The sequence below is a fragment of the Clostridium sp. UBA4548 genome, from assembly GCF_002387895.1.
Taxonomy (GTDB): domain Bacteria; phylum Bacillota; class Clostridia; order Clostridiales; family Clostridiaceae; genus Clostridium_J.
Map to the genome: position 1 here is coordinate 57,672 of NZ_DGLI01000023.1, position 57,671 is coordinate 115,342.

Annotated in this window: 53 protein-coding genes (2 of these 53 cut by a window edge); 28 read left to right on the forward strand and 25 right to left on the reverse strand. The window is 30.1% G+C overall.

Annotated features, from left to right (window positions below; genetic code table 11):
• The 11 genes from B3040_RS08420 to B3040_RS08470 form a co-directional block, all read left to right on the forward strand.
• Positions 1-981, forward strand: the 3' portion of a protein-coding gene (locus tag B3040_RS08420; RefSeq protein ID WP_291572151.1) for a dihydroorotate dehydrogenase. Its footprint begins 99 nt before the window's first position; only the last 981 of its 1,080 coding nucleotides appear in the window; its start codon lies off the left edge, out of view; it ends in the stop codon at positions 979-981.
• Between the two features lie 22 nt (positions 982-1,003).
• Entirely contained in the window at positions 1,004-1,792 is a 789-nt protein-coding gene (locus B3040_RS08425; RefSeq protein ID WP_291572153.1) for an FAD binding domain-containing protein, read from the forward strand.
• A complete protein-coding gene (locus B3040_RS08430) occupies positions 1,792-2,241 on the forward strand; it encodes a (2Fe-2S)-binding protein (RefSeq protein WP_291572156.1) in 450 nt (149 codons plus the stop codon). Before B3040_RS08425 ends, B3040_RS08430 begins: the two co-directional genes overlap by 1 nt.
• Position 2,242: 1 nt before the next feature.
• On the forward strand, positions 2,243-4,555 hold the full coding sequence (locus B3040_RS08435; RefSeq protein WP_291572158.1) for a xanthine dehydrogenase family protein molybdopterin-binding subunit: 2,313 nt from the start codon (positions 2,243-2,245) through the stop codon (positions 4,553-4,555).
• Between the two features lie 34 nt (positions 4,556-4,589).
• Positions 4,590-5,195: a nucleotidyltransferase family protein gene (locus tag B3040_RS08440; protein WP_291572160.1), complete on the forward strand. Its 606-nt coding sequence runs from the start codon at positions 4,590-4,592 to the stop codon at positions 5,193-5,195.
• A gap of 91 nt (positions 5,196-5,286) precedes the next feature.
• The gene (locus B3040_RS08445) at positions 5,287-7,392 is read left to right on the forward strand and encodes a xanthine dehydrogenase family protein molybdopterin-binding subunit (RefSeq protein ID WP_291572547.1); all 2,106 of its coding nucleotides are present in this window, start codon (positions 5,287-5,289) and stop codon (positions 7,390-7,392) included.
• Positions 7,385-7,858, forward strand: coding sequence for a (2Fe-2S)-binding protein (locus tag B3040_RS08450; protein ID WP_291572162.1), 474 nt, complete (start codon positions 7,385-7,387; stop codon positions 7,856-7,858). The genes B3040_RS08445 and B3040_RS08450 overlap by 8 nt, the downstream gene beginning before the upstream one ends.
• Entirely contained in the window at positions 7,852-8,700 is an 849-nt protein-coding gene (locus B3040_RS08455) for an FAD binding domain-containing protein (RefSeq protein WP_291572164.1), read from the forward strand. Before B3040_RS08450 ends, B3040_RS08455 begins: the two co-directional genes overlap by 7 nt.
• 260 nt (positions 8,701-8,960) lie before the next feature.
• Positions 8,961-9,491, forward strand: a complete 531-nt coding sequence (locus tag B3040_RS08460; RefSeq protein WP_291572168.1) for an ECF transporter S component — start codon at positions 8,961-8,963, stop codon at positions 9,489-9,491.
• A gap of 531 nt (positions 9,492-10,022) precedes the next feature.
• Positions 10,023-11,942 carry an ABC-F family ATP-binding cassette domain-containing protein gene (locus tag B3040_RS08465; RefSeq protein ID WP_291572170.1) on the forward strand — a complete coding sequence of 640 codons (1,920 nt, stop codon included), beginning with the start codon at positions 10,023-10,025 and terminating at the stop codon, positions 11,940-11,942.
• Between the two features lie 83 nt (positions 11,943-12,025).
• Positions 12,026-14,398 carry an ATP-dependent DNA helicase gene (locus B3040_RS08470; RefSeq protein WP_291572173.1) on the forward strand — a complete coding sequence of 791 codons (2,373 nt, stop codon included), beginning with the start codon at positions 12,026-12,028 and terminating at the stop codon, positions 14,396-14,398.
• Between the two features lie 14 nt (positions 14,399-14,412).
• Here the strand turns inward: B3040_RS08470 and B3040_RS08475 are convergent, their stop codons facing one another.
• The 4 genes from B3040_RS08475 to B3040_RS08490 form a co-directional block, all read right to left on the reverse strand.
• Entirely contained in the window at positions 14,413-15,711 is a 1,299-nt protein-coding gene (locus B3040_RS08475) for an MFS transporter (RefSeq protein ID WP_291572174.1), read from the reverse strand.
• Positions 15,712-15,741: 30 nt separating this feature from the next.
• Positions 15,742-16,188, reverse strand: coding sequence for a MarR family winged helix-turn-helix transcriptional regulator (locus tag B3040_RS08480; protein WP_291572177.1), 447 nt, complete (start codon positions 16,186-16,188; stop codon positions 15,742-15,744).
• A gap of 377 nt (positions 16,189-16,565) precedes the next feature.
• Positions 16,566-16,811, reverse strand: a complete 246-nt coding sequence (locus tag B3040_RS08485) for an AbrB/MazE/SpoVT family DNA-binding domain-containing protein (RefSeq protein WP_017416113.1) — start codon at positions 16,809-16,811, stop codon at positions 16,566-16,568.
• Positions 16,812-17,035: 224 nt separating this feature from the next.
• Positions 17,036-17,527 carry a YajQ family cyclic di-GMP-binding protein gene (locus B3040_RS08490; protein ID WP_017416112.1) on the reverse strand — a complete coding sequence of 164 codons (492 nt, stop codon included), beginning with the start codon at positions 17,525-17,527 and terminating at the stop codon, positions 17,036-17,038.
• A gap of 163 nt (positions 17,528-17,690) precedes the next feature.
• Between B3040_RS08490 and B3040_RS08495 the strand changes: the two genes are divergently transcribed.
• Positions 17,691-18,188, forward strand: a complete 498-nt coding sequence (locus tag B3040_RS08495) for a TspO/MBR family protein (RefSeq protein ID WP_291572182.1) — start codon at positions 17,691-17,693, stop codon at positions 18,186-18,188.
• A gap of 87 nt (positions 18,189-18,275) precedes the next feature.
• Positions 18,276-18,707, forward strand: coding sequence for a hypothetical protein (locus B3040_RS08500; protein WP_291572184.1), 432 nt, complete (start codon positions 18,276-18,278; stop codon positions 18,705-18,707).
• Between the two features lie 111 nt (positions 18,708-18,818).
• Here B3040_RS08500 and B3040_RS08505 read toward each other — a convergent pair whose 3' ends face one another.
• Together B3040_RS08505 and purB are read right to left on the reverse strand one after the other, a co-directional pair.
• On the reverse strand, positions 18,819-19,850 hold the full coding sequence (locus B3040_RS08505) for a tyrosine recombinase XerC (RefSeq protein ID WP_414632528.1): 1,032 nt from the start codon (positions 19,848-19,850) through the stop codon (positions 18,819-18,821).
• Between the two features lie 575 nt (positions 19,851-20,425).
• A complete protein-coding gene (gene purB / locus B3040_RS08510; RefSeq protein WP_291572186.1) occupies positions 20,426-21,856 on the reverse strand; it encodes an adenylosuccinate lyase in 1,431 nt (476 codons plus the stop codon).
• Between the two features lie 208 nt (positions 21,857-22,064).
• On the opposite strand from purB, the gene B3040_RS08515 reads away from it, so the two are divergent.
• Positions 22,065-22,271: a DUF378 domain-containing protein gene (locus B3040_RS08515; protein ID WP_291572188.1), complete on the forward strand. Its 207-nt coding sequence runs from the start codon at positions 22,065-22,067 to the stop codon at positions 22,269-22,271.
• A 43-nt stretch (positions 22,272-22,314) separates the two neighbouring features.
• On the opposite strand, the gene iadA is transcribed toward B3040_RS08515, so the two are convergent.
• The 4 genes from iadA to B3040_RS08535 form a co-directional block, all read right to left on the reverse strand.
• Positions 22,315-23,487 carry a beta-aspartyl-peptidase gene (iadA, locus tag B3040_RS08520; RefSeq protein ID WP_291572191.1) on the reverse strand — a complete coding sequence of 391 codons (1,173 nt, stop codon included), beginning with the start codon at positions 23,485-23,487 and terminating at the stop codon, positions 22,315-22,317.
• A gap of 155 nt (positions 23,488-23,642) precedes the next feature.
• Entirely contained in the window at positions 23,643-24,506 is an 864-nt protein-coding gene (locus B3040_RS08525; protein WP_291572193.1) for a hypothetical protein, read from the reverse strand.
• A gap of 317 nt (positions 24,507-24,823) precedes the next feature.
• Positions 24,824-25,525, reverse strand: coding sequence for a peptidylprolyl isomerase (locus B3040_RS08530; protein WP_291572195.1), 702 nt, complete (start codon positions 25,523-25,525; stop codon positions 24,824-24,826).
• A gap of 88 nt (positions 25,526-25,613) precedes the next feature.
• A complete protein-coding gene (locus B3040_RS08535) occupies positions 25,614-26,174 on the reverse strand; it encodes an MEDS domain-containing protein (protein WP_291572197.1) in 561 nt (186 codons plus the stop codon).
• A 337-nt stretch (positions 26,175-26,511) separates the two neighbouring features.
• On the opposite strand from B3040_RS08535, the gene asnB reads away from it, so the two are divergent.
• The gene (gene asnB, locus B3040_RS08540; protein WP_291572199.1) at positions 26,512-28,401 is read left to right on the forward strand and encodes an asparagine synthase (glutamine-hydrolyzing); all 1,890 of its coding nucleotides are present in this window, start codon (positions 26,512-26,514) and stop codon (positions 28,399-28,401) included.
• Positions 28,402-28,476: 75 nt separating this feature from the next.
• Here asnB and B3040_RS08545 read toward each other — a convergent pair whose 3' ends face one another.
• Complete coding sequence (locus B3040_RS08545; RefSeq protein ID WP_291572202.1) at positions 28,477-28,932, reverse strand: hypothetical protein; 456 nt, start codon at positions 28,930-28,932, stop codon at positions 28,477-28,479.
• A gap of 304 nt (positions 28,933-29,236) precedes the next feature.
• Here B3040_RS08545 and B3040_RS08550 point away from each other — a divergent pair, with 304 nt between their 5' ends.
• Both B3040_RS08550 and B3040_RS08555 read left to right on the forward strand, forming a co-directional pair.
• Positions 29,237-29,830 (forward strand): ECF transporter S component, encoded by a 594-nt coding sequence (locus B3040_RS08550; protein WP_291572204.1) that lies wholly within the window; start codon positions 29,237-29,239, stop codon positions 29,828-29,830.
• Between the two features lie 91 nt (positions 29,831-29,921).
• A complete protein-coding gene (locus B3040_RS08555; RefSeq protein WP_291572206.1) occupies positions 29,922-30,902 on the forward strand; it encodes a P1 family peptidase in 981 nt (326 codons plus the stop codon).
• 85 nt (positions 30,903-30,987) lie between these two features.
• Here B3040_RS08555 and B3040_RS08560 read toward each other — a convergent pair whose 3' ends face one another.
• From B3040_RS08560 to B3040_RS08585, 6 genes are all read right to left on the reverse strand, one after another.
• Positions 30,988-31,929, reverse strand: coding sequence for an SPFH domain-containing protein (locus tag B3040_RS08560; RefSeq protein ID WP_017416098.1), 942 nt, complete (start codon positions 31,927-31,929; stop codon positions 30,988-30,990).
• A 1-nt stretch (position 31,930) separates the two neighbouring features.
• Positions 31,931-32,356, reverse strand: a complete 426-nt coding sequence (locus B3040_RS08565; protein WP_291572209.1) for an NfeD family protein — start codon at positions 32,354-32,356, stop codon at positions 31,931-31,933.
• A 298-nt stretch (positions 32,357-32,654) separates the two neighbouring features.
• Positions 32,655-33,086, reverse strand: a complete 432-nt coding sequence (locus tag B3040_RS08570) for an MOSC domain-containing protein (RefSeq protein ID WP_291572211.1) — start codon at positions 33,084-33,086, stop codon at positions 32,655-32,657.
• A 3-nt stretch (positions 33,087-33,089) separates the two neighbouring features.
• Positions 33,090-33,563: a cyclic pyranopterin monophosphate synthase MoaC gene (moaC, locus tag B3040_RS08575; RefSeq protein ID WP_291572213.1), complete on the reverse strand. Its 474-nt coding sequence runs from the start codon at positions 33,561-33,563 to the stop codon at positions 33,090-33,092.
• 5 nt (positions 33,564-33,568) lie between these two features.
• Positions 33,569-34,522, reverse strand: coding sequence for a GTP 3',8-cyclase MoaA (gene moaA, locus B3040_RS08580; protein WP_291572215.1), 954 nt, complete (start codon positions 34,520-34,522; stop codon positions 33,569-33,571).
• 15 nt (positions 34,523-34,537) lie between these two features.
• Positions 34,538-35,026, reverse strand: a complete 489-nt coding sequence (locus tag B3040_RS08585) for a MogA/MoaB family molybdenum cofactor biosynthesis protein (protein WP_291572217.1) — start codon at positions 35,024-35,026, stop codon at positions 34,538-34,540.
• A 282-nt stretch (positions 35,027-35,308) separates the two neighbouring features.
• Here B3040_RS08585 and B3040_RS08590 point away from each other — a divergent pair, with 282 nt between their 5' ends.
• Positions 35,309-36,148, forward strand: coding sequence for a pyridoxamine 5'-phosphate oxidase family protein (locus tag B3040_RS08590; RefSeq protein WP_291572219.1), 840 nt, complete (start codon positions 35,309-35,311; stop codon positions 36,146-36,148).
• Between the two features lie 322 nt (positions 36,149-36,470).
• Here the strand turns inward: B3040_RS08590 and B3040_RS08595 are convergent, their stop codons facing one another.
• Together B3040_RS08595 and B3040_RS08600 are read right to left on the reverse strand one after the other, a co-directional pair.
• The gene (locus B3040_RS08595) at positions 36,471-36,668 is read right to left on the reverse strand and encodes a hypothetical protein (RefSeq protein WP_291572221.1); all 198 of its coding nucleotides are present in this window, start codon (positions 36,666-36,668) and stop codon (positions 36,471-36,473) included.
• A gap of 125 nt (positions 36,669-36,793) precedes the next feature.
• Positions 36,794-37,909, reverse strand: coding sequence for an amidase domain-containing protein (locus B3040_RS08600; protein WP_291572223.1), 1,116 nt, complete (start codon positions 37,907-37,909; stop codon positions 36,794-36,796).
• Between the two features lie 446 nt (positions 37,910-38,355).
• On the opposite strand from B3040_RS08600, the gene B3040_RS08605 reads away from it, so the two are divergent.
• Positions 38,356-38,808, forward strand: coding sequence for a ferritin-like domain-containing protein (locus tag B3040_RS08605; RefSeq protein WP_291572225.1), 453 nt, complete (start codon positions 38,356-38,358; stop codon positions 38,806-38,808).
• Between the two features lie 216 nt (positions 38,809-39,024).
• On the opposite strand, the gene yfcE is transcribed toward B3040_RS08605, so the two are convergent.
• On the reverse strand, positions 39,025-39,567 hold the full coding sequence (gene yfcE, locus B3040_RS08610) for a phosphodiesterase (protein ID WP_291572227.1): 543 nt from the start codon (positions 39,565-39,567) through the stop codon (positions 39,025-39,027).
• 462 nt (positions 39,568-40,029) lie between these two features.
• On the opposite strand from yfcE, the gene B3040_RS08615 reads away from it, so the two are divergent.
• The 5 genes from B3040_RS08615 (at position 40,030) to B3040_RS08635 (ending at position 46,830) form a co-directional block, all read left to right on the forward strand.
• Complete coding sequence (locus B3040_RS08615) at positions 40,030-41,769, forward strand: ABC transporter ATP-binding protein (protein WP_291572229.1); 1,740 nt, start codon at positions 40,030-40,032, stop codon at positions 41,767-41,769.
• Positions 41,770-43,557: an ABC transporter ATP-binding protein gene (locus B3040_RS08620; protein WP_291572232.1), complete on the forward strand. Its 1,788-nt coding sequence runs from the start codon at positions 41,770-41,772 to the stop codon at positions 43,555-43,557.
• Positions 43,558-43,706: 149 nt separating this feature from the next.
• Complete coding sequence (locus tag B3040_RS08625; protein WP_291572234.1) at positions 43,707-43,961, forward strand: (2Fe-2S) ferredoxin domain-containing protein; 255 nt, start codon at positions 43,707-43,709, stop codon at positions 43,959-43,961.
• Positions 43,952-45,658, forward strand: coding sequence for a [Fe-Fe] hydrogenase large subunit C-terminal domain-containing protein (locus B3040_RS08630; protein ID WP_291572236.1), 1,707 nt, complete (start codon positions 43,952-43,954; stop codon positions 45,656-45,658). Before B3040_RS08625 ends, B3040_RS08630 begins: the two co-directional genes overlap by 10 nt.
• A complete protein-coding gene (locus B3040_RS08635; RefSeq protein WP_291572238.1) occupies positions 45,655-46,830 on the forward strand; it encodes a SpoIIE family protein phosphatase in 1,176 nt (391 codons plus the stop codon). The genes B3040_RS08630 and B3040_RS08635 overlap by 4 nt, the downstream gene beginning before the upstream one ends.
• A gap of 49 nt (positions 46,831-46,879) precedes the next feature.
• Here the strand turns inward: B3040_RS08635 and murJ are convergent, their stop codons facing one another.
• Together murJ and B3040_RS08645 are read right to left on the reverse strand one after the other, a co-directional pair.
• Complete coding sequence (murJ, locus tag B3040_RS08640) at positions 46,880-48,421, reverse strand: murein biosynthesis integral membrane protein MurJ (RefSeq protein WP_291572240.1); 1,542 nt, start codon at positions 48,419-48,421, stop codon at positions 46,880-46,882.
• Between the two features lie 226 nt (positions 48,422-48,647).
• Positions 48,648-49,322 (reverse strand): TIGR01906 family membrane protein, encoded by a 675-nt coding sequence (locus tag B3040_RS08645; protein WP_291572242.1) that lies wholly within the window; start codon positions 49,320-49,322, stop codon positions 48,648-48,650.
• 771 nt (positions 49,323-50,093) lie between these two features.
• Here B3040_RS08645 and nhaC point away from each other — a divergent pair.
• Entirely contained in the window at positions 50,094-51,506 is a 1,413-nt protein-coding gene (gene nhaC, locus B3040_RS08650; protein WP_349679171.1) for a Na+/H+ antiporter NhaC, read from the forward strand.
• 93 nt (positions 51,507-51,599) lie between these two features.
• Here nhaC and B3040_RS08655 read toward each other — a convergent pair whose 3' ends face one another.
• Together B3040_RS08655 and B3040_RS08660 are read right to left on the reverse strand one after the other, a co-directional pair.
• Complete coding sequence (locus B3040_RS08655) at positions 51,600-52,961, reverse strand: TIGR00366 family protein (protein WP_291572244.1); 1,362 nt, start codon at positions 52,959-52,961, stop codon at positions 51,600-51,602.
• Between the two features lie 496 nt (positions 52,962-53,457).
• On the reverse strand, positions 53,458-53,907 hold the full coding sequence (locus tag B3040_RS08660; protein ID WP_291572246.1) for a hypothetical protein: 450 nt from the start codon (positions 53,905-53,907) through the stop codon (positions 53,458-53,460).
• Between the two features lie 179 nt (positions 53,908-54,086).
• On the opposite strand from B3040_RS08660, the gene B3040_RS08665 reads away from it, so the two are divergent.
• The 3 genes from B3040_RS08665 (at position 54,087) to B3040_RS08675 (ending at position 57,125) form a co-directional block, all read left to right on the forward strand.
• A complete protein-coding gene (locus tag B3040_RS08665; protein ID WP_291572247.1) occupies positions 54,087-55,352 on the forward strand; it encodes a patatin-like phospholipase family protein in 1,266 nt (421 codons plus the stop codon).
• Positions 55,353-55,526: 174 nt separating this feature from the next.
• Entirely contained in the window at positions 55,527-55,985 is a 459-nt protein-coding gene (locus tag B3040_RS08670) for a CBS domain-containing protein (RefSeq protein ID WP_017416075.1), read from the forward strand.
• A 225-nt stretch (positions 55,986-56,210) separates the two neighbouring features.
• Positions 56,211-57,125, forward strand: coding sequence for a DMT family transporter (locus tag B3040_RS08675; protein WP_291572251.1), 915 nt, complete (start codon positions 56,211-56,213; stop codon positions 57,123-57,125).
• A 68-nt stretch (positions 57,126-57,193) separates the two neighbouring features.
• Here the strand turns inward: B3040_RS08675 and thiI are convergent, their stop codons facing one another.
• A protein-coding gene (gene thiI, locus B3040_RS08680) for a tRNA uracil 4-sulfurtransferase ThiI (RefSeq protein ID WP_291572253.1) crosses the window boundary here: on the reverse strand, positions 57,194-57,671 show its 3' end. It continues 665 nt past the right edge of the window; the window shows 478 of its 1,143 coding nt (coding positions 666-1,143); its start codon lies off the right edge, out of view; its stop codon occupies positions 57,194-57,196.

The window sequence follows — 57,671 nt, forward strand, 5'->3', positions numbered from 1 at the left end:
CAAAGCTTTGGATTGGGAGCCATGGTTACTAAAACTATATCTGTAAATGCAGCTGCAGTACCTAGACCTTGTATTTATGGAGATAACAACAAGATAATGAATGCAGAACTATGGTCTGAATTTTCAAGTGAAAAATGGCTAGAAGATATATTGCCGCCATTAAAGAGAGATTTAGGTATTCCACTAATAATTAGTGCTGGATACACAAAAGATGATATGGAATATTTAATTCCAAGATTAGATTCTTATGCAGATGCTTTTGAAATTTCTACTCACTATGTAGGTAAAGACTTGAGTGTTATAGGACAAACTGTAGCCACTATAAGAAAGTATACTAATAAGCCTATATTTATGAAGATGAGCCCACACATGCCAGATCCTATAGGATTTGTTAATACTGTAATAGAAAATGGTGCAAATGGAGTAGTTGCTGTAAACTCTCTTGGTCCTTCTATGATAATAGATCCTATGAAAAGAAAAGTAGTAGTAGGTAATGATAAGGGACAAGTTTGGACATCGGGTCCAAGCATTAAACCCGTTGCATTAGCCATAATTAATATGATAAGAGAGGCTTTTCCTAATATAACCATTATAGGGGTCGGAGGAATATCATCAGCTGATGACATCGTTGAATTTTTATTGGCTGGGGCAGATGGAGTGCAAATGCTTTCTTCGGCTATGATAAAGGGAAAAGACTTGTATGAAAAGATAATTAAAGATTTACCCAAAACCCTTCAAAAGTATAATTTCCAATCTGTAGAAGAGGTTAAAAAAGCAAGATTGTCGAAAGAAATTAAATTTGAGCCGACTTATCCACTGATAAATGAAAATAAGTGTACTGCTTGCAAACTCTGTGAAAGGGTATGTCCATATTTTTCAATGAAGGTTGATAAAGTAGCTCAAGTTAACAAGGAAAGTTGCTTCGGGTGTGGGCTATGCGAAAGTCGATGTCCAGTACAGGCAATTACAGGAGTTTTATAATAAATTTTTGGAGGGATAAAGTTTGAAAATAAATAGTTATTTGAGGCCACAATTATTAAATGAAGCCTATGATGAATTAATCGTTGATAGAAGTAATTTAATTTTAGGTGGTGGAGCGTATCTTAAGTTAGGTAATAGAAATGTAAATAAGCTTATAGATTTATGTGACTTAAATTTAAACTATATTAAAGAACAGGAAGAGTCAATTGAAATTGGAGCAATGACTACTTTAAGGGAGCTTGAAGTGTCAGAAGTTTTAAAAAATTACTTCGCAGGAATTTTATGTGATGCTGCTTCAAGAATAATGGGAGTGCAATTAAGAAATGTGGTAACTATTGGAGGGACTATTGGAGGAAGATATGGGTTTTCAGATCTTATAACGGCACTATTAGCTTTAGATACTAAAGTTATATTATTTAACAAGGGGGAAATGAATCTTGAAGATTTCCTAGCCTTAAAAGAAGTTCCCAAGGATATTATCACAAAAATAGTAATTAATAAAACTGACAGTAAAGCCGCTTTCAAAGATTTGAGAAATACCTCCACAGATTTTTCAATACTAAATGTAGCTGTGTCAAGAACAGCCAATATATTTAAAATTGTAATTGGTGCTAGGCCAGGCATTGCTAGAGTAGCTTATAAATCTATGGAAGTGATAAATAATTGTGAAAATCCAAAGGATTGTTTTGATAAATTATACAGCACACTTACAGATGAGTTCAACTTTAGCAGTGATATAAGAGGATCTGAGTTATATAGAAAAGAAGTTGCAAAAGTGTTAGTCAAAAGAGCACTTATGGAGGTATTGTAATGATTATTAATTTGAAAATTAATGGTTTAGATAAGGAGTTACAAGTAGAACCCCATGATTATTTATTAGAAACCTTAAGAAATAATGGATATTTAAGTGTAAAAAGAGGGTGTGATACTGGATCTTGTGGTGCTTGCACTGTACTGTTAGATGGCAAACCAATACCATCCTGTGCTTGCCTTGCTGTAAGAGCTGATGGGCATAAAGTAACTACAATAGAAGGTGTACAAAGTGAGGCAGAAGAACTAGGTAAATTCCTATCAGCAGAAGGTGTAGAGCAATGTGGCTATTGTTCTCCAAGCTTTGTATTAACAATTTTAGCTATGAAAAAAGAGTTAAAGAACCCAACAGTAGATGAAATTCGTCATTACTTAGTTGGAAATTTATGTAGATGCTCAGGATATGTTGGACATACTCGTGCAATAAAAAATTATTTAGGGGTGAAATAAAATGAAGGAAGTTAAAAAATCCATTCCAAAAATTGAGAGCATGGGACTGTTAAAAGGAAAGCCAGCATATACCAATGATTTACTTCCTAGGGACTCATTGATTTGCAAGGTTTTAAGAAGCCCCTACTCTTTTGCAGAAATAGTAGATATAGAAGTGGATGATGCTTTAAAATTACCGGGGGTTGAAACTATTTTAACCTATAAAGATCTTCCAAGAAATGCAATAACTAGAGCAGGTCAAGGGTATCCGGAACCTTCTCCACATGATAAATTCATTTTAGATAGGTTTGTTAGATATGTAGGAGATGAAGTTGCGGTAGTAGCTGCTATCAATGAAAATATTGCAGAGGAGGCTTTAAGTTTAATTAGGGTAAAGTATAAGGTGTTAGAACCAGTATTGGATTTTGAAAAAGCTGAAGGTAATTCTTCAATAATTCATAATGAACCTGAATGTCATTCTATGTTTGATATTGGCTTTGATCCTAAAAATAATATAGCAGCCTCCTACAGTATGAGTGTAGGTGACATAGATAGAACCTTCGCCACTGCAGATATTGTATTAAGTGAAACTTATTACACACAAGCTCAAGCACACGTTACTATGGAACCTCATTCCTCAGGGGCTTATTTAGATATTCATGGTAGGATAAATATTATTTCTTCTACACAAAATCCAGTGCATGCAAGAAGAATTGTTGGTACTGCACTAGGAATTCCATTGAATAAAATCCGCGTTATAAAACCTAGAATTGGCGGTGGCTACGGTGGTAAGCAAGCAATTCATGGCGAGATGATTGTTGCTGCAATAGCATTAAAAACAGGGAAACCATGTAAATTAATTTATACTAGAACGGAAGTATTTGATGCATCTTATAATAGGCATCCTATGAGATTTCAAGTAAGACTAGCAGCTAATAAGGACGGAAAACTTAAGGGAATAGATATGGATGTATTATCAGATACCGGTGCATATGGGGAACATGCATTGACTGTATTCATGGTAGGAGGATCAAAAACTTTACCTTTGTATAATAAGGTTGATGCAGTGAGATTTGGTGGTAAAGTTGTTTATACAAATAAGACTCCTGCTGGTGCTTTCAGAGGGTACGGTGCAATTCAAGGAAATTTTGCATTGGAGTCTATTATTGATGAACTAGCTCATAAATTAAAAATGGATCCACTTGAACTTAGAAAAATAAACATGATAACTGAAGGCGAGACTTCTCCTGTATTTAAAATTATGGGTGAAGGGGGAGAGGGCGTAGAAATGATTCTTGAAAATTGTAAGCTTGACTATTGTGTAAATAGAGGCGCAGAACTAATAAACTGGAAGGAAAGCTTTCCTAAAAAAGTATTAGATAATGAGAAGGTTAGAGGCTATGGTATGGCTATAGCTATGCAAGGTTCTGGAATTCCTAAAATAGATATGGCTTCGGCAATACTAAAATTAAATGATGGTGGTTTCTTTAATTTAATGATTGGAGCTACAGATTTAGGAACAGGTAGTGATACAATCCTTGCGCAAATTGCAGCAGAAGGTTTAGGTGTATCTACAAGTGATATCGTTGTATATTCTTCTGATACAGATTTAACTCCATTTGATACCGGAGCATATGCTTCAAGTACAACCTTTGTTTCTGGAAATGCTGTTAGAAAGACTGCAGAAAAAATGAGAAGAATGATAATAGAAGAGGCTGCTCTTAAGTTTAACGTATTAAAAGAAAATATTGAGTTTGATGGAAAAACTCTAAAAACTATAGATGGCAAGAATAATATTACTCTAAAAGATTTATCTACAGAATTATACTACAATAACAATCAAAAACAACTAGTAGCTTGTGAATCCTATTGTGGAGAAAAATCACCAGCACCATTTATGGGTGCATTTGCAGAAGTTGAAGTAGATACAGGAACTGGCAAAGTAGAAGTTAAAAACTATGTATCAATAGTTGATTGCGGTACTCCTATTAATCCTAATTTAGCAAGAATACAAGTTGAAGGTGGACTTCTTCAAGGGATAGGTATGACCATATATGAAAATGTAGTACGTAACTATAAAGGAAATTTACTAACAAATAACTTAATGCAGTATAAAATTCCTACTAGAAAAGATGTAACGAATCTTACAGTTGAATTTGCAGAAAGCTATGAGCCATCAGGTCCTTATGGAGCCAAATCAGTTGGTGAGATAGGAATAGATACACCACCAGCAGCTATTGCTAATGCTGTCTATAATGCTTGCGGTGTAAGAGTTAGAGAATTGCCAATAACACCTGAGAAAATTTTGATGGAATTAAAAAATCTAAATAAATAAAAAGATTAATTTACTAAATATTTTATATGGAGGTATGATATTGGGAGTTGAAGCTGTTGTGTTAGCTGCAGGGCTATCATCTAGAGCTCATAAGTATAAGATGGCCTTAGATTTTAATGGAAGCACAGTGATAGAAAACTGTATAGTTAATATGTATGATGTAGTAGATAAAATCATTGTAGTTGGTGGTTATAACTTTTCTTTAATTGAAAGTATAGTATCAAAATATAAAAAAGTTAAACTAATATATAATGATAAATATGAAAGTGGCATGTTTAGCTCTGTAAGACTAGGGATAAACAGCGTTATTAGCGACAACTTCTTTCTTATTCCAGGGGATTATGCTTTGGTTGATGAGTATGTGTATTTAAAAATGCTAGATTATAAGAGTGATGCTTCTATAATAATACCTTCTTATAAAGGAAAGAAAGGTCATCCTGTACTTTTTAAGGACAGTAGCATAAAAAGTGCAATTAATCATAACTTTAATAATTTGAGAGAAGTGATTAATTATATAGGGTTTGAAACGCTAGAAGTAAATAGGGACGGAATTTTATATGATATTGACACCTATGAGGATTATATTATTGCACTGGAGAAAAAGTTAATAAAAGAGGGTATGAAAAAAGCAGGTTATTAGTACCTCTGACACTTTGAGATTATGTGAAACCAACGAGAAAAATAATAAGAGCATGGGGGTGTTTAAAATTAGCGATTGTATAAGTACTCCAATGAATAGATTTGATGCAGCTGATAAAATTAGAGGCGAGGCAAGATATATAGGGGATATGTTTTTTGAAGAGTTTTTGTATGCAAAAACTCTTAGATCAACTATGGCAAGAGCTAAAATTTTAAGTATAGAATATCCTGAACTTCCAGAGGGGTATTATATAGTTGATAAAAATGATATTCCGAATAAAAATAGGGTCAAAATAGTAACTTATGATATGCCATTTTTTGCAGAAGACACTGTTAACTATATTGGCGAACCAATAGCTTTAGTTGTTGGAAAGGAAAAGAATATAATAGCAGAATTATTAGCAAAGGTTAAAGTTAATTATGAAACTCTAGACCCTATTTATACAATAGAAGAAGCAAGCTACAAGCTACCTATTTACGGGAAAGATAATTTGTATGCTGATTATCATTACAAAAAAGGAGATATTCAACAAGCTTATAAAGAGGCGTATAAGGTTTTTACAAAAGAGTATGAGACAGGTTACCAGGAGCACATATATCTAGAGCCACAGGGAGTAGCTGCTAGTTATAAAGATGGAAAAGTAACCATTTATGGTTCAATGCAATGTCCGTATTATGTTAAAGATGCTGTGGTAGAAGCCCTAGGATTTGAAGAAAATAGGGTTCAGATTATACAAACAACAACTGGAGGAGCTTTTGGTGGAAAGGAAGAATATCCTTCATTAACTGGAGGGCATGTTGCTTTTGCTACTATTAAGTGCAATAAGCCAGTAGTGTTAATTTTTGATAGAGATGAAGACATAGAATGCACTACTAAAAGACATCCATCTAAAATAAAAGTTACCATGTTGGTTGACAAGGATAATAAAATTATTGGAATAGATAATGATATTAGATTAGATGGCGGTGCTTATTGCGGCCTTACAAATATAGTCCTTCAGCGTGCAATGTTTACAGCTACAGGTGTATATAACATTCCCAATGTGAGAGTAAGAGGTAGAGCTATTGCTACAAACACAGTTCCAGGAGGAGGGTTTAGAGGGTTTGGAGCACCACAGGGTTTCTTTGCTTTAGAAATGCATATGGAGTATATAGCAAAAGAGTTAGGATTAACACCACTTGAGTTTAAAAAAATAAACTTGGCTAAAACTGGAGATTTAACTTCTACAAGTGGGGTATATAGAGGTTACGTTCCTACAAAAGAATTAATTGATAGAATTGAGGAAATGTCTAAATATAGTAAAAAGTATAAAGAATATAAAAGTAGCGATACATTAAAGGGTATAGGTATGTCTTTGTTTTTTCACGGTGGAGGTTTTACTGGTAGTGGAGAACGAGATCATATTAAGGCAGTAGTAAAACTAAGAAAGTATAAAGATGATTCTGTAGAAATATTAATTTCAAATGTTGAAATGGGACAAGGTACCCAAACAACTTTAAGAAAAATTGTAGCAATGGAGTTAAAAGTTCCTATTAACAAAATAATATTAGTTAATCCAGATACAGATAGAGTTCCTAATTCAGGTCCTACAGTAGCATCTAGAACTATAATGATTGTTGGAAAACTTCTGCAAAAAGCAGCTATTAAATTAAAAGAGTGCTGGATAAGTGGCGAAGAGCAACAGATTACGGAAAACTATAAATTTCCAGATGAATTTTATTGGGATGATTCTAAATTTGAAGGTGATGCTTATAATGAATACTCTTGGGGGGCAAACGTAGTAGAAGTTAAGGTAAATCCTTTAACATTTGAAGTAAAAGTCTTAGGTGTTTATGCAGTTTTTGATATAGGTGTACCTATTGATGAAAAAATTATCCGTGGTCAAATAGATGGGGGAATGCTTCAAGGACTTGGACATGGCTCCATAGAAAAATTAGAAATTAACAATGGTAGATTAATACAAAGAACTAATACAGATTATGTAATACCAACCGCATTAGATTTTCCAAAGATTGAAAGTGCAACTATAAGAAATCCATATGAAAATGGTCCTTTTGGAGCTAAGAGTGCTGGAGAGTTAACCTTTATAGGGGCTCCTGTTGCATACGCTCTCGCAGTTGAAAATGCCTTAGGGATTGATATTTGTAAAATTCCAGTTACTCCAGAATATCTTATGGAGGTAATGAATAATGAATAATATAACTTTTCACGTAGATGGAAGAATCGTAACCTTAGAGTGCAATCCATTAAAAAGACTTATTGATGTTTTACGAGAGGATTTAGCAATTACTGGTGTTAAAGAAGGCTGTGGTCAGGGAGAGTGCGGAGCTTGTTCAGTAATTATTAATGGTGACCTAGTTAATTCTTGTTTAGTTCCAGTAGGGTCATTGAATAATGCCAATATAATTACTATCCATGGCTTTAAAGAATCTAAAAGATTTGAAATTCTTAAACAAGCCTATGAAGATGCGGGTTCAGTACAGTGTGGGTTTTGTACTCCAGGAATGATTATGGCTTCAGAAGCCTTATTAAGAAAGCTACCTCGACCAACTGAGGAAGAAATTAGGGTAGGCATTTCTGGTAATCTCTGTAGATGCACAGGATACACAATGATAGTTGAAGCTATTAAACTTGCAGCTGAGAGAGGTGAAGGTTTATGGTGATTGCAACTACACCTACAAATATTATTGAAGCGTTAGATTTTCTCAATGAAAAAGATGCTATTATAATGAACGGTGGAACAGATTTAATGGTTAAGAAAAAAAGTTGGTCAGGGACAATACCCTCATTTGATAAACCTATTTTATTTATTAATTCACTAAAGGAGTTAAAACAGGTTTTCACTGAAAAGAATAATTTAATAATTGGAAGTGGGTGCACCTTTTCACAGTTAGAAAGGAGTCCTCTTGTACCAACCTATTTAAAAGTAGTAATAAGAGAAATTGCATCTCCAGCTATAAGAAATCTTGCTACAATTGGAGGAAATATCTGTAATGCATCTCCAGCGGGGGATATTTTAACGCCACTATATGCTTTAGATGCAAAGTTAAGACTTGTATCTAGAAACAAAGAGAGAATAATACCAATAAAAGAGTTTATTATTGGACCAGGAAGAACCTTATTAAATGCTAATGAACTACTAACAGAAATAATAATAGAAAACTATAACAATAAAAAGTTTTATTATCATAAGTTAGGTACCCGGAGAGCTACAGCATTGGCAAAGGCATCATTTATAGGTTTTTATGAAGTGGAGAACAATTTAATAAGAGATTTAAGGATTGCTTTTGGTTCTGTAGGTCCAGTAATTATAAAGGATAGAGATTTGGAATTGTCTTTAGTAGGGGGATCTATTAAAGATACAAAGTTTAAAATTTGTGAAATAGTTGGAAGATATTCTGAACTAATTAGACCAATTAATGATGCAAGGTCTACAGCAAAATATAGGAAAGCTGTTTGTTTAAATTTATTAAGAAATTTTTTATTAAATGAATTATCAAAATAAGAACTTCTAGGTTTATAAAATAGTTACTATTTGAAAAACTTCAATATGGATGTAAGCCTTATAGCATAGAAATATGCTATTTTTTTATTAGGGGATTTTATTGAAAAACATTATTGATTTTAGTTATAATATGCAATTATTCCACTTTATTTTAATCTAATAGGAAAGCTTAATTAAGAGTTAAGATTTATCAAGTGTATTTACAATCTTGTACTAGTATAGTATACTATTGTATATACACTAGTACAGGGGGAATAAAAATGAAGACAAATGTAAAAAAAATGATTATAACAGCATTATTAATAGCATTTTCAATAGTAATTCCAGTAGTTTTTGGACCATTTTTGAGGGTATATTTCCCACCATTTTCAGCAACACTAGCTTCTCATGTTCCATTATTCATTGCAATGTTTCTTGGACCTTTTGAAGCAGCGGTAGTTGGATTAGGATCAGCAGTTGGTTTTTTATTTGCATTTCCAGACCCTATAATTGCAGCTAGAGCAGCTACTCATATTGCAGTAGGTTTTGTAGGTGCTAGATTAGTCTTAAGAAATCTAAGCTACATCACAGTCATGGCAATAACAGCACCAATTCATGGTATTTTAGAAGGAATTGTAGTTTACATGATAACTAAAAATTTTGCAGTAGCTTTTATAGCTGTTGGAGTGGGAACAGTTCTTCATCATATTATAGACAGTTTAATAACAGCACCACTTCTTGCAACCTTAAGTAAAGTCTTGAAAATAAATCTTAGAAGTATAGGAGAAAAGCAAAAGAAATTGGTTGCATAGAATCTATACACATTGGAGATTAAGATTTATATTCACACTGTAGGCAATGAATGTTATAAATAGTTCCTTACTATTTTTCAATGATTATTTCCATTACATTAACATAGAAAAAATATTCTTTTAAATAATAAAAAGCAGGAAATCCTGCTTTTTATTATTTTTTCTTACCTTTATTATTTTTATTACTTTTGCTGTCAGTTTTTTTCTTGTCAGTCTGTTTTTTGTTGTTATTGTTTTTAGCCATAGAAGTCTCCCCCTTAACATAATCTACTAATATTATATTGAGAGGAGTATTAATTTAGAATAAATCCTATGGATTTAAATAAATAATGAAAATTAAGAAGAAATTAGTTATAATGTTAAAGGAAGAGATAAAGTTAGAATAATAAAATATGGATATAATTTATTTTCTGATTACTTTATGAAAACATCTAGGTTATATTGCTAAATTAATCCCATATAAGTAAACAAAAGTTAGTAATTAACTAATTATTAGTCTATGCTAAAATAATAAACTGAAGGAATGATTTTATGAATTTAATTACTCTGGAAAATATAAGCAAAAGTTATAGCGAGAAAACTTTGCTTAACAATATAAAGCTTAATATTACTGATGAAGATAAGATTGGAATAATAGGAGTTAATGGTACTGGTAAATCAACTTTATTAAAGATAATTGCTGGTGTGGAAAACTATGATAACGGAAATATAGTGAAAATGAATGGATTACGGATTAATTATCTTCCACAGGAGTTATCATTTAATCCTGATGATACAATCATGGAAGCTGTATTCAAGGGTGATTTAGAGGTGATGATTACTCTCATTCAATACGAAAAAGTCCTTACTCTTCTTCAAAAAAACTCAGAAGATAAAAGACTACAAGATGAACTTTTTAAGCTAAATAGTAAACTTGATGCACTTAACGGATGGCAAATTGAAAGTGAAGCCAAAGCAATTTTAACAAAGTTAAATATAACTGACTTCTCTATGACTATGGGACAATTATCAGGAGGACAAAGGAAAAGAGTTGCTCTATGTAATGTTCTTATCAGTCCATGTGACCTACTTATACTAGATGAGCCAACTAACCACATGGATAATGAATTAATAGATTATTTAGAAGAATTGTTAAAGGCAAGAAAAAGCGCTGTAATTATGATAACTCACGATAGATACTTTTTAGATAGGATAACAAATAAAATCCTTGAAGTAGATAATGGTAACCTATATAGCTACACTGGAAATTATTCTACTTTTTTGGAGAAAAAGATGGAAAGAATAGCTATGCAAGAATCTTTTGAGAAAAAAAGACAAAACTTATATAGGAAAGAGCTTGCTTGGATTAAACGTGGTGCTCAGGCTAGAAGCACAAAGCAGAAGGCTAGAATCCAAAGATTTGAGGAAATTCGAGATAGTAAAATAGAGCTTAAAGATACTTCTGTGGAAATTAATACTGGTTCTTCAAGACTAGGCAAAAAAATTATAGAAGCTCATAAGATATGTAAAAGCTACAATGAAAGAGTATTAATAAAGGACTTTAATTACATATTAACCAAAGAGGATAGGATAGGTATTATTGGGAGTAATGGCATTGGTAAAACTACACTATTAAACATTCTTGGCGGGAGAATAGAACCTAGTAGCGGGGAAATTGTTTTTGGAGAAACTGTTAAATTGGGGTATTTTACACAAGAGAATAGTGAAATGAATCCTAATCTAAGGGTAATCGAATATATTAAAGAAGTTGCTGAGTTTATTACAACAGGAGATGGAAGCAAAATTACTGCATCTCAAATGTTAGAAAGATTTCTATTTGAAGGATCAATACAGTTTAGCTATATATCAAAATTATCTGGAGGAGAAAAGCGTAGATTATATCTTTTAAGAATATTAATGGAAGCTCCTAATGTATTATTATTAGATGAGCCAACCAATGATCTTGATATTGAAACCTTAACTATACTAGAGGATTATATTGATAACTTTAATGGGGCAGTAATTATAGTGTCTCATGATAGGTATTTCTTAGATAGAGTTATAAATAAAGTGTTTAGCTTTGAAGGAAATAGTGAAATTCTTCAACTTGTGGGAAATTACTCTGATTATAGGGAGTATAAGCAAGAGGCACTACAAGAAGTTGTGGTTGAAAAGGTTTCAGTTGAGAAAAAAAATAAGAATATAGAAAAAAATAAGCTTGATAGGCCAATTAAGTTTACTTTTAAAGAACAAAAAGAATTTGAGGAAATTGATGAAAAAATTGAAGAAAAAGAAATTCAATTAGAAGAGATACAACAACAAGTTAATAACTCGGGGAGTAATTTTATGCTACTTCAAGAACTATTAGCTACAGAAAGCAAATTAAAAGAAGAGTTAGAATTTCTAATGGATAGATGGACTTATTTGAATGAAATCAATGAGCAAATCCAGGAAGGTAAAAATAACAACTAGGCTAAATATTGAAGGTGGATAGAATCTACCTTCTTTTTATATTATAATAATCATATAATTTAAATGACTTTAGGTGAAAGATAATGAATGATAAAGTAATTAAGGTTTCTGTTAGAAACTTAGTAGAATTTATTTATAGAAGCGGTGATCTTGATAGTAGTTTCAATAGCATTTCGAGAGCACAAGAAGGCACTAAAATCCACCAAATGCTACAAAAATCCCTTAAAAACCAGTATAAGGAAAGCGAAAATACTGAGTTTCATACAGAGCTATCACTCAAGCATAGCTTTAACTACAAAGATTTATACTTTCTATTAGAGGGAAGAGCAGATGGCATTTTGATTCAAGAAAATAAGGTTACTATTATTGAAATTAAAAGCACACATAAGGATTTAATTTCTCTACAGCCGGATTATAACTTTCTTCATTGGGCGCAAGCTAAATGTTATGGTTTTATATATGCAAGTCAGCAAGGCTTAGAGTCTATAGCTATAGAGTTAATGTATTGCAATGTAGAAAGTTACGAGGTTAAGAGTTTTATCGAAGAGTATAATATGGAAGAGTTAGAAAGATTTTTTCACCATATAATGGAGAAATATATACATTGGGCTAATTATACTTCAACTTGGCTAGAGATAAGAAATGAATCAATAAAGAAACTTGAGTTTCCTTTTAAAAACTATAGGAATGGGCAAAGGGATTTAGCTATAAATGTGTATAGGACAATAAAAGAGGGGAAAAAACTCTATGCTCAAGCTCCTACTGGAATTGGAAAAACAATGTCCACCTGCTTTCCAAGCATAAAAGCATTAGGGGAAGGATATGGGCATCGTATTTTTTATTTAACTGCTAAGACAATTACAAGAACTGTTGCAGAACAATCATTAAAACTATTAAGAAACAATGGATTGAAGGTAAAATCTACAACTATTACTGCCAAGGAAAAAATATGCTTCAAGGAGAATTGCGAATGTAATCCTGAGTATTGTGAGTATGCAAGAGGTCATTTTGATAGAGTTAATGAAGCGCTTTATAGTGCTTTGGAAAATGAAGATAGCTACTCAAGAGAAGTAATTGAAGAGTATAGTAAAAAGTATAGTGTTTGTCCATTTGAATTTTCTCTAGATTTAACCCTATGGAGTGATTTGATTATATGTGATTATAATTATGTGTTTGACCCTAGGGTAAGTTTAAAGAGATTTTTTATCGAATCTAATGAGGATTTTATATTTTTAGTAGATGAAGCTCATAATTTAGTTGACAGAGCTAGAGAAATGTTTTCTGCTGAGGTTACTAAAGAACCTATTTTAAGTTTAAAGAAAAACTTAAAAGATAGTGAACCAAAAATATATAAACAATTGAATAAGTTGAATACCTATATGGTTAAGTTACGAAGTAATTATGACAATAAGTCTAATGGCATTTTAGAAGAAGCCCCTAAGGATTTATTTAAGCTTGCAAAGGACTTTTTAGAGGCGTGTGATAGCTACTTAGCTAAAAATGAAGAAAAAGAATTTCATGAAGAACTTTTAGATTTATATTTTAATTTTTTAGCTTTTATGAGGATTAGTGAATATTACTGTGATGATTACGTGAGTTATGTAGAGAGAGAAGGGCAGAATATTAAATTAAAGCTGTTTTGTTTAAATCCAAGGGATATGATAAAAAATACTTTGAAGAAAGGTAAGGCAACTATTTTCTTTTCAGCTACCTTGTCTCCCATACAGTATTTTAAAGAGCTTCTTGGAGGAGAAGAGGATGATTATTCCTTGAAACTTAAATCTCCATTTCCAGAAAAGAACAAAAAAATAATTATAGGAAATGAAATTAACACTAGGTATAATTATAGAGAGTCTAGTTATGATAATATTGTTTCGTATATTCATAATCTAAAAAACTTATATAAAGGAAACTATATGATTTTTTTCCCATCTTATAGCTATATGATGCAAGTTTATAATAAATTTGTTGAAAAATATTCTTCAGATAATATTATAATACAAAATATAAATATGTCTGAAGAGGATAGGGAAGAATTCTTAAGTAAATTTTATGGATCATGTAAAAACATAATTGGATTTTGTGTCTTAGGAGGCATCTTTTCTGAGGGAATTGATTTAGTAGGAGAATCGCTAATAGGGACAATAATAGTAGGTGTTGGGTTGCCACAAGTTTGTTTTGAAAGGGAGTTAATCCAAAAATATTTTAATAAATATAATAACCTAGGATTTCATTATGCATATACTTTTCCTGGAATAAATAAAGTTATTCAAGGAGCAGGAAGAGTTATTCGAACGGAAGAAGATAAGGGGATTATTTTTCTTTTAGATGATAGATATACAAGTGAGTTATATAAGAAAATAATACCAGAAGAATGGTTTCCTTACACAACAATAAGCAATGTCAAGGAACTTGAAGCTGCCGTTGATGAGTTTAAAGAAAGAAGTATGGATTAAACCATACTTCTTTTTTAATTAGCTATGTTATATTTAAAATATCTATTTCTTATAAAGAAAGCAATGCTTCCTATAAGTCTTAAAATTGCAACTACAACTAAAGTGTATTTTATATTAGTATTACTTAAAATTACATCACCAACTAAAGGGGCAATACACAAGCTTATACTGACTATAGTTGTATGAAATCCAATAAACACAGCTCTATTTTTACTTGGAGAAACTTCTAAAAGTGAATTTAAGAGTACAGTTACTGTTCCAGGAGTAAAAAATCCTGTAATAGTTGAAACAATTGTCATAGTAATCAGGTTATTAGAAATTACATATAGAATTGGAGTAAGAGCCATACCCAAGGTTGCAACGGCCATGGCAAATGCATTTCCTCTTTTTTGGATAATCTTTCTCCAGTAACCGTAGCTATAAATCATTACTACTGCAGATGCAATATTAATAATAGTAAGCCAGGTTTCATTGGCTCCTAAATATTTAATCTGATATATACTAAACATTGGCCATCCCATTTGCCAACCAAAATGGAATATTACTGAGCAAATCAAAAAGTTAATAAAGGGTTTTGTAGATTTAATTTCTTTAAATACTTTTTTAAACTCAATTTTATTTTGAAGCGTTTCAGTTATTTCTGTTAGCTTCTTAAATGTATTTATTTCAACCAATCCTACTATAAAGGCTAAAATAAAGAAAAGTTGATATACTATGATTACTGTGCTTTCTGTGAAAATATTTGACATTAAGCCTAGGGTTTGTCCAATGATAAAGGTAAATATAATTTGAGCTATAGTTGAATATTTGCTTCTAGTTGTAATAGCAACAGGAATGGTGTCCTGAGAGAATATATCACCAACATAGCTCTGAAGCGAAGTAACAGAAACTGATTCAGGAAAATTCATCAAGCTAATTAAAATAACAAAAGTCAAGGGTTTGATACTACTGGGTAGAAATGGCACTATTGCGAATAAAAGTAAAAATATTCTACTAAAGTAAAATGCTCTACTCATACTTTGCTTTTTATTTTGAATTTTACTAATTAAGATTAGACCAGGGATTGTTGCGAGAACTGCTACAAGACCTGGAAGTGCATTATATAATGCAACATGAGATTCTGTACCACCTAATCTAAAAATAAACTTAGTAGCAAAAGTTTTATATAGCTCATTAACAATGGTAAATAATATTCCATTTAGTGTATAGTAATAAATATTATTTTGTTCTAAATTATGATTTCGTTTTTTATTAAATCTTCTAATCACATTAAGCAAACGTCGAAACCTTGTGTTTGGCCCATTGAAAATCATAAACATCCCCCTAAATAAATGATGTAGGAATTACTTTTCCTCCTCCATAGATGCATTGTAAAGTATAGTTAAATATTCCTTAAAGTTTTCTTTATTCACACCACATACTTCTTTTAAAGAATTATCAATGAATTTACATCTTTCAACTAGAACATTTTCTAATATTTTATGACCCTTTTCTAAGGGGATAACTCTTACAATTCTTCTATCCTTTTGATCCTTAATTCTTTTAACTAATAGATTTTTTTCCATCCTATCAATTAAATCAGTAATAGTGCTAGGTGCTTGCTCTAAATAATTACTTATTTCACTAATAGTTATTTCTTTATTTTTTATAATTAATTGTAAGGCATCAAATTGAGCAGGGGTAATATCATAGTCTTCTAATATAACTCTTCCTCTTTTTCGTATATTAAAACATACCTTTCTAAGTAAAAATTCAAGCTGCTCAACTTGGTCATCATAGTAAAGCCCCATATAAACACTCCTATTTTAATAATATTTCGATTCTCGAATTATTATACACCTGTTTGAAAATTAAGTCAAATCAATCATTAGAGGTATATATTCTAAAGCTGTTACTGAATAATAAGATTTATAAATATGAAAACTTTAATGTAAATACTTATAAAAGGAGAGTTATATACAAATGAATTGAAAGAAGTGAAATTATTGAAAAAATAAAGCAATAAAGACATTTACCTAACTTTGTGTGAGGTAAATTCAATTGGTGCTTAATATTATAATAAAGTGAGTAGGGCACTTAATTAATATACTAATTTATAAGGAAATAATAAAGTGAAGATTATTTATAAATCTTCACTTTATTATTTAAATATAGAGTTTGTTATGTATTATTCTGGGTTGGATAATGAATGAAGACATTCTTGACATATGTTCTTCCCTTTAAAGTTTTTAACATCCCTTGCATTACCACAAAATATACAAGCAGGCTCGTATTTTTTTAAGATTATCTGATCTCTGTCAACGTATATTTCTAAAGCATCTTTTATTTCGATATCTAAGGTTCTTCTTAACTCTATAGGAATTACTATTCTTCCTAATTCATCTACTTTTCTTACTATCCCTGTTGATTTCATAATGCTCCTCCTAGTATAAGTTATTAATAAAATTTAAAGTATTTTTAGGTATATCAATTTTATAGGAACTGTATAAAACCCTAAAATTTGTAATATTTTATATACATTATTAAATTAACCAATTCAATTAAAAATATACATATTAAATTTAGCTGAGGAAAATCTAGAAGAATATTATTATGTAAATAATAAAGAGAAGAATAAAAACTCTTCTCTTTTGAAACTTATCTGTAATTAGTGAATTGTAAATCGATTCCGTAGTCATTTGACTTTAATAATTGAATAGCAGCTTGTAAATCATCTTTATCCTTACCAGATACTCTTAATTGATTATCCATAATTTGCGCTTGAACTTTAATCTTACTAGCCTTAAGATCTGCTACCATTTTTTTTGCTTTTTCAGTAGCTATTCCTTTAACAAGCTTAGCTGTTGCTCTAGCTGTTCCTAAAGAAGCTTCTTCAATTTTGCCTAAATCAAGTGCTCTTGAAGAAATTCCTCTTTTTATAAACTTAGTTTTTAATACATCAACAACTGAATTTAATTTATACTCATCGTCAGAAAGAATTTTTATTTCATCCTTCCCTAACTCAATTTCAGTTTTAGTTCCTTTAAAATCATATCTTTGTTTTACCTCTTTTAAAGTTTGATTAATAGCATTATCGACTTCTTGCATATTAATTTCTGATACAACATCAAAAGAATATGAACTTGCCATAATAATTCCTCCTTATGTAATTATTAGTAATATTTTATATCATATATAATAATTCATAAATATATTATTGTCTAGATTTATACATATAAATCTTAATATGTTATAAATAAAAATGTTAATGCATAAAATTAAGTGTAAAATAAAATATTTTAGGGGGACATTCATGTTAAAAGTGTTAGAGGTTAAGGGTGAAAGAGATTACTTTCTTTTACTACTAAGTATAATTTTAACTTGTGGATTAGCTTATATTGTAGGAATTTTAACCCGTGGCTCTGCAATAATCTATCAGGGACTCCAAAAACCATTTTTTTCACCACCAGCTTGGGTTTTTGGGGTAGTTTGGACTATTTTATATATTCTTATGGGGATATCGCTCTATAGAATATTAATGCTTGGTAAGCTAGGGGAGAATATAAGGAAAGAAATTATAGTATTTTCAATACAGCTAATTCTTAATTTAGCTTGGTCTATTATTTTTTTCTATATAGGCAATATATTCTTAGCTCTCCTAGACTTAATATTATTGATTATATTTGTTATAATTACTATAGTTTTATTTTATAAAAAGGACAAGATAGCAGGTTTATTACTAATTCCATATGGTTTTTGGTGTTGCTTTGCACTAATACTAAATTATAGCATTTATATATTAAACAAATAGGGAATCATACTTGAAATGCATATTTTAATTTGTTACAATATAGAGTATTGTGTTTTAATCATACTTTAAAAAGAAGGTAGTGATATTATGGAAATGTGCATTTTTCACAACACTAAGAGTTGTAACAATTGCGGGGAATGTGATACTTGCGAATTAAATAAAAATAAAGTTTGTGACAATTGTGGTAAGTGTTTGCAGCTAGAAGGTTATGATGTAAAAGCGATTAAAATTGATGAAGTATTTGAACAGGTAGATGGTGAGACGGATGCTAAGCTAGATGTTAATGTTAACCTTGAAGATTTTAGCGATTTTGATAATATGGAAGATGATACCTTTGAGGAATTGCTAGAGGACTCCGAAGAAGAATACATTGATGCTCTAGATGATGAAAATAACTGGCAGTATATTGATGATTTAGAAGAGGTAAAGAACCTATTAGACGATACAGATAATTTGAATGAACTTGGACTTGAAAAGTATCCTGGATTAATAGTTATAAATCCTAATAAATTAAAATAATTTAATTTGATTAAAAGGTGAGGGGACTCACCTTTTTTTGTAACTCAAATTATATGGGGCCATAAATATATGGAGCCATATAATAGATAAACTAAATTAGGGAAAAATTAATTATTCCTCATTTAAAGGGTTGGATTTTATTGCTTTTCGCAGTCTTTCATTATCTACATGAGTGTATATTTGGGTAGTAGCAATGTTTTCATGGCCAAGAATTTCTTGAAGACTTCTAATATCAACTCCACCATGCTTATGCATTAGAGTAGCTGAAGTATGTCTTAATTTATGAGGAGTATACTTATCCTTATCAAGGCCAGCTAAGCCGACATATTTCTTTACAATTCTTTCAACGGTTCTCTTATTAATTCGTCTATATTTACCACTGATAAATAATGCATCTTTATCCTCAAAAAACACTTTATCCTGAATGTCGTTACGGATAGGTAAGTATCTATAAATTGCCTTAATTGAAGCTTTGTTTAAATAAATTGTACGTTCTTTATTACCCTTACCTAAAATAGATATGGTATCTCCTTTAATCTTAGAAATATCGATACTACAGAGTTCGGATAATCTAAGCCCACAATTTAGAAACAAAGTTATAATACAAAAGTCTCTTTCTGAGTGCTTATCTCTATTTTTAGCTGCATTGAGTAAATCTTTGCTTTCATCTAAGGTAAGATAAATTGGGCTTCGTTTACCAAGCTTTGGAGACTCTAAATCTTGAGTTGGATCAATGGGTAACACTTTAGCCTTTGTAGTTAAATAATTAAATAAAGATTTAAGAGAAGCTACTTTACGAGCTTTTGCGTAATTGCCGTTGTTCCTAACATTTTCAATATAGGAGAGGTAGCTATAAAAATCTGTAAGCTGTAGATTACTTAAAATATCAACGGTTAGATTTTCAATAGGAATATGGTTAAAATCCATAGAATTAGTTAAGATAACAAGATTTTTATGAAGACATAAAAATCTTAGAAATAAACTCAAATCTGCACAATAAGCATTTATAGTGTTAATAGAAACGTTCTTAACTGTAGTTAAGTAATTTAAATAATCCTTAATGAAAGTTGGTAGAGCTTTAGTGTGAATTTGATAATTCATAGATCTAGTAGAAGAAATCTTTTTATTGATTTTCTTATTCATGTAGTACCTCCTAAAAATAAGCTAATGTCGTGAAACTTACATTTGACGACATTATTATTCGACGAGAGGGGGTCAAAATCCTTCTTAAAATTAAATTAATTTCTTTGATGACACAAAAATTATTTTAATAAAATTTATTTTTACTCTTCTCATAATTCATATATATTTGTCAATTACTCTAATGACACCATTATTGTTGTATTCTTGTATTTAGTGACATGAAAGCTATTACATTAACAACCTTGGATAACTCATAACCTTGGCATTATTATAGCTGTTAATACACAGATTTATCTTTTATTTCAAACATATGCTTTTCAACTATATGTGTACTAACTCATGTATTTTTCTAAAAATATAGCCTTTCATTCTATAATCATTATGTACAAATTAAAGAAATATAAATATACAAAAGCCTATATCTCAATTTACTAGATAAATTTAAGATATAGGCTGATTTTGATTTATAACACAATTAATAACTAATTAAATATGTATACCATTGGTGATTAATAAAAAAACTCTACCCTATTATAAACTTTGTTATATTGGGGTAGAGTTTAAATAAAATTATTTTATACGTTTATTTCAGCTTTTTCACCTAAAGCTTCTTTATTTTTACTTAGTAATGGATTTACAAACTCATCTATAAGATCAACAACCTGTGATGGTGCTCTTCCAACAAATTTATTAGGATCAATAACAGCCATGATTTCTTCTTTATTCATTTTAAAAGATTCATCAGCAATTATTCTTTCTATTAAATCATTACTTTCACCAAGTTCTTTTACTTTCTTTGCCGCTTCCATAGAATGCAATCTTATTCTTTCATGTAATTCTTGTCTATCTCCACCACGTTTTACAGCTTCCATTAATATATTTTCAGTAGCCATAAATGGTAGTTCATTTTTAACGTGGGCTTCAATAACTTTAGGATATACTACCATGTTAGAAGTAATGTTTAAATATAAATTTAGCACTCCATCTAAAGCTAAGAAAGCTTCTGCTACGGAGATACGTTTATTTGCAGAATCGTCTAAAGTTCTTTCAAACCATTGAGTAGCTGCAGTAATAGCTGGATTTAGAGAGTTAACAATAATATATCTTGATAAGGCACTAATTCTTTCGCTTCTCATAGGGTTTCTTTTGTAAGCCATAGCGGAAGATCCTATTTGATTTTTCTCAAATGGTTCCTCCATTTCCTTCATACTTTGAAGAAGTCTCATATCATTACTGAATTTATAAGCACTTTGAGCTATTTCAGATAGTGTATTTAAAATAATCGAATCTAGTTTTCTTGAATAAGTTTGACCAGTTACAGGATAGGAAGCTTTAAACCCCATTTTTTTGCAAACTATCTTATCTAGCTCCTTAACTTTCTCTTCATCATCATTGAATAAAGTCATAAAGCTAGCTTGAGTACCAGTAGTACCCTTAACGCCTCTAAACTTCATAGTATCTATAGTAAATTCAAGATTTTCAATATCCATTAATAGTTCTTGAATCCACAAACTAGCTCTTTTTCCTACTGTAGTTAACTGTGCTGGCTGAAAATGAGTAAAACCTAATGTAGGTAAGTCTTTATACTTTATAGCAAAGTCTGCTAATTGACTTAAAATATTTAGTATTTTTTTTCTAATTAAATATAATCCTTCTCTCATGATTATAAGGTCGGTGTTATCACCTACATAACAGCTAGTAGCACCTAAATGTATTATTCCTTTTGCAGATGGAGCAACAACTCCATAAGTATGCACATGACTCATTACATCATGCCTAACTTCTTTTTCTTTTGCTTCTGCTAGTTCAAAGTCAATATTTTCAATATTGTCTCTCAGTTCTTTTATTTGGTTATCAGTAATATTTAAACCAAGTTCCTTTTCTCCTTCTGCTAAAGCTACCCATAGTTTTCTCCAAGTTTTAAATTTCATTTCATCAGAGAATATGTAACTCATTTCTTTTGATGCATACCTAGTGTTTAAAGGTGAATTGTATGTATTTCTCATAATTACCTCCGTACAAAAATAAAATTTTAAGATTAATCATTCACTATTATAACATACTTTTATTATAAATACATGACTTATATTCGTTAAAAGTAAAAAAACAGAAATTCCTAACTGCTGTTTATGTACTATTATAATCACCTAATTCATATATATATATTAGACCAAATATATTTATTTTTTATTTTATTTAAGGGGTGAAACATATATGTACAAAGTTAGTTTATTAGACAAATTATCTTTTCTCTTAGTGATTATTGGGGCAATAAACTGGGGGCTAATTGGAGTATTCAATTTTAATTTAGTTCATTTCCTATTTAATTTTATGCCTTTATTAACAAGAATGGTATATATACTAGTTGGACTAGCTGGAGTAAATCTAATAAGATTTTTATACTGTCTAAAGAAAAAATAACTACCAAAATTAAACTAGCAAGGAGGAATCCCTGCTAGTTTAATTATTTTTCAAAGGTGCCTTTTACTACAACTTCCTTATTACGAACCATTATTTTACCTTTAGCTAATACTGTTTCAACTTCTAAGGTTTCTTTATCTACAATTACAATATCCGCATCTCTTCCCTCTTCTACTTTGCCCTTATTGCTAAGTTTTAGATTATCAGCAGGATTTGAAGTTATAACTTTTAGGGCAGTTTGAATAGGGATATTTTCTAGTTTAATAGCATCTATAACCTCCTTATAAAGAGATTGTGAGGTGCCTATTTGAAGTTTGGAAAATTTTCCATTGCTATCAAAGGCTGGTAAGCTTCCCTGTCCGTCAGAGGTAAATGTAATATTATCTTCATTAACACCGTTTTCAAGCATTATTTTTAATCCTTTACTACATTTAACTTCTCCCTCTTCTAAAAATTGTGAGGTAGTACTAGTGGTGAAGTCAACTAAACCACCTTTTTTAGCGTATCTAATCCCCTCTTCAAACAAAGATTTATTTCTATTTATATGGGTGGGGACAAATTGAGTAATAGGAATTTCTGTGGTTTCTGATACTTCAGTTAATATATGAAGTTGTTCTTTACCATCACCAATATGAACATTAACTATACCAGCTTTTCCAGAGAGCATTCCTGCTACCCGTGCATCAGCAGCTATTTTAGCTACCTCAGTAACTGTAGGTGCTGAAGAACGGTGATCAGAAATAGCTACTTCTCCCACTCCAACAATTTCGTCAATCAAAATAATATCTTCTCTAATGCTCATTAAAGTTTTTACGGGAATTTCATAGGAGCCTGTATAAAGGTAACAGGATAATCCTTCTTCTTTTAAAGCTTTTGCTTTTGCAATAAGAGATTTCATATCTCGAGTCACGCTATCAGTTCCTAAACAGCCAACTATAGTTGTAACGCCACAAGTTGTTGCAGTGGTCAGCGTTATCTCAGGAGTTCTGGTTTTGAAACTTCCTTCTCCCCCGCCACCTAGAATATGAACATGTGAATCAATAAATCCTGGAAATACTAATTTATTTTTTGCATCAATAACTTCAATTTCAAAATTAAAACCAGAATAGTCAATTTCCTTTTCTATATATCCTATTTTATCTCCACAAACTAATATATCACATTTTCCTTTATAATCTGGGTTATATAAAGTACCATTTTTAATAAGTTTTAGCATTATTCTTCCCCTTTCACCGTAAACATTACACATCCAATAGTATTATTGCCCTATTTATAACTTTAATTACTAATTATAAAATATTTAAAACCTGGAGTTACACTATTGTTAATGAATAATATTGAAATAACTTTAGTAGCTTAGTGATATAGTGTTTATTGTTCCTTAAGTAAAATGCTTTTCATTCTTTGCATCTCTTCATCTTTTTCCTTTACTAAACGTAAAACTCTTTCTTCATACTGATTTTGAAGTGCTAAAATTTTGTCATTAAAACTTTGATTCATATGTAAAATCTCTGTTGAGTGATTTATTTTTGTTACTTCCTCTTTTTGAATCAAGGTGGTCTTATAGTTTTCTTCTAAATTCTTCATTTTAATCTCATAACTTTCTTTTATAAAAGTAAGCTCTTTATTTAAATGATTATTTTCACTTGTAAGTTTATCATTACTCTTACTTAATTCATCATTCTCCTTAAGAAGGGTTTTTAACTCCTTATGTAAAACAGAGTTTTTTTCTTCATACTCCTTAAATAAGTTCAACTCATTAGTTAAGTCATGATTCTTTTCTCTTAACATTTGATTTAAATCTTTAAACTCCTTCAAATTGACTTCTAGGGAAGCTATTTTAGTTGAATACTCTTTAAGGTCTATTTTTAATTCATCATTAACTTTTGAGGCTTCCTTGAGTTTTAATTGTAAGTTTTCATTTTGTGAAGAAATCTTATTTGTTTTTTCTTGTTCTTCAGCAATTTTTACCTTTAAAGTGTTGGTCAGCTCTAAGGTTTTTATTTTATTACCTTCAATCATACTGATGTAAATATCTACAATTCTACTACTTATGCTTTGTAGCTCTTCAATATGGCTTTTTAATTCAACTGCATCATTTTTCACATTCTCTAATTCATAAGATTTTATAATTTGTTCCATGAGCTCCTTGTTATTTATACCTTGTTTCTGTGCTATATCCATAAACTTTTCTTTTAATTCTTCGCTAATTCTTACACTAAATATTGAATCCATTATCTCTGCTCCTTATATGATTAATTTATTTGTATTATATATTAATCTATGCTAAATATAAATGGTTACAAGTTAATAGTTAGGTATACATATTGTAAACAATGATAAAATATAAATATAAACGAGTGTATACAATAGGTATACAAATATAGTATCATAATTTGAGGTTTTTATCAATATTTTCCGAGATAAAAAGCATTCAATATAACTTTTATTATATTGAATGCCTTTTATTAAAAAAATGACTTACAGAAAAGCTAAGGTTTTCTTATAAGTCATAGTTATTAATCTATTCAAAAAGAGGAAGTAATCCGTGATTACTTGTCATATTTCTCCACATCCTTATAACTAACACCAAAGGTTTCAACAGTGATTGATTTAATCTTAACTGGTTCTATAGGCTTGTCATTAGCACCAGTTTTAACATTAGCTATTTCATCTACAGTATCCAAGCCTTCAATTACATTGCCAAAAGCTGCATATTTATCATCTAAACTAGGATAATCTTCATGCATTATGAAAAACTGAGAGCCTGCTGAGTTATTATTATTACCTGAGCGAGCCATGGATATAACTCCTCTTGTGTGCTTTAAGGGATTATTAAATCCGTTGCTAGAAAACTCTCCAAAAATGTTATAATCGGGACCACCTGTACCATTTCCTTTTGGATCGCCTCCCTGTATCATGAAACCAGGTATAATTCTATGGAAAGTTAATCCATTATAAAAACCTTTGTTAGATAAAGAAATAAAGTTTCTAACTGTGTTAGGGGCTATCTCAGGGAATAGTTCAACTTTTATAATTTTTCCACTTTCCATTTCAATGGTAGCTACAGGATTTATATCATTAGGACCCTTTTCTGTAGGTGAAGAAGCCCCCACCGTAGAAGGTTGATTTTCAGAAGGTTTCTCATTGGTAGTTGAATTATGTTCTTTCGCAGGGGAAGAACATGCAACTAATAAGAAACTCAGTAAAACACAAACCAATATAGGTAATTTAAGTATTTTTTTGTTATTCAAGCTTATCACTCCTTTTGCTATACTAATATTATTACCTATATTATCAAAATTTAACTGACTTAACAATAATTTATTAGGATTACAAGTATTAAGCTAAGCAACGTTGATTTTCAAATTCTTTTATTGGTAAAATATCATTAGCAAACATTCTATGTGTATGTTCTAAATAAGAAACCTTAATAACCTCATCATTTATATATTTGCCTTTTAACATATACTCGCCAAAATCATATAGCGTTAAAATATCTATTCTCTCCCTTTCAACAGCATCAAAACAATAGTTTGCAAAGGCTTTGAATAAATTTATTGAAGTCCCATGTATTATTTTTTTCGCATCAAAGATGAATTTTGTATTAATGAACCCTTGCTCTAGCTTTTGAGATTTATAGTTGTTTAAGCACTTACAAATAAATTCATTAGTATTTTTATTATTGTTCATTATTATTTTTTCCAAATCTATCTTTCCTACCATATATTTTTCTGTATCAGTTAGACTATCTAAGACTAACTGATAAACATCATCTTCTATATATAAAAATACGAAATTGTTATTAATAATTGAATCTTTAATAAATTTATATAAATTTATTACCATATGATCCTCGCCGTAATAATAAAAAGAAATGTGTTTTCCTAACCCTGTATTCATAACCATTCTCCTCTCAGTAATTATGTAAATAATTGGAATTTAGCACCATGATATTATTCTATATTTTCCATAAATTCCCTTTATTAATTTTTTTTTCTTTTTATCTAATTTATATGGTATTTTGACAGCAAGTATTCCAAATTTATTTTTATATTTAAAATATAATTAGAATCATAACTTTTTATGATGAAATATGTTATACTGTGTGGTAGAATATTTTAAAATTAAAGGACAAAAATACAAATAGTGGCTTATTAATATTGACGATTATCCTTATATTGTTATAAAATTTTTTATGTGTATTTGGATTAACCAATGCCACTAAGGAGGAAAGACTATGTGTGGATTTGTAACTTTTTTTAGTAACTCAACTATAGAGGAAAAAAGTAAAGAGTCTTTAAGACAAATGAGAAAAACTATTGTTCATAGAGGACCTAACCAAGATGGTGAGTATATGGACGACAAGATTTATCTTGGATTTAGAAGATTAAGTATCTTGGACTTAGCAAATGGACAACAACCATACTCTTACAACAATGAATTAGAAATAGTATTTAATGGAGAAATCTATAACTACATTTATTTAAGAGAGGAACTAATAAAAGAGGGCTATGAATTTTCTACAAATTCAGAAGTTGAAGTTTTAGCAAAACTATATAAGCACTTCGGTGAAAAGTTCGTTGAGAAGCTTAGAGGAATGTTTTCTTTTATAATCTGGGATAAATTAAATAAAGTATTTTTTGGAGCTAGAGATCCTTTTGGGATTAAGCCTTTTTATTATGTAGAAAATGAAAGCGGATTATATGTAGCATCAGAATTAAAAAGTTTCCATTCAAATGAAGATACTACCTATAGAGAGATAGATAATGAGGCTCTACATAATTATTTAACATTCCAATTTGTTCCTGAACCAAAGACAATGTTAAAGGATATAAAAATATTAAAGCCAGGTCATACCATTAGAAAAGAATATGGAAAGAAGCATGATATTAATTGTTACTATTCAATAAAATTTAATCCTACACCAGGAGCAAAAGATGAAAGAATGGAGGAAATAAGGAAAGTTCTTGATGACTCTGTTAGATTGCACATGCAATCTGAAGTACCAGTAGCTGCTTTTCTTTCAGGTGGTATCGATTCAACTGTAGTTACAGCTCTTGCTAAGAAGTATGATCCTAATATTAAAACTTTTACCATAGGATTTGATAGACCAGGTTACACAGAAATAGATTTAGCTAAAGAAACTGCTGATAAGTTAGGGGTAGAAAATATTAGCAGAATAATAACTCATGAGGAGTTTGCTAACGAGTTACCTAAAATAATATGGCATATGGATGAGCCTGTTGCAGACCCTGCAGCTATACCACTTTACTTTATTGCTCAAGAAGCAGCTAAGCATGTTACAGTAATATTATCTGGTGAAGGCTCTGATGAAGTTTTTGGAGGATATACAATATATCATGAACCTAATTCCCTAAAAATGTTTAACTATATGCCTTCAATGGTTAAGAAGATTTTAAAATCGGGAGCATCTTTAATTCCAGAAGGAACTAGAGGTAAAAGCTTTATTGAAAGAGGTTGTACTCCTATGAAAGAAAGATACGTAGGAAATGCGAAAATCTTCTTAGATAATGAAAAACAATCTGTCTTAAAGAATTTCAGCTCTGATTTTACTATTCCAAGAGCAGTTAAGGACATTTACGATAAAGCTTCAAGCTATGATCCAATAACTCAAATGCAATATGTAGACTTTAATACTTGGCTTACTGGAGATATTTTAGTTAAGGCTGATAGAATGACAATGGCACACTCTTTAGAATTAAGAGTACCATTCCTTGATAAGGAAGTATTCAGAGTTGCTTCTAAATTAACTTCTGAAGAAAAAATAAATGGTCATGTCACAAAGTATCTTTTAAGGGAATCCTTTAAATCAGAACTGGATTTAACTGCTATCGATAGAAAAAAACTGGGATATCCTGTGCCTATTCGTCTATGGTTAAAAGACGAACTTTATAGTTGGGCAGAAAACATAATAAAAGAAAGTAATGCAGATGAATTTATAAATAAAGCAACTGCACTTAAACTTTTAGAAGATCATAGAAAAGGTCCTTTCGATTTAAGTAGAAAGATATGGACAATTCTTGTATTCCTAATTTGGCATAAAATTTTTATCGAGAACCAAAGTCCCTTTCTAGAGCAAAAGGAAATTGCAATAGATAAACAATAGAAATAAAAAACTCTTCCTATAATATTAAAGTGTACCCTTTTAAAAGGACCTTTTATTATAGGGAGAGTTCTTTTATTACTCTATATTTTTAATTCCATTTTTTAAAAGCCATCTTTGGAGATATTCATAATATCTGTAATCTTTAAAGTCGTAGAAGTTATCAATATCGCCCTCTCTTAGAAGGATAGAATTAAATTTATGGCTATAATTTGCATCTTTTAGGGAATTAAGAAGTTTGTCTCTTAACATATTGTCTGCTAATGAAAAAGTATACTCCTTCATTACAGATATAGTAAAATCTTCTTCTACAATTGGAATATGTAAGTATTGTTGTTTATTAGGGCTAAGTATGTTTATTGCCTCGTTAATCAAGTCTTTTTCCCAATCTTCAAGACTGATTAACTTTGAGTTATCTTCAAGAGCCTCTAACACGTTAAGTGGTATATAACTAACCTCTCCAGAGTTAGTATCGAGATAACATTCTCCCTCTCCCCTAGTATCCTCAGAAATTAATTCTGATAATAACTCCATATCAATAGGTAAATTTTTCATAATAACCTCGCTAAAAATAATTTTTTAGTAATATGATTGTTAAATAACTTATTAAAATCAATTATATCATAAAAAGTTTACTTTAACTTCATATATGGGAAAATATATGAAAGTAACCTTTAATATTTTTCTAGTAGAATAAAATGGAATATGTGTTCTATTGATTTTTTTATGTAAAGTGATAAAATAACATTGTCGGTATCCTTTTGGAACTGAACTCGTCTAATAATTAAATTAGACCCGAATTATATCCCTTGGGGAATAAGAATGGGAGGATTTTATTATGCAAAGTAATGTATCAACAACTCGTAGTGCTAAACTGAGCACTAAACAGCTTGCTATTGTAGGCATGCTGTCAGCTATTTCCATGATTTTAGGGATGACTCCACTAGGATTTATCCAGCTTCCTTTTATGAGTGCAACAATAATGCACATTCCTGTTATTATTGGTGCGATTTTAGAAGGACCAGTAGTCGGTGCATTGGTAGGTTTAATTTTTGGTATTTTTAGTATGATTAGAGCTTTTTCTAATCCAACTCTTACTGCTTTTTTATTCATGAATCCAATAATTGCTATTCTACCAAGAATATTAATTGGTGTAGGGAGCTATTATGTCTATAGGTTAGTGAAAATTAAAGCAACAAATATAAGAATAGGAATTGCATCTATAATGGGTTCTTTTATTAATACTATTGGGGTTTTGGGAATATCCTATTTACTTTATGGAAATAAGTTAACAGAGGTTATGGGCATATCTAAGACCGCAGTAGGAATAACATTTCTAACAACAGCAGGAACTAACGGTGTTGCTGAAGCAGCTATCTCAGCACTAATTACAATCCCTGTAGTAGGTGCCTTAAGAAAAATACTTAAATAAATAATCTCTCTCCTAGTTAAGAAAATTTTATTGTCTTAACTAGGAGTTTTATATTATATGTTATAAATAATTTTGTTTTGAGGTGAGTTTAATGATAGATATTCAATTTGTAGATATTTCAGGGATTAAAATTGGTCATGCTGAGGATATTGATGGTGTCACAGGATGTACTGTCGTGTTATGTGAGGAAGGAGCCTCAGGAGGTGTAGCAGTAAGAGGTGGTGCACCAGGTACTAGAGAAACAGACTTATTGAATCCCATGGAGATGGTACAGTATATCCATGGAGTAATTTTATCAGGTGGAAGTGCTTTTGGACTTGATGCTGCTGGCGGTGTTATGGATTATCTTGAAGGAAAAGGTATAGGTTTTGATGTTGGAGTTACAAAGGTACCTATTGTATGTGGAGCAGTAATTTTCGATTTAGCTATTGGAAATCATAAAATCAGACCTGATAAAACAATGGGGTATAGAGCTTGTATTAATTCAGAAACTACAACATTAGATTTGCAAGGCAATGTAGGTGCAGGATTAGGTGCAACAGTTGGGAAAATTCTAGGTACTAATAACGCAATGAAGGGCGGATTAGGATCAGCAGCCTTTCAGGTTGGTGATTTACAAGTGGGTGCAATTGTAGCAGTAAACGCATTAGGTGATATTGTTGATCCAGAAAATAATATAATCATAGCTGGGGCATTAAATGAGGAAAAATCTAAGTTTTTAAATACTGAGGAATTAATGCTAAAAGAATATGATAAAAAAATAAATAGATTTAGTGGAAACACTACTATTGGTATAATTGCTACAAATGCAAAACTGACTAAAGGTGAGGCAAATAAGGTAGCCTCCATGGCCCATAATGGGTTTGGTAGAACAATAAGACCAGCTCATACTATGTTTGATGGTGATACCATATTTACTATGGCAACAAATAAAGTCCAGGGCGATGTAAATGTTGTCGGTTTTTTAGCTACAAGGGCAATGGAGCAAGCTATAATAAATGCTATTAAGAATTGTGAAAGTACTGATGGATATATAAGTTATAAAGATTTGGCTGAAATGCAAGGAAAATAATTTTATAGTTTCTTATTGATAATATAGGTGTTACAACTGATTAAAAGTAAAAAATAGGAGCCAGGTTTAATCTGGCTCCTATTTTTTATTTATTCATTTTTAAAGTTTCAGCAATAGCTGAAATACTACCTAAAGAAGATAAAGTATCTACAGGAAGTATTAACTTGTTTGCTGGATTTTTAGATAATTCTTTTAAGGCTTCAACTTGCTTTAAGGCAATTACTGCTTCATTTGTGCCTGACTCAATTATAGCTCTATTAACTTTATCTATAGCAAGAGCCTCAGCTTGAGCAATTATATCAATTGCTTTAGCTTTACCTTCTGCTTCAAGAAGTTGAGATTCTCTAAGTCCTTCAGCACGTCTAATATTAGCTTCCTTTTCTGCTTCAGCCTGAAGAATTTTTGACTGTTTTTCCCCTTCTGCTCTTTCAATAGAACTTTGTCTTTCTCCTTCAGCATTAAGGATTGCAGCTCTTTTACTTCTTTCTGCTTTCATTTGCTTTTCCATAGCATCTTGGATTTCAGCAGGTGGCACTATATTTTTAATCTCTACAGATAATATTTTTATGCCATAAGCATCAGTAACATTATCTACAATCTCTAAAAGCTTTGAATTTATTCTATCTCTTCCAGCTAAAACTTCGTCTAAGCTCATATCTCCTAAAATATTTCTCATATTAGTAACTGTAGAATACATAATACCAGAAACATAGTTTTCAATATTATATACTGCATCTTTCGCACTTAATACTTGATAAAATATTACATTATCCACTGAAATTTTAACGTTATCTTTTGTAATAACATTTTGAGGTGGAATATCTAATATTTGTTGCTTCATTGACACTCTTTTTCTAACAAAGTCAGCAAACGGAATTGTTAAGTGCCAACCAGGTTCTAAAACCTTGTAAAATTGACCAAACCTTTCTAAAACATATACGTAACCTGTATTTACTACTTTCACTGATGCAATGATTAGTATCAGTACAAGAGCTAATACTACTAACAAACCAATAAATGGTGCCATATTATTCATCTCCCTTTCTTACAATTAATTTATTATCTTTAACTTCTAATACTTTAAAAGTATCTCCTTTGTTAATCTTTTCTCCTATGTTTTTCACAGCCCAAAATACTTCATTAATTTTAATTCTGGTTTCTTTTTCTATTTGTTCCTGAGCTATAAATTCTTTTCCCTCATATTTTCCCATTAGGAGTTTTTCTTGGCTTATATTGGTTCTAATATATTTTTTAGAAACCTTAAGCCCGTAAACTAATGAAAGTACTCCGATTACTAATGCAACTACTACTTGAATTTCAAAGCCTACAAAAAATCCTAAAAAGAATGCGGGTATAAAACCTAATGCCAGCCAAGAATAAGTAAAATTGCTTGTTAAAAAGTCTACTAGTAAAACGAATAGTACTAGTCCAAACCATATCCAGTTTAATCCCATATTTATCACCCCACAATTTTAATTTATATAATAATAAAGTATATGCATCATTATCATTAAGTTTATTAAATAGTTATACTATTATTATAACAAATTAAAATATTAACTACTAGTAAATATTAGGAAAATAATTATTGTTAATATAAAGTTTAGGATTTGCATTAAAATGATAAAAATAAAGACTATGATTGTTTTTAAATAAAAAAACTTCCATAGCCTTATATCTTAGTTTTTGTATTTGTATAAAAATAAATTAACTTTAAACCATCGAAATTTCACTAAATAATATTGTGAAAAATTAAAGGATTTTTATAGTGTCTCCTATTTTAATTGAACCCTCTTGTATAACCCTTGCAAAAATGCCTTCATGAGGCATGATACAATTGCCTACAAGATTTTTAATTTGACACCCCTTATGACACTCCTTTCCGATTTGTGTCACCTCTAATATAGTTTCTCCAATTTCAAGTTTAGTTCCTACTGGAAGTTTATAAAGAATTACTCCTTCCGTTGTTATGTTCTCTGCAAACAACCCATAAGTAGTGCAGTCAATACCTAGGTGCTCCATCTTGTTTATGCTCTCTATACCTAGAAGAGAAACTTGTCTATGCCAAGGTCCACTATGCGCATCATTAACTAGACCAAGATTTTCTATAAACATCCCCTCATTAATTGGAGTTTTTATTGTACCCTTACTTTTGCTAATGTTAATTGATAATACTACTCCCATACTTTAACTCCTCTCATAAATTCCTGATTTTCCACCGGTTTTTTTCAGAAGAAATGTATTGTTTATAGATATTTCTTTATCAATAGCCTTACACATATCATAAATAGTTAATGCTGCAACACTTACTGCAGTTAAAGCTTCCATTTCAACACCTGTTTTCCCTTCTGTGCTCACAGTGGAGGTTATACAAACCTTAGAATTTTCAAAATCAAGTTTATAGTTTATATCACATCCTGTAATCATAAGTGGATGACACATAGGTATAATAGAAGATGTGTTTTTACAAGCTATAATTCCAGCAACTTGAGCAACTGAAAGTACATCACCTTTAGCTATTAAGCCATGACTTATACGATCTAAAGTAGATTTATTCATTACAACTTCAGAATAGCCAATTGCCGTTCGGATGGTTATATCCTTTTCTTCTACATTAACCATTTTGGCTCTTCCCTGTATATTTATATGTGTTAGTTCCATAGAATCTACCCCCCAATTTGATACATTAACTTTTTACTGGTACTTTCAGGCTGTTCTAATAAATTGTGTTCTTTAGGTTTATGGTATATACTCGCTCTAAGTGCGGAAACAAGAGCTAAGTCATTATCTAAGTGTGGAGTTAAGTCTAATTCCTTCTCAGAGTGAAGGCAAGGTTTAATTGTGCCCTTACTCGTAAGTCTAACTTTATTGCAGTTATTGCAGAATTTGCAACTTATGGGACTAATAAACCCAACCTTACCTTTTGCATTTGGCAATTTAAAAAGTTTTGCGATTCCTTTATCTAATGTATCAGTAGGAAAAAGCTCGGAATGGTTATTTAAAATTTCTTCAGAGGTTATCAAACCATTTTTGTAAAATTTCTCACCCTCCCCAATAGGCATCAATTCTATAAATCTTATAGTAAGGGGTAATTCCTTAGTAAGATTAATTAAATCTGTAATTTCATCATCATTTATACCTCTAATTAAAACAGTATTTAATTTTAATTCTAAATTAAGAGATAAACACTTATTTATTGCATCTTCTACTTTGGATAATTCACCATATTTAGTTATTACTTTAAACTTATCTTTTTTTAGTGTGTCCAAACTTAAATTAACCCTGTTTAACCCACACTGTTTTAAGGATGTGACCATATCACCTAAAAGAACGCCATTTGTTGTTATTGAAATATCCTTAATATTAACTATCTTTGAGGTATTGTAGATAATCTTTTCTATATTATCTACAACTAATGGTTCGCCACCTGTAAATCTTACCTTTTCAATTCCAAGTATAGATGCTGCTTTTAATATTTTATTTATATCTTCGGAGTGAAGGTAAATATCTTCCTTTTCGTTACATATACTTTGAGGCATACAATAAATACACCTTAAATTACATTTTTCTGTGATAGATACTCTAATATAATCTATATTTCTTCCTTCCCTATCAAACATTTCTCTCCCTCTTTCCTAAGTTGCACATTCAAATGCTGTTCCATTTAAAATCTCTACTCCATGCTTTAAAGCTGGAATTATAGCTTGAAGATTATCTACAGCACCTTTAGGGCTTCCTGGCAGGTTAATTATTAGAGTTTCATTTCTTATACCAGATACTGCTCTTGAGAGCATAGCTTTAGGCGTTATCTCTAGGGAGTGAGCTCTCATTGCCTCTGCAATTCCTGGTACCTTCTTAGTCAGCACTCTTTCAGTAGCTTCAGGAGTAACATCTCTTTTTGAAAAACCTGTTCCTCCATTAGTAAGTATAAGATTTACTCTAGCTTCATCACATAAATATAGTAACTCTTTCTCAATGATATCTATCTCATCCGGTATTATTTTATAATAGCTTACGGTATAATCCCTTGTAGGTAATGCTGCCTTAATGGCAAAACCTGTTAGATCTTCTCTTCTCCCTGCAGCTCCCTTATCACTTATAGTTAATATTGCACTTTTTATCATATTTGCACACTCCTTATCAAAATCAGGTGTTACATAGGTTAAACAAGGCTTGTCATATTTAAATTTTACCATTTAATGTAAATATATCTATAGAAAAGTTTCTATAATAAATGACAAAAACTGGTTAAATGCGAATGTATTTAATAACTAATAATGATAAAAAGTACAAGCTGTGATGATAAATGTTATAAACTGTAATAATGAGTATTAAATTTTCTAATGAATATAATGGCAAAGTATGTTATTTTTATAAATATCTAAGATAAAGCGAGGAGATAAATCATGATTAAAACTTTAATCTTATATAACAGTGAGGAATATAACGCTGTGGAATATATAGAAAAGCTTTCGTTAATACTTGGCCCAAGTAAATATGTTTCAGTTCAAGACTTTAATGAGGAATATGAAAGTTTTAATATTTTTATAATTTATCTAGACATGGATTATGAGCAAAAAAATGTAGAGTTTCTGAATCTAATAAATAAATATAGAGAAATCTTTAAGAGGAAAAAGCTATTAGTGTTTACTTTCGAAAAAAACTTGGAGAGTTTCAACTGGATTAAATCTAGTATTGAGAAAGTGGCTTCAGATAATTTAGTGGATTATAGAAGAATTCCACAAAAGTTAAGCGAATTATATAAATATGGGCTTGAAGTAAAAACATTGTCAGAAAGATATATATTGCAAATAGATGAAGGAAGTTTAAAAGAACAAATAGAAGATTTTTTAAGCACAAGATCTGTGGCGAATCTATCAACTTCAAATTCAGAGAATAGTCGTTCAACCCCTATAGAGTATATTTATAAGGATAATTATATATATATTTACTCTGAAGGCGGAATTAAATTTTTTAATTTACTTCAAAATAATAAAATCTCTTTATCTATTTATGATAGCTATAAAAACTTTAATGAGTTAAAAGGAATGCAGATTTCTGGAGTAGCATATATAATCTCCCCTAAAAGTGAAATTTATGATGAAGTATTAAAAATGAAGAACATTAATAAATGGACATTATCAACCTTATTAAATGTTATAAAAATTAAAATTAAAAAGGTTGAATTTTTAAATAGTGATTTTAAAAAGTTAGGTTATAACATCAATCAGATTTACTATTTCTAGGGTTGTTATTAAAACTTTACTGTTTTACATTAATATCTTTAATTTCTATAACAATATAAGTTCTAAGTCATAGTATATATTAAGAAGTACTATTGAAGGAGATAGATTAAAATAATTGATAAGCTTTATAGAAAGTTATTGGCAGATATTATTATTCTTATAGTTACAATGTTGTGTAGTTATATTTATAGCATATTAACAAAGTATTCTATGTAAATTTCATAGAATACTTTGTTAATTATTATAGTTAAATTTACATACATTTTTAAGCTAGCTAGCATAATACTTTTTAGTAAATTTTATAGAAGAATAAAGGCTTATATTATTCCTGATCTATACTTGTTAAAACAGGATCAAATAGATCTATACTACATTTATGATTTTTCCAGTGATAACAATTTTCACAACTCATAGAATTTTCAGCACCTACAGTATTAATAACGTTACTACATAATGAATCATAACCAGGGCACTGAATTGCTACCATCATTAATTGTTCTCTACTTGGTGAGTTATTCATATTGCAACCTCCTTCATATTAGAATTTTATTAAATAACTATAACATCAAATATAATTACTCGTTATTGTAAAATATTGAGTTTGGAAAACTACTTTAGATATATAACAGTTATTAATATTAAAAATTAAAAGTGAACTCTTACAAGCCAAAACTTTATTTTTTTATCACTCCATCCAAGGTCCCATGGTACATTAGATCTATCAGTATTGTGACAGGTAACTAAAGAATATCCATTGGAGTCTGCACCCGTGACGACAGATATGTGAGTAATATCACCCTTTTTTTCATAGGCTACAAAATCCCCTGGTTGAAGCTTATATGAAGCTTTAAAAACTTTTTCGTAATTGCCGTAAGCTATTACAGAGGCTCTTCCGCTATTAACCATATAGTTTTTGAAACCATCAGCATTTAGCCATGCTCTAGTAGCACCACTTTTATCATAGTTCCAAGCACCATTTTTTCTAAATTTACCACCTTCAAATAAAATTTGAGAAGCAAAGTTAGCGCAGTCTCCGCCTTGAGGATTATAATCCCTATAAGCTTTATTGTATTTAAAGCCATATTGTTCTTCTGATGCAGCACCACAATACTTTTGGGCATAATTTACTGCTTCAACTCGTCTTTCTTTTAATGTAGTAAAGTCTCTGGAACTTTGACTAAGTATAAATTCCTTCATAGTGTCTGTTTTTATATTATCTAAATCTAGAGAATCAGCAAAAGGATCTTTATACCACTCTTTAGTGATTATCCACTCACCCTCCTTATTATTTAGATTTAGTATATGATAAGTTCCTATCCTGGAACTGTTAATATTTTCAACATTATTTTCATAGGCATATTTATATTCTGTAGAACAAATTAAATTAACAGAATACTTGCCATCAGAACCTTTTATGGATCTAATTACTACAGTTGGTATAATATCAATGAACTTGACTCCCTGTTTGCCTTCCCAGTTATGCAAGTATTTCATTTTCTTCATTTCATGTTCCATTGCCCAGATGCCATATTTTGTTTTAGTATCATAAATTGAGTCAATTATTTCTGCGTCACTATTTAGTATAGCTTTATTTCTTCTCTGAAATATGTCATTTACTGCTTTAGTGACTTCATCTTTTGATGCTTCGTCAATTGCAAATATATTTGTAGACATAAGAAAACTAATAATTATTGAAGATATGATTACAGAAAATAATTTAAACTTTTTTAGTGTGAAATTTTTATTTGCATCAAAAATCATAAATAACACTCCTTTATATGAGAAGAATACTCCGTAAGATCAATTTTTACTTCTATATATCATATATACAGAACTTATTAATTAATTGAGAAAATAAAAACATAATTATCAACTATTACGAATAACTAGAGAAATGTATTATTAAGTCATATTATTTTCACTTATGTAATTTTCATGTAGTAAAAGTATGCTTCAAAAAGATACTTTTTATCAGTATTATTTAATGAATAATACTTGGTAATTTAATGATATTAATACAAATATTAATTTTTTAGATTTTTTCTATATAAATGTATTTTTAAAACAAAGGTATATAAAACATTCTTTCAGTAAAAGAGTAACATATTAGTAGTTTTAATCTTGGAGAAGTAACAAAACAAAGAATATATCATAATCTATAGTGTAAGGCTTTACAGGCAAAAGCAATTTTTTTAGGAGGAAATCCTGTGTATCAACAAAGTTACAGAGATTTAAATGATGACATGAATTGCTCAAAAAACTTAATTGACCTACTAATAGAGGCAATGAAAGATGAAAGACATGATAGAGCAAAATACAAAATGATGATGGATATGACAAAAAAAGAGAAAATTAAAGAACAAATAAACTTTGCCTATGAAGATGAAGGGAAACATTATAAGATGTTTCAATACATCTTCTATCAATTGACTGGTAAACAAATTGATATTCCAATTCCAGAAGTTGAAGAATATGATGAGCTAATTGATGCTGTAGAAACCAGTATAAATGGAGAATTAGCTGCCGTTGAATTGTATAGAAAAATCCAATCTATGTTACCCAATATTGGTTTAAGAGATATGCTTTTTGAAATTATTACTGATGAACAAGAACATGCAACTAGATTTACTTATGTATTTAGTATGCTAAATGAGGATTAAGTATTAAAATTATTATTTCATATCTAAATAAGATATAGAATACGATAAAGATACTGCAAAATATATCCTATTTTATTTTGCATTTCCTTTTATAAGTTGCCTAAATTTATCTTACAATGTAAAAACAATATTGCAACTTATATAATACTAACTTTTCAATAATATAATAAAAATAGAATGTCTAACTTTAGACATTCTATTTTTATGATAAGATAATTATAAGTTCATTTCCAAGTAAATTTTGCCTTCAAGAGTTTTAACATAAAACTTATTTCCATCAATTAGTCCATAAGTATTTGGGTGTCCTTCTTTTGGAAGAGTTATAGACCCAGGATTTAATATGTAAATATCATCTACCAATTTTCCTGATGGAATATGAGTATGTCCATGAATTAAAACATCATTCTTTGATAACTTCGGCATATTATTTTCGTTATATAAATGACCATGTGTAGCAAAAATTCTTCTGTTATTATGTAGCAGGATGCTGTAATCAGACATAATTGGGAAATTTAAAACCATTGAATCTACTTCACTATCACAGTTTCCTCTAACACTAATGATACTTTCTTTAGTGTCATTAAGTAGCGAGATAACCTTTTGGGGATTATAGTCTTCTGGTAAGGGATTTCGAGGTCCGTGATATAGGATATCTCCTAAGATAATCAAAAAATCTGCTTTTTCATCTTTGAAAGCCTTAATCCCCTCTTTAGCATATTTGTAAGAACCATGAATATCTGATAAAAAAAATAACTTCATATCTTTCCTCCAATTATAATTAAATTTAATTTTAGCATAAGAATCTATAACTTTAGGTATTTGCTTATAAGTTATATCTCTCTGGTTATATTTTAGTCTTTTAATCTTATTATAATAGAAACATTAAAATATACTCAATAGTTTGAAAATAATTGTTGACATGTTTTGCCAAAGGTATGTATAATATAATTATGGAAAATTTATTAAAGAATTCAAAAAGGAGGTAGGAAAATGTTAAATATAAGTTTTAGAAATACACAAGTACAACTTAATAATTTAAACTGCTTTACCCTACCTCAAAATTTAGGTTTTTAAGAGAACTGTTATTTTGCATGTCTAGTCCTAGGGTATTCCCTAGGACTTTTTATGTATATGTCAGCGAAGCCATAATCCTAAACCATGTGGTTATTGGATTATGGCTTTTTATTGTAGCAAAATTATTGCACTAAGGGGGCGGATAAAATGAAAAGAATTTTAAGCTACACTAAAAATCATAAACTATTAACGTTTTTGGGTACCATATCCATGATAATTGTTATAGCAGCAGAATTAATTAATCCTTATCTAATTAAAGTTTTTACTGACGATATTATTATGAATGGTAAATATCAGCTATTATCTACTATACTTTTAGGAATAGTAGGTATTACTGTAACTAAATTTATATTTGGTTACCTTAAAGAGTTTTTGTTTGACCTTCTTGCATCCAAAGTTGCTAGGGAGTTAAAGCAAACTATCTTCGATCACATTCAGGGTCTCTCCTTCTCCTACTTCGATGATATGAACACTGGTGAACTAATGTCCAGAGTTGGAGAAGACGTAGATAATATTTGGATGGTACTTGGTTTTGGACTTAGACTATTTATAGAAAATATAGTTTACTTTGTTTTAGCATCATTTTTATTGATACGAATTAATTTACTTTTAACTATTGTAGCACTTATAACAATGCCTGTAATTGCATTAGTAACAATTAAACTTGAAAAACAACTAGATAGTGTTTTCGAGAAAATTAGTGATCATACTGCGAAACTTAATACCACAGCTCAGGAAAATATTGCAGGAGTTAAGCTAGTTAAAGCTTTTGCAAGGGAAAAGCATGAAATCCTAAAATTTTTAAAGTTTAACAATAAAAATTTTGATTTAAATATGGAACGTGCTAAAGTATGGGGAAAATTCTACCCTATTGAAGAATTTTTAGGCAACGTATCTATTGTGCTTGTTACTTGCTTTGGAGGAATTTTAGTTATTAAAGGATCAATGACTGTGGGTACACTTCTTGCATTTATTAATTATTTATGGTTATTGATATGGCCAATGAGAATGCTTGGTTGGCTCATAAGTTTACTATCTCAAAGTAGCGCTTCTGCTAAAAAAATCGAAAAAATTCTTCAAGTTAATCCAAGTGTTAAAAATAGTGCTAATCCATCTAAAATTAGTGAAATTCAAGGGGAAATTACCTTTGAAGATGTATTTTTTAGATATAAGGAAAAACCAGTGCTTAAGAATGTTGACTTGGATATTAAGGCAGGAAGTACTGTTGCCATTATGGGTACTACAGGTTCTGGTAAATCCTCACTAATTAGCCTTCTAAACAGAAACTACGATATTTTTAAAGGTACATTAAAAGTTGATGGAGTTGATATAAAACACATTGATTTAAATACCCTTAGAAGCTCAGTATCTATTGTTCCACAAGACTCATTTCTATTCTCGGATACTATTGAAAACAACATTAGATATGGTAGACCAGATGCAACTTTAGAAGAAATAAAAAAAGCCTGCGCTACTGCATGTGCTAGTGAGTTTATTGACGAACTTGAAGAAGGTTATGATACTTTAATTGGCGAAAGAGGTGTCGGACTTTCAGGTGGTCAAAAACAAAGGTTGTGCATTGCTAGAGCACTAATTAGGGATTGCTCAATCTTAATACTAGATGATTCAACTTCTGCTCTAGATATGGAAACAGAATACGAATTACTAAATAATTTATATCACAGTGATAAAAAAGTTACTACCTTCATAATTGCTCATAGAATTTCTGCAGTTAAAAATGCTGATGTTATTATATATATGGAAGATGGCCGAATTGTAGAAATAGGTAATCATAATACTTTGCTTGAGAAACAAGGAAAATATTATGGTATATATAGAACTCAGTTTAAAGACTTTTTATCACTTGGAGATGAGGAGGTGTCATAATTGGCAAAGAATACTGTAAAACAAGATGAGAAGGTTATCTCACTAAAAAACAAAGAAATATTTTTGAGGCTGTTGGATTATTTGAAACCTTTCAAAATAAAAATTACCTTAATCTTAATACTAATGATAATTATTATGATTAGCGGTTTGCTTAGTCCAATGATTCTAAGAATTGCTATTGATAATTTTATCAAATCAAAAAATGTAAGTGGTATGCTGATTATTAGTGGTGTATTATTATGTTTAAATATAATAAGTATGTATTCTAATAGAGCATCTATATTACAAATGAACAAAATAACAAATAAAATTCTATTAAATATAAGACAAGAACTATATATTCATATACAAAAGCTATCCTTCTCATTTTTTGATGATAGACCTGTAGGCAAAATTCTAGCAAGGGTTGTGGGGGATGTAAACTCTCTTTCAGAATTATTTTCAAGTGCGGTGACCACTCTAATACCGCAAATACTAACAATTATTTCTGTTGCTGCAATAATGTTCTATTTAAATGCAACACTTGCTCTTGTTTCTATAACTGTTCTCCCCTTGCTTTTTATTAGCTTGTTTGGATTACAGGTTTTTATTAGATCTAAATGGCAAGTTTATAGACAAAAGCGTTCTAACTTAAATGGGTTTACCCACGAGTCATTTTCAGGGATTAGAATCATTCAAAACTTTACCTATGAAAAAGAAAGTTCTAAGAATTTTAATAATTCCGTAAATAACTTAATGGACTCCTTTGTTAATGCTGTATTATACAATGATTTTCTATGGCCTATTATAGATTTTTTTTGGGGAATTAGTTATATACTAATCTTTTGGTATGGTGCTAAACTTTCTCAATCTGGAAATGTAACTATAGGAACTATTGCTGCATTTACTTCTTATGCAGGGATGTTTTGGAGACCTATCTTAAACATTGCTTCTTTTTATAATACCTTAATAACAAATTTCGCAGCTGCTGAAAGAATCTTTGAAATCATGGATATAGTTCCAGACATTAATGAATTAGAAGCTAACGAAATAATGCCATCAATTAAAGGAACTGTTGAATTTAAAAATGTTACCTTTGGATATGAGAAACATATTCCTGTACTTCATAATGTTAGTTTTAAAGTTAAACCTGGAGAAACCATAGCTTTAGTTGGACCTACTGGTGCAGGAAAAACTACTATAACAAGCTTAGTAAGCAGGTTCTATGATACAAATAAGGGTGAAGTACTAATCGATGGCAAGAATGTTAAGGAGGTTAACCTTAATTCACTAAGAAGTCAAATGGGTATTATGCTTCAAGACACCTTCTTATTCTCAGATACCATTAAAGAAAATATAAGATACGGAAAATTAGATGCAACAGATGAAGAAATCATAATAGCAGCTAAGGCGGTAAATGCACATGATTTTATTATGAAACTTGAAAATGGTTATGATACTCAAGTTAATGAAAGAGGTTCTAGGCTCTCTGTTGGACAACGTCAACTTATTTCTTTTGCTAGAGCATTACTTGCAAATCCTAGAATTTTAATTTTAGATGAAGCTACATCAAATATCGATACTGCCACTGAAATTTTAGTTCAAAAAGGCATTAATAAGCTACTACACGGAAGAACCTCTTTTGTAATTGCTCATAGGCTTTCTACAATAAGAGATTGTGATAAAATAATGGTGATTGATAATGGAACAATTATTGAGGCTGGCACTCATGATGAGTTAATTAGAAGAAAAGGATTTTACTATAATCTCTATATGGCTCAATATAGATTTTTAAATGAAGGAGCTTAAACTAAATCAAAAGTGCAAATAGACTGCATGAGGGACTAGCCTCTTGTAGTCTATTTTACTTAGATGTATAATTTAACACTGCATTTAATTGACGAAACTTTCACAAAGTTCTATAATTTATTTATAGGTAAATAAAGGGGTGGTTAGGTATGATAGTAAAGGTTTGCGTTGGTAGTGCTTGCTATGTAAAAGGATCTCATAAAGTTATAAGCCGCATAAAAAGATTAATAGAATTAAATAATTTAGTAGATAAAGTTGAACTTAAAGCTGCTTTTTGCTTAGGACACTGCACTAATGCTGTTTCAGTAGAAATAGATGAAAGTGAAACTTTTGGGGTTGACCATAATTATGTAGATGAGTTTTTTAATACTCATATAAAGGAGAAGGTGGAACAATGCAAGTAATGAATTTTTCTTCAGCTAATTGTAAGAATTGCTACAAGTGCGTAAGAATTTGCAATGTGAAAGCAATTGAAGTGAAAAATGATCAAGCTCAAATAATCGAGAATAGATGTGTAGCATGTGGTCAATGCCTTGTAGTTTGTCCTCAAAATGCAAGAGATGTTTTATCAGATATAGAGAATGTGAAAGTAGCTCTTAAGAAGAAGAAAAAAGTTATTGCTCAAATTGCCCCTGCCTTTAAAGGTTTTTTTCAGTATTCTGCTAAGGTTATAACTGCTCTTTATAAATTGGGATTTTCCTCAGTAGAAGAAGTTTCTATAGGAGCCGAATTAGTATCGTTAGAGTATGAAAATATAATTAACAATAGTAAAAATACAGAGTTTCTAACTAGTTGCTGCCCTTCAGTTATGATGCTTATTGAAAAGTATTATCCCGAGCTAATTCCTAATGTAATTCCCGTAGTATCCCCAATGATTGCGCATGCAATGAGTATCAGACAAAGATATGAAGATCCCTATATAGTATTTATTGGGCCTTGTATCTCGAAAAAATGTGAAGCTTTGTCTGAGGAAAATATAGGAGTTGTTGATGCGGTACTTACTTTTGATGAAATTGTAAAATGGCTAAAGCTAGAAGGTATAGATTATAACTCCTGCGAAGATGGGAGTATGGATTTTACAGGTACTACTAGAGGTGATTGCTACCCAGTAGTTGGTGGAATTTTAAGAGCTATATCCCCTACTCTCAAAGCTAAAAGTTTAGATTCTATTAGAGTGCACGGTATCGAAAATTGCAAGAATCTTTTAGAGGAAGTAAAAAAAGGAAATTTAAGTAAAGTTTGTGTAGAATTAAGCGCCTGTAATGAAAGTTGTCTTGGAGGACCTGGAGGTTCAACTTCCAATGAGAGCGTTTATACTAGAATTCAAAGAATTCAAAGGCAAGTAAAAAAACTAAACAATGAAAAATACTTGGACATCTCAAAATTTAATGTTCCATTAAGTAGAACTTTTAAAAATAAGATGATGGATTTGCATATTCCTAAAGAAGAAGAAATAAATCAAATTTTAAATAAAATGGGAAAATATGATAAGGAAGATGAGCTAAATTGTGGTGCTTGTGGCTATAATACTTGTTATGAAAAAGCTATAGCTGTTTCACAGGGAATGTCTCAAATAGAAATGTGTGTTCCTTATATGAGAAGTATGGCAGAGCGTACCACTAATGAAATATTTACTCATTCACCAAATGTAATATTATTTTTGGACAAAACATTGACTGTTAAAGAAATAAACCCAATTGGTGAAAAACTATTTTCTATGACTAAAGAAGAATTGAGAGATAAACATATTAGCTGTGTAGTTCAAGATCCTGATTTTCAGTGGGTTGCCAATACAAAACAAAGTATGATAAAAGAGAAGGTGTTCTATAGAGAATATAATTATCATGCCTATAGAAGTATTATATATATGGAAAAGCACTCAAGTTTACTTGTTATTTATACTGATATTACTGAGGAGGAAAAGAGGAAGCTTGAGCTTTCTCAATTGAAGCATAATGCCTTAGATGTAACTCAAAGTATTATTGATAAGCAAATGCGTGTAGCTCAAGAAATTGCTAGTCTTCTTGGAGAAACTACTGCAGAAACTAAGGTAGCTCTTATGAAGCTAAAAAAAGTATTACAAGAGGAAAAAGAAGTATGAAGAATTATTATATAGATGTAGCAAACTTTAGCTTAAATAAATATGGTGAAGAACTCTGTGGAGACAATGTAGAAATAGTTACTACAGAAGATGGGCTGATAGTTGTAATGTCAGATGGTCTTGGAAGCGGAGTAAAAGCTAATATTTTAGCAACCTTAACTTCTAAAATAGCTATTACCATGCTTAAAGAAGGTGCTACTATTGAAGAAACTATAGACACAATAACTAATACCTTACCAGAATGCCAAGTGAGAAAACTAGCCTACTCTACTTTCACTATCTTAAAAATCAAAAATAATGGTGAAGTTTACATGGTTGAATATGATAATCCTCCAGTTTTTTTCTTTAAAAATGCTAGAGAAGGTGAACTCCTAAAGAAAGAAAGAGAAGTTAACAATAAGATTATTTATGAAACTAGTTTCTTAATGGGACAAGGTGATATGCTTACCATAGTTAGTGATGGTGCTGTTCACGCTGGTGTTGGTCAATTATTAAACTTAGGCTGGCAGTGGGAACATATCAATAATTTTTTAAAAAACTTAGTGATGAAAGAGAAAACCTCAGAAAGTATTTGTAGACATTTACTTGAGGTATGCAAAAACTTATATGATGATAAACCAGGAGATGATACTACAGTGGTTACGGTAAAATTAAAAAAGGCTGAATATATGGACATTTTTACTGGGCCTCCCAAAAGGAAAGCAGATGATAAATTACTGATTGAGGCCTTAGAAAAATGTAATGGGAAAAAAATATTGTGTGGAGGTACAACAGCTAATATTGTTTCCTCTGCTCTCGGCAAGGCAATTACTATAGATTTAGATAATTATAGTAGTGAAGTTCCTCCTATGGGATATATGGAAGGAATTGATTTGGTAACTGAAGGATTATTAACTCTAAACAAAACTAAAGATATTTTATTAAACTACTTAAATGAAAAAAAACAAAAAAGACTCCCCTCCCCTCTTGATGGACAGGATGGAGCTTCAAAATTAAGTAAGATGATTATCGAAGACGGAAGTCATATTCACATTTGGGTTGGTCAAGCTGTAAATCCAGCTCATCAAAATCCATTGTTCCCAAGTGATTTTAACCTAAAAATGAAAGTTGTTAAAGAATTAGTTGAAATTTTAAGAGCTTTAGGAAAAATCGTTGAGATAACTTACCTATAGTTACAAACTTGTAAAAAGCAGTTAAAATGTGAATTTTAACTGCTTTCTTTTATCTTATAAATTTTCGCTTTATTGAGTTATAAATAATTGTGAATTCATCCACTTTCAATAGGCTTATTGCCACTGCATACACAACCACGCCTACACCCCCAGAGATTGTCAATCCTAGTAATATTCCAATATTACCACTTAAAATTTTATATGTAGCGTTGTAGGTAATGCTAATAACAACTCCCATGAGGATAGAAGCTAATATAATTTTACAAACAGTTACTAAGATAGCTTTTTTATCAACACCACCTATTTTCTTATTTAAACTTTTAAATAATAGTAGAGCGCAAAGAGCCGCTGCAACTGAGGAAGATAAAGCAAGTCCAATAAGACCTATATATCGTACTAAAATTAAATTTAAAATAATATTCAAAGCAACTGATATTAATCCATTATAAGTGGATGTTTTGGTATCTTGCATTGCATAAAGTGCCCTATTAAATATATCTCTTACACTATAAAAAGGTAATCCCAAAGCATAGAAAATTAATACACTGGAGGTCATAGCAACTGATCTATCATCAAAGACTCCTCTTTTAAAAAGTATGGTAATAATTGGAACACTTAATATTAAAATACCAATGGTACAGGGAATCATTATTAAAAATATATTATTAATTGATGAGATAATGTATTTTTTGAATTCTTTCATATTGTCTTCATTAATACTTCTTGCTAGCGCTGGAAAAACCACTGTAACAATTGCAACGGCAAAGGTTGAGTAAAACACATCAGAAACTCTATCTCCAAAACCAAGAGCTGCAATGCTTCCAGCTGGTAATCCTGAACCAAGAGCATTATTAACTAACCTGTTTATCTGATTTGCACTTGCTCCAATTAATACTGGTAATACTAGAGTAATCATTTTTCTTACTCTTTTATCCTTAATATCAAAAATCATTTTAAACTTGAAGCCATGTTTTAATAAAAAAGGTATTTGTGCTATGGTTCTTAATGCCATACCAATAACGGTTACAACAGTAAGTCCTACTACACCACCCTTTGCACCGATAATAATATAGATAATTATTGGTAAGTTTAATAATATACCTACAATAGCTGGACCTAAGAAATCATCTAAGGTTTGTAAAATTGCAGTATAAGCAGCATTGATTATTAAAAAAACCAAACTTACCACACTAATTTTCGTCAACTGAACAGCTAAAACATAAGTTTCACCTTTAAATAAAGGTGCGATTACTTTTACGATTTGAGGGGCAAAAATATAACTAAAAATAATCAAAACTATTGATACGGAAAAAAGTATATTGATTATGTTATTTGCAAAAATAAACATTTCTTCTTTACCCTTTTTTGCTTTAACTTCACTAAGTATAGGTATAAATGTAGTGCTTATTGCAAGTGCAATCATAATAAACAAAACATCGCATATTTGCATTGCCATATTATAGGCATCAGTTTGATATGTAGTTCCAAAGGTACTAGCAACTAATGAATCTCTTAAAAAGCCTACAGCCTTATTTACTAGAGTCATTATCATAATTATACTAGCTGCCTTTGCTAATCGTTTATTTGGCATATTAGTCTCCTTTATGAAAATATATTTGTGCAAATCAAATTAAAGTTAGTATTCAATGTAAGTGATAATCTACTTTGGTTGATTAGGCCTTTTAGTTTTAATCTACAAAGTCTATAAAATGTAGCAGGAAAGATTTAATTTCAAAGTAATTTACTTTAATATAACTTGGGTATCTTTGAACCAAATTATGATTCAAAAAACTTTTTAGGATTTTCTTGATAAAAGCTTATTTTACAAGGCCTTTGTAATTATTTTTATTACTTTTCCCATGAAACCATTTGTAGGCAACAAGCATTAAAATACCAAATATAGCAGAAATGACTATAATAGCTACCCCACAGTGAGCAAAAAATTCCTCAGGCATCATATTAATTATTGGATCTGTAGCTGGGTCTAATAACCATTTATCATTTTTAAACATTAACTCATGAAACAACGTAAATGCACTAGTAAAATCAACATTTATAAACGCAAGTGAAAGTACTGGTATGCATATTAAAGTTATGCCACTATACCTTAAAAACTTATATGCAAAGTTATCACCACGCAGTATATATAGTATAACACATCCTGTAATTAACCCTATAAGAAGTATTCTTTTTCCAAGATTAAATAAATTTCTAACATCTAAGAAATGTTGTGACCCATCTGCGGATGATGGAAGCGTAGGTGGTTTAAACTCAATTATATCCCTGTTAAAAAGGTATTCAATGGTATAATCATAATTCTTTTTTATTTCTTCTTTAGTTAGCATAGAATTTTGGGTAATATTTAAATAATCAATGTCAAAATAATAAATTATCTTTGATTTAGTTACAATTAATGTAGAAGTCATTAGTATACAATAAATGGTTATGATGCTCAATAAAATTATAAGTACATTTTTAAATTTTCTATTCATAATATTGTTCAACCCCCTGCTGAGTGCTTTTTTTTATTACTTGATGATTAACATTTTAACTATTATAATTTTACTTTTATAATCTCTTATATTCAATAGTTGAATTTAATCTATAAAAATAATTTGATAATTTACTTATAAAATTTGGCTAGTAGAAATTAATATTATTATTGAAAAACTTATAATTTTTAAAAGCTATTGACTATTGTATTAAAAAGTATTATATCTATATAGGTAGTTATATTTATGCAGTTATAATTAATAAAAATCATCTATATATAGATATGGTTATTGATGCAACTGCATTACAGTTAGAAATCAATGTTTAAAAAATTCTATTTAATGCATATATATAATTTATTTATGTATAAATTAATGCAAAATAATTTGCAATTATATACTTTTGATTATATATCTATGGATCCACAACTTTAATAGACTTTAGTATTGGTTTTCTTAGAATGAGCTAGAATTTCTCTCCACTTTTATTTTAGAGATATATGTTTAAGTTATCAAAGTATTGTTAAAAAAATAACTCTGTGAAGTTACAGTTAACATGTTTACAATTTTGTTAATTATTTAATAGAATAAAAATTGTGATGAATAATGTTAATTTCTAATATAATTACTCTAATAAGCTCTTGTTTTCTGAAACAATACATTGGATAATTGTTAATTAATTAATTATTCAGAATATTATTGCAAATATTTTTAAAATATTGTAAACTTGTATTAACAATTTATTAATTATTTATTAAGGGGGCGGATTTATTGATAAAAGAACATCGTAAGCCAAGACTGTGGGAAGCATTAATACCAATATTTGCACTTATAACCATACTTTCAATTGGAATTATGATATATGATGCAAGTCCACACATTCCATTAGTGTTGGCTAGTGTAGTTGCTGTTTTAATGGCAATGAAAATAGGATATAAGTGGTCTGATTTAGAGGAAGGCATTATAAATACTATTCAAATGTCAATGCAAGCAATTATTATACTTATGATAATTGGTATGGTTATTGGTTCATGGATATTAAGTGGTACAGTTCCAACAATGATTTACTATGGACTTAAAATTTTATCACCTGGTATTTTCCTTGTTGCAACCTGTATAATTTGTGCCATAGTTTCTTTAGCTACAGGTAGCTCTTGGACTACAGCTGGGACAGTTGGTATAGCTCTTCTAGGAGTTGGTATAGGTCTTGGCATTCCAAAAGAAATGATTGCTGGTGCTATAATTTCAGGAGCATATTTTGGTGATAAAATGTCGCCATTGTCAGATACTACTAATCTAGCACCAGCTATGGCGGGTGCCACCCTATTCGATCATGTAAAACATATGATATACACTACTGGACCGAGCCTAATTATTTCTCTAATTATATTTGCAGTAATTGGATTTGGATATTCAGGAAAAGCAATTAACTCATCTGAGTTACAAGTAATTTTTGATGGTTTACAAAAGTCCTTTGTAATTAACCCAATATTATTACTACCTCCTGTAGTAGTAATAATATTAGTTGTAAAAAAATTCCCTGCAATTCCCGGATTACTCATTGGCGTTATCCTTGGAGCAATTCTTGCAATGTTAGTACAAAAAACTGATTTTGGTGGAATACTTTCAGCTTTAAATAGTGGGTACGTAGGTGATAGTGGAGTTAAAATGGTTGATGAACTATTAAATCGTGGTGGTCTTCAAAGTATGATGAGCACTGTATCACTTATCATCTGTGCTATGACCTTTGGTGGAGTAATGGAAAGAGCTGGTTTCCTACAATTAATCGCAGAAAAACTTTTAAAATTTGCTGTAAGCACTGGATCTTTAGTGTTAGTAACAATAGTATCTTGTATAGCATGCAATATTCTTGCTGGTGATCAGTACCTATCTATAGTTATTCCAGGTAGAATGTATAAGGATGAATTTGCTCGAAGAGGTTTGGCACCTAAAAACTTATCAAGATGTCTTGAAGATTCTGGAACATTAACCTCTGCTCTAGTTCCATGGAATACTTGTGGTGCATTTATGAGCTCAACTCTCGGAGTAGCTACAATTGCATATCTTCCCTTCTGCTTTCTTAATCTAATAAATCCAGTAGTATCTATTTTATATGGATACACAGGAATTACCATGGAAAAGCTAGAAAAGCCAACAACAACTTCTGCTACTGTAAAAGCTTAATGAGCTGATATTAATTTCTTTAAAATAAAAAGATAAAAGAGTTCAAATTTGAACTCTTTTATCTTTTTATTGCAATAAGGTAATTGATTTGAATTAAATGATACCTGCCAGAACAAAGCCTAAACAAATTATTACTCCAGAGTATAATAAATCAATTAAGCAAAAACCCATTATATCCTTTGCACCAAGTCCAGCAATACCTAAGGCCGGTAAAGCCCAGAAAGGTTGAATCATATTTGTCCATGCATCACCCCAAGCGATGGCCATGGCTGTAATTGCTGGATCAACTCCTAAGGCATGACCAGCTGGCATCATAATTGGAGCTTGAACAGCCCATTGCCCACCACCTGATGGAACAAAAAAGTTAACAATCCCTGCACTTAAGAAAGTAAATAATGGGAAAGTTATCTCATTTGAAATAGAAACAAAGGCATTTGATACTACCGCAGCTAAAGATACTCCAGCGACACTAGCACCAGTCATCATACCCATGATACCACCATAGAATGGAAATTGTAGTAATATACCAGCAGAACTTTTAGCTGCATCAGTAATTGCATCTACATATCTTCGAGGAGTTTTATATAGAATTATTCCAACAAATAGGAAGATTGTATTAACAATATCTAATGTTAAGTTAAATCCTGAAGTAGAGAAATAATACACTACATATCCTAGACCAATAGCAGATAATAACAAGGATATTATTCTGCTATTCTCTAACCTATCAGCTGGTGTTAAAATCTTAGGTTCTAAAGTAGCTACTTGTGGAGACTCTTCTAAAAGTTTTGGATCTATAACAACTGTATTTTCTTTTGAAGGCATCATTGCTTTGTTGACTAATGGTAACGTTATCAACAATACTATTACAATTCCTAGATTTACAAGACTAAATATAGTCTGTGAAGTTGGTATTGGAGAAGTAATAATTCCAGCAGTAGCTTTTTTAACTGCTTCGCCACCAGAAGATATGGTTAATGGAATTGAACCTGATAATCCAGAATGCCAAATTAAGAAACCTGAATAAGCAGATGCAATTAACAATCTGTAATCTACATCTTTTCTTATTTTTGCTATTTCTTTAGCAAAAATTGCTCCAATGACTAATCCGAATCCCCAGTTAATCCAACAAGCAATAAGCGAAACAACAGAAACTAAAATAATAGCTGAAGCTGGCGACTTTGGTTTTTTAGCTAGTGCTACAAGAATTTTTTTAAAAGATGGTGCATTAGCTAATGCATGACCCAAAACAAGGACTAGTGCCATTTGCATTGAAAATCCGAGTAATGACCATACTCCACTTCCCCAATGTTTTACCATTGCTACTGGACCTTGGCCAGTTAAGAAAAGTCCTAAAATGAATACAAGAAATGTTAAAATTGCAGCAAAAATAAACGGATCAGGTAGATATTTTTGCATAATCTTAACGCACCAATTAGTAAACTTTTTAAACATGGTATCCCCCCTTGGTTTTTTACTTTATATAGTTAAATTGCTAAATTATGTTAGCTAATATAATTATAACACAAATACAGTTAATAGAATCAATATAATAAACAGGATTATAATACTGTATTAAGTGATATACTTAGATTATCTTAGTAATTCAAATAACTCCATTAAAAATCATAATATTTGGTATAAAGTTAAAATTTTGCTACAATAAAATAATTTAATATTTTTAATCATTTTAATAAAATTTATGTATATTTTAAGTAAACTAAACCAAGATTTAATCTATAAATAAAATTACTCCTATTTATTTAGGATTCTTTGTAATAAATAAGATAAGATAAAATATAATTACATTATATATTCAAAAAACCTTATACATTCAAAAAACCTTATACAATTAATAAAGCGTACTTTTATAAAGGACATTTTATAATTGTATAAGGTTTATATAATTATATTAATTTCATATGATGAGTAATGATATTTTGTCTAGATATTATTTATTACGTTTTCTTCCAATTAAGAATCCCACTAATAATCCAATACCAAGAGCTACTCCAGTTTTAAGTTTTTCAACTTGAATCTCCATGTCAGTTACTGGCTCAGTATTATTAATTATTATTGTGTCCTTATTATCATCCTTAGGAATGAGATGAGCTCCAACCAAGCAAAGATGCTGAAATCTTATTTCTGAAAAATTATTACGAAGTTCATCCACTTCATTGAAAAAGTATTCTTTATTCCAATGAGAAATATCTTGAAAAGGGTTTTCATTATGTTCTTCAAATATTCCATCTATTAATTCCTTAGCGTAAGTTACTGCATACATAATTTCTTGAGTATTTCCCGAATATCTGATTATGTATTCTATTAAAGCTTCCCTAACACCATCTATATTATCTGAAGAAATTGCTTCGAGTAAGCTTGATTCTGCCTTAAATTCCATGATTAAATACCTCCTGTAATCTTTACTATTAATAAAGTATATAGTTAAAATTTGTTATCGTCAACAAAAAAAGTAAGTAGATTAAAAATATGTGATATTGCTTAGAATTAATATATAAAGCAACATTTAGTTTATATTTGAGTAATATATAGTAAGACTAATTAAATGAGGAGGAGTATATGGATAAGTGTGGTTTAGTGCTAGGAGGAGGCGGAACTAGGGGTGCCTATGAAGTAGGGGTATGGGAGGCCTTAAAGGAATTATCTATTAATATTTCAGTTATTGTTGGAACTTCCATTGGAGCAGTAAATGGAGCTCTTTTTATACAAAGTGACTTGGAGACAATAAAAAAAATTTGGTTAGGATTAGATCTTTATAAATGCTTTAGCTTTGCTAAGGATAGTAATAATAGTGATTTCAAACTGTCTATTAGCTATGTTCCCTCTTTAGTTAAGGAAATGGTAATTGGAAATGGAATTAATTTTGAACCATTTCATCAGCTATTAAAAGAGTGCATAAATGAAAAAAAGATTAGGAACTCAAATGTAGATTTCGGCTTAGTTACTTATTCTACATCAAACCTTAAACCAGTAGAAGTATTTAAAGAACATATTCCTGAAGGAAAACTTATAGACTACTTATTAGCAAGCTGTTGCTTTCCAGGTTTTAAACAGGTAGAAATAGATGGTGAAAAGTTTATTGATGGTGGAGTTTACAATAATATTCCTGCAGATATGATATTAAACAAAGATATCTCTACTATAATAACAGTAAATATTCATGGACCAGGTAATGTTAAGAAGTTTCCTAAGAATATAAAAAATATTATAGAGATAGAATGTTCTGAAGAACTTGGTCCAATATTTACTTTTAATAGTGGCACAATACTACGTAGTATTAAATTAGGTTACTTAGACACTTTGCGGAGGTTTGAAAAAGTTAAGGGTAATTTCTATTACTTTTACGATAAAAAAATAGCATTAACATCAATTTTAGCTCCTATATCAGAAAGTGAAATGGAGTTTATATTAGATTTTATTGACTACAAAAATTTAAAAAAAGATAAAATTTTAATAATGAGAGTGATTAGATTATTATCAAAGTCCACTAGAAAGATTCCAGATGGAAACACTTCCATTTTAACTGCACTTGAAATCACAGCAGAACTTCTTAATGTTGAAAGATGCAAAATTTATACTTATGAGGAATTACTTAATTTAGTAATGGAAAAAGCTCTAGACTTGCACTCTGATGAAGATATTTTCAAAGAAACTTTTGTAATTAAAAAATATATTGATTTAGTAAATTTGGACTTTCATGCTATAGGGAGCATGAAAAAAATTACTAGTATGAGAAAAGTATTAGGTTTACTATCTCCAAAGTATTTAATTGGTAACTTATTTTTAGTGCTAATCAAATATAGAATGAATACTACAAAATATTAACATAATGTTACCTTTTTATAAACTTGCTATTTTGTTAAAATTATCTTCTTAATTTTAGCAAAATACATGGTATAATAGATATGTATTAGTTTAATAAGTACTTGTTTGCAATAAAGAATTATTAGGATTTACTTTATTGTAAAAACATAAAATTTAATCGGAGGATGATTATATATGAATGTTGCCTTTTTTCTTACTCCTAAAAGTGAAGTAGTCTTTGAAAAGGTGAGCTCAACTATGCGTAGAGCAATGGAGAGAATGGAATATCATAGATATACTTCTATACCTTTATTAGATGATCGTGGAAGATATGTTGGTACCTTAACTGAAGGTGATATTCTCTGGAAGCTTAAAAATACTCCTGATTTTAGTCTTAAGGATACTGAAAAAATTCTCATTAAAGAGATTCCAAGGCATGTATGTAATAAAGCAGTTTCAATAAACTCTGACATTGAAAGTTTAATATTAGCGGCGAAATCTCAGAACTTTGTTCCTGTAGTTGATGATTCAAATACTTTTATTGGTATCATAAAAAGATCTGATATAATCTCTTATTGTTACAATAAAATGTTTAATGATGACAATTACTCAAAGCTACATGAACTAGAAGAATTAGCTCAAATTGCAAATTAAATATTAGCAAAATATTTAGAAATATTAAATCAGCCTAGCCGTCACAACTTTTGAGTTAAAAAATCTACGCAAAATTTTATATTAAGTTTTAAACACCATAGATTTATATATTTGTGGTGTTTTTATTTGTAAAATTATAGTGTTTTTAATTTACACAAATTAATAATTCTATTATAATATTTAGTATGATGAATTTTAAAATATTTACAAGAAGGGGGACTTGTATTGGAGAAGCTTTTTAAAAAAAATAGCCTATTTGCTGATATTAGCTTACTTTTAGTTGCTATTATTTGGGGTGGAGGTTTCATTGCTGTTAAGGATTCCTTAAATGTAATTACACCATTTTATCAAATGGCTTTAAGATTTGGCATATCTACTATACTTATGTATTTAGTATTTTATAAAAGAGTAAAAAGAATAAATAAGGCTCAATTTAAGAATGGTACAATAATTGGTGTTTTTCTATTTCTAGGGTTTGCTTTTCAAACTGTAGGGATAAATTATACCTCAGCTGGGAAAAGTGCGTTTTTAACTGCTGTGTATGTAGTATTGGTTCCATTTTTACAATGGGTAATAATGAAAAGAAGACCAGATAATTATTCTTTAATTGGTGCACTAATTTGTTTAGTCGGTATATCACTATTGACTTTACAAGGAGGATTTTCATTAGGATATGGTGATTCCTTGACCTTAATATGTGCTTTTGCATTTGCAGGCCAAATTTTAGCCATTGGGAAATATGTAGAAATGGATGACCCTTTAATTCTTACAGTGGTCCAACTAGGAATCGCAGCAGTGCTCTCTTTAATAGTTGCACTTTTTTTTGAACCTATTCCTACAGGTATGAATTTAAGAGCCATGGGTTCTATATTATATCTTGCAATTTTTAGTACTACCCTAGCCTTTTTAATTCAGAATATTGCACAGAAATATACAACTTCAACCCATGCTGCAATTATTCTTTCTCTGGAATCATTTTTTGGTGCAGTATTTTCTGTTTTATTCTTTAAAGAAATATTTACTTTGGCTATGGTATTAGGATGTATCCTAATATTTATAGCAATTATTACTACTGAAACAAAACTTGAATTTCTTAGGATAAATAAAAGTGAAGCTGAAGTTAAGGAAAATGTTATATAAATTATAAAAAATAAACTTTATAANNCTTATAAAGTTTATTTTTTATCGAGACCTAATTATTTCGGTATCTATCTATATACTTCCATTTTTTCTATAGCTTCATCCACCAGCCTATCAATATCCAGAACTGATTCAGATTTCACTATTTCACTAAGTCTAGGCTTAGTTTTTGGGTGCTTTGGTACAAATATAGTACAACAATCTTCGTAAGGCAAAATAGAAGTTTCATAGGTGTTTATATCCCTAGAAATATCCATAATATCTACTTTGTCCATAGCAACTAAAGGTCTAAAAACGGGTCTATCGCTGCAATCATCACTCACCACTAAAGCTTCCATGGTTTGAGAAGCCACCTGACCTACACTTTCACCAGTGGTAACTGAATTAACATTAAATTTCTCTGCTAATTTACAAGCTATTCTCATCATAAACCTTCTCATTATTATAGTTAATTCATCTTCCCTACACTTCTCAATAATTTGAAGTTGAATATCTGTAAAAGGTACTATATAAAGGTTGTAGTTTCCAGTATAGCCTTTTAAAATA

Coding starts and splice junctions, on each gene's coding strand:
- B3040_RS08495 (WP_291572182.1), top strand. CDS start 17,691: ATGTTAAAAGTGTTAGAGGTTAAGGGTGAAAGAGATTACTTTCTTTTA.
- B3040_RS08560 (WP_017416098.1), bottom strand. CDS start 31,929: ATGGCACCATTTATTGGTTTGTTAGTAGTATTAGCTCTTGTACTGATA.
- B3040_RS08655 (WP_291572244.1), bottom strand. CDS start 52,961: ATGTTTAAAAAGTTTACTAATTGGTGCGTTAAGATTATGCAAAAATAT.
- yfcE (WP_291572227.1), bottom strand. CDS start 39,567: ATGAAGTTATTTTTTTTATCAGATATTCATGGTTCTTACAAATATGCT.
- B3040_RS08595 (WP_291572221.1), bottom strand. CDS start 36,668: ATGAATAACTCACCAAGTAGAGAACAATTAATGATGGTAGCAATTCAG.
- B3040_RS08435 (WP_291572158.1), top strand. CDS start 2,243: ATGAAGGAAGTTAAAAAATCCATTCCAAAAATTGAGAGCATGGGACTG.
- B3040_RS08565 (WP_291572209.1), bottom strand. CDS start 32,356: ATGGGATTAAACTGGATATGGTTTGGACTAGTACTATTCGTTTTACTA.
- murJ (WP_291572240.1), bottom strand. CDS start 48,421: ATGCCAAATAAACGATTAGCAAAGGCAGCTAGTATAATTATGATAATG.
- B3040_RS08600 (WP_291572223.1), bottom strand. CDS start 37,909: ATGATTTTTGATGCAAATAAAAATTTCACACTAAAAAAGTTTAAATTA.
- B3040_RS08515 (WP_291572188.1), top strand. CDS start 22,065: ATGTACAAAGTTAGTTTATTAGACAAATTATCTTTTCTCTTAGTGATT.
- B3040_RS08465 (WP_291572170.1), top strand. CDS start 10,023: ATGAATTTAATTACTCTGGAAAATATAAGCAAAAGTTATAGCGAGAAA.
- B3040_RS08535 (WP_291572197.1), bottom strand. CDS start 26,174: ATGAATACAGGGTTAGGAAAACACATTTCTTTTTATTATTACGGCGAG.
- B3040_RS08480 (WP_291572177.1), bottom strand. CDS start 16,188: ATGGGGCTTTACTATGATGACCAAGTTGAGCAGCTTGAATTTTTACTT.
- B3040_RS08475 (WP_291572174.1), bottom strand. CDS start 15,711: ATGATTTTCAATGGGCCAAACACAAGGTTTCGACGTTTGCTTAATGTG.
- B3040_RS08645 (WP_291572242.1), bottom strand. CDS start 49,322: ATGAATAGAAAATTTAAAAATGTACTTATAATTTTATTGAGCATCATA.
- B3040_RS08570 (WP_291572211.1), bottom strand. CDS start 33,086: ATGGGAGTAGTATTATCAATTAACATTAGCAAAAGTAAGGGTACAATA.
- B3040_RS08550 (WP_291572204.1), top strand. CDS start 29,237: ATGCAAAGTAATGTATCAACAACTCGTAGTGCTAAACTGAGCACTAAA.
- B3040_RS08625 (WP_291572234.1), top strand. CDS start 43,707: ATGATAGTAAAGGTTTGCGTTGGTAGTGCTTGCTATGTAAAAGGATCT.
- B3040_RS08485 (WP_017416113.1), bottom strand. CDS start 16,811: ATGAAATCAACAGGGATAGTAAGAAAAGTAGATGAATTAGGAAGAATA.
- B3040_RS08505 (WP_414632528.1), bottom strand. CDS start 19,850: ATGAATAAGAAAATCAATAAAAAGATTTCTTCTACTAGATCTATGAAT.
- B3040_RS08470 (WP_291572173.1), top strand. CDS start 12,026: ATGAATGATAAAGTAATTAAGGTTTCTGTTAGAAACTTAGTAGAATTT.
- B3040_RS08665 (WP_291572247.1), top strand. CDS start 54,087: ATGGATAAGTGTGGTTTAGTGCTAGGAGGAGGCGGAACTAGGGGTGCC.
- B3040_RS08450 (WP_291572162.1), top strand. CDS start 7,385: ATGAATAATATAACTTTTCACGTAGATGGAAGAATCGTAACCTTAGAG.
- B3040_RS08670 (WP_017416075.1), top strand. CDS start 55,527: ATGAATGTTGCCTTTTTTCTTACTCCTAAAAGTGAAGTAGTCTTTGAA.
- iadA (WP_291572191.1), bottom strand. CDS start 23,487: ATGCTAAAACTTATTAAAAATGGTACTTTATATAACCCAGATTATAAA.
- B3040_RS08545 (WP_291572202.1), bottom strand. CDS start 28,932: ATGGAGTTATTATCAGAATTAATTTCTGAGGATACTAGGGGAGAGGGA.
- B3040_RS08630 (WP_291572236.1), top strand. CDS start 43,952: ATGCAAGTAATGAATTTTTCTTCAGCTAATTGTAAGAATTGCTACAAG.
- B3040_RS08490 (WP_017416112.1), bottom strand. CDS start 17,527: ATGGCAAGTTCATATTCTTTTGATGTTGTATCAGAAATTAATATGCAA.
- B3040_RS08445 (WP_291572547.1), top strand. CDS start 5,287: ATGAATAGATTTGATGCAGCTGATAAAATTAGAGGCGAGGCAAGATAT.
- B3040_RS08460 (WP_291572168.1), top strand. CDS start 8,961: ATGAAGACAAATGTAAAAAAAATGATTATAACAGCATTATTAATAGCA.
- B3040_RS08635 (WP_291572238.1), top strand. CDS start 45,655: ATGAAGAATTATTATATAGATGTAGCAAACTTTAGCTTAAATAAATAT.
- B3040_RS08455 (WP_291572164.1), top strand. CDS start 7,852: ATGGTGATTGCAACTACACCTACAAATATTATTGAAGCGTTAGATTTT.
- B3040_RS08430 (WP_291572156.1), top strand. CDS start 1,792: ATGATTATTAATTTGAAAATTAATGGTTTAGATAAGGAGTTACAAGTA.
- B3040_RS08440 (WP_291572160.1), top strand. CDS start 4,590: ATGATATTGGGAGTTGAAGCTGTTGTGTTAGCTGCAGGGCTATCATCT.
- B3040_RS08585 (WP_291572217.1), bottom strand. CDS start 35,026: ATGATAAAAAGTGCAATATTAACTATAAGTGATAAGGGAGCTGCAGGG.
- moaC (WP_291572213.1), bottom strand. CDS start 33,563: ATGGAACTAACACATATAAATATACAGGGAAGAGCCAAAATGGTTAAT.
- B3040_RS08590 (WP_291572219.1), top strand. CDS start 35,309: ATGATTAAAACTTTAATCTTATATAACAGTGAGGAATATAACGCTGTG.
- B3040_RS08615 (WP_291572229.1), top strand. CDS start 40,030: ATGAAAAGAATTTTAAGCTACACTAAAAATCATAAACTATTAACGTTT.
- purB (WP_291572186.1), bottom strand. CDS start 21,856: ATGAGAAATACATACAATTCACCTTTAAACACTAGGTATGCATCAAAA.
- asnB (WP_291572199.1), top strand. CDS start 26,512: ATGTGTGGATTTGTAACTTTTTTTAGTAACTCAACTATAGAGGAAAAA.
- B3040_RS08555 (WP_291572206.1), top strand. CDS start 29,922: ATGATAGATATTCAATTTGTAGATATTTCAGGGATTAAAATTGGTCAT.
- B3040_RS08500 (WP_291572184.1), top strand. CDS start 18,276: ATGGAAATGTGCATTTTTCACAACACTAAGAGTTGTAACAATTGCGGG.
- B3040_RS08660 (WP_291572246.1), bottom strand. CDS start 53,907: ATGGAATTTAAGGCAGAATCAAGCTTACTCGAAGCAATTTCTTCAGAT.
- moaA (WP_291572215.1), bottom strand. CDS start 34,522: ATGTTTGATAGGGAAGGAAGAAATATAGATTATATTAGAGTATCTATC.
- B3040_RS08525 (WP_291572193.1), bottom strand. CDS start 24,506: ATGGATTCAATATTTAGTGTAAGAATTAGCGAAGAATTAAAAGAAAAG.